49 protein-coding genes are annotated in these 49,602 nt (G+C 63.7%); 30 read left to right on the top strand and 19 right to left on the bottom strand.

Translation table 11 applies throughout. The features are described from left to right. The first annotated feature begins 24 nt into the window (after positions 1 to 24). The 7 genes from QZ964_RS11075 (at position 25) to uppP (ending at position 5,261) form a co-directional block, all read left to right on the top strand. Positions 25 to 1,086, top strand: coding sequence for a murein L,D-transpeptidase family protein (locus QZ964_RS11075; RefSeq protein WP_292531682.1), 1,062 nt, complete (start codon positions 25 to 27; stop codon positions 1,084 to 1,086). Between the two features lie 114 nt (positions 1,087 to 1,200). Beyond that, positions 1,201 to 1,560 carry a hypothetical protein gene (locus QZ964_RS11080; protein WP_292531683.1) on the top strand — a complete coding sequence of 120 codons (360 nt, stop codon included), beginning with the start codon at positions 1,201 to 1,203 and terminating at the stop codon, positions 1,558 to 1,560. Positions 1,561 to 1,779: 219 nt separating this feature from the next. Then, positions 1,780 to 2,088 (top strand): 50S ribosomal protein L21, encoded by a 309-nt coding sequence (gene rplU, locus QZ964_RS11085; RefSeq protein WP_292531684.1) that lies wholly within the window; start codon positions 1,780 to 1,782, stop codon positions 2,086 to 2,088. 64 nt (positions 2,089 to 2,152) lie between these two features. Further along, on the top strand, positions 2,153 to 2,416 hold the full coding sequence (gene rpmA / locus QZ964_RS11090; RefSeq protein WP_292531685.1) for a 50S ribosomal protein L27: 264 nt from the start codon (positions 2,153 to 2,155) through the stop codon (positions 2,414 to 2,416). 183 nt (positions 2,417 to 2,599) lie between these two features. Beyond that, on the top strand, positions 2,600 to 3,202 hold the full coding sequence (locus QZ964_RS11095) for a GNAT family N-acetyltransferase (protein WP_292531687.1): 603 nt from the start codon (positions 2,600 to 2,602) through the stop codon (positions 3,200 to 3,202). Positions 3,203 to 3,209: 7 nt separating this feature from the next. Next, a complete protein-coding gene (gene obgE / locus QZ964_RS11100) occupies positions 3,210 to 4,277 on the top strand; it encodes a GTPase ObgE (RefSeq protein ID WP_292531688.1) in 1,068 nt (355 codons plus the stop codon). Positions 4,278 to 4,388: 111 nt separating this feature from the next. Then, positions 4,389 to 5,261, top strand: a complete 873-nt coding sequence (uppP, locus tag QZ964_RS11105) for an undecaprenyl-diphosphatase UppP (protein ID WP_292531689.1) — start codon at positions 4,389 to 4,391, stop codon at positions 5,259 to 5,261. Positions 5,262 to 5,292: 31 nt separating this feature from the next. Here the strand turns inward: uppP and QZ964_RS11110 are convergent, their stop codons facing one another. From QZ964_RS11110 to QZ964_RS11125, 4 genes are all read right to left on the bottom strand, one after another. Next, entirely contained in the window at positions 5,293 to 6,465 is a 1,173-nt protein-coding gene (locus QZ964_RS11110; RefSeq protein ID WP_292531690.1) for a site-specific DNA-methyltransferase, read from the bottom strand. A 146-nt stretch (positions 6,466 to 6,611) separates the two neighbouring features. Further along, entirely contained in the window at positions 6,612 to 7,223 is a 612-nt protein-coding gene (locus tag QZ964_RS11115) for a ribonuclease HII (protein ID WP_292531692.1), read from the bottom strand. Positions 7,224 to 7,399: 176 nt separating this feature from the next. Then, entirely contained in the window at positions 7,400 to 8,542 is a 1,143-nt protein-coding gene (locus QZ964_RS11120; RefSeq protein WP_292531693.1) for a PA0069 family radical SAM protein, read from the bottom strand. 407 nt (positions 8,543 to 8,949) lie between these two features. After that, positions 8,950 to 10,383 (bottom strand): homospermidine synthase, encoded by a 1,434-nt coding sequence (locus tag QZ964_RS11125; RefSeq protein ID WP_292531695.1) that lies wholly within the window; start codon positions 10,381 to 10,383, stop codon positions 8,950 to 8,952. Positions 10,384 to 10,536: 153 nt separating this feature from the next. On the opposite strand from QZ964_RS11125, the gene QZ964_RS11130 reads away from it, so the two are divergent. Next, the gene (locus QZ964_RS11130; protein WP_292531696.1) at positions 10,537 to 11,514 is read left to right on the top strand and encodes a CHAD domain-containing protein; all 978 of its coding nucleotides are present in this window, start codon (positions 10,537 to 10,539) and stop codon (positions 11,512 to 11,514) included. Positions 11,515 to 12,254: 740 nt separating this feature from the next. On the opposite strand, the gene QZ964_RS11135 is transcribed toward QZ964_RS11130, so the two are convergent. From QZ964_RS11135 to QZ964_RS11150, 4 genes are all read right to left on the bottom strand, one after another. Then, the gene (locus QZ964_RS11135) at positions 12,255 to 13,034 is read right to left on the bottom strand and encodes a class I SAM-dependent methyltransferase (protein WP_292531698.1); all 780 of its coding nucleotides are present in this window, start codon (positions 13,032 to 13,034) and stop codon (positions 12,255 to 12,257) included. A gap of 492 nt (positions 13,035 to 13,526) precedes the next feature. After that, the gene (locus tag QZ964_RS11140; protein ID WP_292531758.1) at positions 13,527 to 15,491 is read right to left on the bottom strand and encodes a protein meaA; all 1,965 of its coding nucleotides are present in this window, start codon (positions 15,489 to 15,491) and stop codon (positions 13,527 to 13,529) included. 77 nt (positions 15,492 to 15,568) lie between these two features. Beyond that, complete coding sequence (locus QZ964_RS11145) at positions 15,569 to 15,979, bottom strand: type II toxin-antitoxin system VapC family toxin (RefSeq protein WP_292531699.1); 411 nt, start codon at positions 15,977 to 15,979, stop codon at positions 15,569 to 15,571. Then, a complete protein-coding gene (locus QZ964_RS11150; RefSeq protein ID WP_292531700.1) occupies positions 15,976 to 16,215 on the bottom strand; it encodes a type II toxin-antitoxin system Phd/YefM family antitoxin in 240 nt (79 codons plus the stop codon). Before QZ964_RS11150 ends, QZ964_RS11145 begins: the two co-directional genes overlap by 4 nt. Before the next feature lie 197 nt (positions 16,216 to 16,412). Between QZ964_RS11150 and ccrA the strand changes: the two genes are divergently transcribed. Continuing rightward, the gene (gene ccrA / locus QZ964_RS11155; protein ID WP_292531702.1) at positions 16,413 to 17,669 is read left to right on the top strand and encodes a crotonyl-CoA carboxylase/reductase; all 1,257 of its coding nucleotides are present in this window, start codon (positions 16,413 to 16,415) and stop codon (positions 17,667 to 17,669) included. Positions 17,670 to 17,689: 20 nt separating this feature from the next. On the opposite strand, the gene QZ964_RS11160 is transcribed toward ccrA, so the two are convergent. Continuing rightward, complete coding sequence (locus QZ964_RS11160) at positions 17,690 to 19,648, bottom strand: DUF4396 domain-containing protein (RefSeq protein ID WP_292531703.1); 1,959 nt, start codon at positions 19,646 to 19,648, stop codon at positions 17,690 to 17,692. Between the two features lie 350 nt (positions 19,649 to 19,998). Here QZ964_RS11160 and sucD point away from each other — a divergent pair, with 350 nt between their 5' ends. From sucD to groL, 6 genes are all read left to right on the top strand, one after another. Next, complete coding sequence (sucD, locus tag QZ964_RS11165) at positions 19,999 to 20,883, top strand: succinate--CoA ligase subunit alpha (protein ID WP_292531705.1); 885 nt, start codon at positions 19,999 to 20,001, stop codon at positions 20,881 to 20,883. Positions 20,884 to 20,955: 72 nt separating this feature from the next. After that, entirely contained in the window at positions 20,956 to 23,943 is a 2,988-nt protein-coding gene (locus tag QZ964_RS11170; protein WP_292531707.1) for a 2-oxoglutarate dehydrogenase E1 component, read from the top strand. Positions 23,944 to 23,970: 27 nt separating this feature from the next. Then, a complete protein-coding gene (odhB, locus tag QZ964_RS11175) occupies positions 23,971 to 25,257 on the top strand; it encodes a 2-oxoglutarate dehydrogenase complex dihydrolipoyllysine-residue succinyltransferase (RefSeq protein WP_292531709.1) in 1,287 nt (428 codons plus the stop codon). Positions 25,258 to 25,363: 106 nt separating this feature from the next. Beyond that, positions 25,364 to 25,633, top strand: coding sequence for a DUF1150 domain-containing protein (locus tag QZ964_RS11180; protein ID WP_292531710.1), 270 nt, complete (start codon positions 25,364 to 25,366; stop codon positions 25,631 to 25,633). A 433-nt stretch (positions 25,634 to 26,066) separates the two neighbouring features. Further along, on the top strand, positions 26,067 to 26,354 hold the full coding sequence (groES, locus tag QZ964_RS11185) for a co-chaperone GroES (protein WP_292531711.1): 288 nt from the start codon (positions 26,067 to 26,069) through the stop codon (positions 26,352 to 26,354). 41 nt (positions 26,355 to 26,395) lie between these two features. Then, positions 26,396 to 28,033, top strand: a complete 1,638-nt coding sequence (gene groL, locus QZ964_RS11190) for a chaperonin GroEL (RefSeq protein WP_292531712.1) — start codon at positions 26,396 to 26,398, stop codon at positions 28,031 to 28,033. A 109-nt stretch (positions 28,034 to 28,142) separates the two neighbouring features. Here the strand turns inward: groL and QZ964_RS11195 are convergent, their stop codons facing one another. Continuing rightward, positions 28,143 to 28,646, bottom strand: a complete 504-nt coding sequence (locus QZ964_RS11195; RefSeq protein ID WP_292531714.1) for a ferritin-like domain-containing protein — start codon at positions 28,644 to 28,646, stop codon at positions 28,143 to 28,145. Positions 28,647 to 28,910: 264 nt separating this feature from the next. Here QZ964_RS11195 and QZ964_RS11200 point away from each other — a divergent pair, with 264 nt between their 5' ends. From QZ964_RS11200 to QZ964_RS11215, 4 genes are all read left to right on the top strand, one after another. Further along, on the top strand, positions 28,911 to 29,057 hold the full coding sequence (locus QZ964_RS11200) for an aa3-type cytochrome c oxidase subunit IV (RefSeq protein ID WP_292531715.1): 147 nt from the start codon (positions 28,911 to 28,913) through the stop codon (positions 29,055 to 29,057). Positions 29,058 to 29,127: 70 nt separating this feature from the next. Then, positions 29,128 to 30,255, top strand: a complete 1,128-nt coding sequence (locus tag QZ964_RS11205; protein ID WP_292531717.1) for a Re/Si-specific NAD(P)(+) transhydrogenase subunit alpha — start codon at positions 29,128 to 29,130, stop codon at positions 30,253 to 30,255. A 38-nt stretch (positions 30,256 to 30,293) separates the two neighbouring features. Next, positions 30,294 to 30,746 carry an NAD(P) transhydrogenase subunit alpha gene (locus QZ964_RS11210; RefSeq protein WP_292531719.1) on the top strand — a complete coding sequence of 151 codons (453 nt, stop codon included), beginning with the start codon at positions 30,294 to 30,296 and terminating at the stop codon, positions 30,744 to 30,746. A 4-nt stretch (positions 30,747 to 30,750) separates the two neighbouring features. Then, positions 30,751 to 32,148: an NAD(P)(+) transhydrogenase (Re/Si-specific) subunit beta gene (locus QZ964_RS11215; RefSeq protein WP_292531721.1), complete on the top strand. Its 1,398-nt coding sequence runs from the start codon at positions 30,751 to 30,753 to the stop codon at positions 32,146 to 32,148. 119 nt (positions 32,149 to 32,267) lie between these two features. On the opposite strand, the gene QZ964_RS11220 is transcribed toward QZ964_RS11215, so the two are convergent. Both QZ964_RS11220 and QZ964_RS11225 read right to left on the bottom strand, forming a co-directional pair. Next, positions 32,268 to 34,898 carry a TonB-dependent receptor gene (locus QZ964_RS11220; RefSeq protein WP_292531723.1) on the bottom strand — a complete coding sequence of 877 codons (2,631 nt, stop codon included), beginning with the start codon at positions 34,896 to 34,898 and terminating at the stop codon, positions 32,268 to 32,270. Positions 34,899 to 34,973: 75 nt separating this feature from the next. Then, positions 34,974 to 35,351, bottom strand: a complete 378-nt coding sequence (locus QZ964_RS11225; RefSeq protein WP_292531725.1) for a DUF2946 family protein — start codon at positions 35,349 to 35,351, stop codon at positions 34,974 to 34,976. Between the two features lie 124 nt (positions 35,352 to 35,475). On the opposite strand from QZ964_RS11225, the gene QZ964_RS11230 reads away from it, so the two are divergent. The 8 genes from QZ964_RS11230 (at position 35,476) to QZ964_RS11265 (ending at position 41,193) form a co-directional block, all read left to right on the top strand. Further along, complete coding sequence (locus QZ964_RS11230) at positions 35,476 to 35,892, top strand: DUF2946 family protein (RefSeq protein WP_292531726.1); 417 nt, start codon at positions 35,476 to 35,478, stop codon at positions 35,890 to 35,892. 161 nt (positions 35,893 to 36,053) lie between these two features. After that, positions 36,054 to 36,698 (top strand): MotA/TolQ/ExbB proton channel family protein, encoded by a 645-nt coding sequence (locus QZ964_RS11235; RefSeq protein ID WP_292531728.1) that lies wholly within the window; start codon positions 36,054 to 36,056, stop codon positions 36,696 to 36,698. Further along, entirely contained in the window at positions 36,698 to 37,228 is a 531-nt protein-coding gene (locus QZ964_RS11240; protein ID WP_292531729.1) for a biopolymer transporter ExbD, read from the top strand. Before QZ964_RS11235 ends, QZ964_RS11240 begins: the two co-directional genes overlap by 1 nt. After that, positions 37,225 to 37,947 carry an energy transducer TonB gene (locus QZ964_RS11245; RefSeq protein ID WP_292531731.1) on the top strand — a complete coding sequence of 241 codons (723 nt, stop codon included), beginning with the start codon at positions 37,225 to 37,227 and terminating at the stop codon, positions 37,945 to 37,947. Before QZ964_RS11240 ends, QZ964_RS11245 begins: the two co-directional genes overlap by 4 nt. 79 nt (positions 37,948 to 38,026) lie before the next feature. Continuing rightward, entirely contained in the window at positions 38,027 to 38,479 is a 453-nt protein-coding gene (locus QZ964_RS11250) for an energy transducer TonB (RefSeq protein WP_292531733.1), read from the top strand. 63 nt (positions 38,480 to 38,542) lie between these two features. Continuing rightward, positions 38,543 to 39,079: a hypothetical protein gene (locus tag QZ964_RS11255; protein WP_292531735.1), complete on the top strand. Its 537-nt coding sequence runs from the start codon at positions 38,543 to 38,545 to the stop codon at positions 39,077 to 39,079. Positions 39,080 to 39,247: 168 nt separating this feature from the next. After that, entirely contained in the window at positions 39,248 to 40,576 is a 1,329-nt protein-coding gene (locus tag QZ964_RS11260; RefSeq protein ID WP_292531737.1) for a sialidase family protein, read from the top strand. Between the two features lie 122 nt (positions 40,577 to 40,698). After that, positions 40,699 to 41,193 (top strand): TlpA disulfide reductase family protein, encoded by a 495-nt coding sequence (locus tag QZ964_RS11265; RefSeq protein WP_292531739.1) that lies wholly within the window; start codon positions 40,699 to 40,701, stop codon positions 41,191 to 41,193. Positions 41,194 to 41,226: 33 nt separating this feature from the next. Here the strand turns inward: QZ964_RS11265 and QZ964_RS11270 are convergent, their stop codons facing one another. Both QZ964_RS11270 and QZ964_RS11275 read right to left on the bottom strand, forming a co-directional pair. Further along, positions 41,227 to 41,427 (bottom strand): twin transmembrane helix small protein, encoded by a 201-nt coding sequence (locus tag QZ964_RS11270; RefSeq protein WP_292531741.1) that lies wholly within the window; start codon positions 41,425 to 41,427, stop codon positions 41,227 to 41,229. Between the two features lie 176 nt (positions 41,428 to 41,603). Beyond that, positions 41,604 to 44,069: a TIGR02302 family protein gene (locus QZ964_RS11275; RefSeq protein WP_292531743.1), complete on the bottom strand. Its 2,466-nt coding sequence runs from the start codon at positions 44,067 to 44,069 to the stop codon at positions 41,604 to 41,606. A 124-nt stretch (positions 44,070 to 44,193) separates the two neighbouring features. Between QZ964_RS11275 and QZ964_RS11280 the strand changes: the two genes are divergently transcribed. Then, positions 44,194 to 44,706, top strand: a complete 513-nt coding sequence (locus QZ964_RS11280) for a hypothetical protein (protein WP_292531744.1) — start codon at positions 44,194 to 44,196, stop codon at positions 44,704 to 44,706. Positions 44,707 to 44,838: 132 nt separating this feature from the next. Here QZ964_RS11280 and QZ964_RS11285 read toward each other — a convergent pair whose 3' ends face one another. Further along, positions 44,839 to 45,066, bottom strand: a complete 228-nt coding sequence (locus QZ964_RS11285) for a hypothetical protein (RefSeq protein ID WP_292531746.1) — start codon at positions 45,064 to 45,066, stop codon at positions 44,839 to 44,841. A 38-nt stretch (positions 45,067 to 45,104) separates the two neighbouring features. Continuing rightward, entirely contained in the window at positions 45,105 to 45,416 is a 312-nt protein-coding gene (locus QZ964_RS11290) for a plasmid stabilization protein (RefSeq protein WP_292531748.1), read from the bottom strand. A 185-nt stretch (positions 45,417 to 45,601) separates the two neighbouring features. Here QZ964_RS11290 and QZ964_RS11295 point away from each other — a divergent pair, with 185 nt between their 5' ends. Then, positions 45,602 to 46,246, top strand: a complete 645-nt coding sequence (locus QZ964_RS11295) for a nucleoside deaminase (RefSeq protein ID WP_292531750.1) — start codon at positions 45,602 to 45,604, stop codon at positions 46,244 to 46,246. A gap of 118 nt (positions 46,247 to 46,364) precedes the next feature. On the opposite strand, the gene QZ964_RS11300 is transcribed toward QZ964_RS11295, so the two are convergent. After that, the gene (locus QZ964_RS11300) at positions 46,365 to 47,690 is read right to left on the bottom strand and encodes a dihydroorotase (RefSeq protein WP_292531752.1); all 1,326 of its coding nucleotides are present in this window, start codon (positions 47,688 to 47,690) and stop codon (positions 46,365 to 46,367) included. Between the two features lie 102 nt (positions 47,691 to 47,792). On the opposite strand from QZ964_RS11300, the gene QZ964_RS11305 reads away from it, so the two are divergent. Continuing rightward, entirely contained in the window at positions 47,793 to 48,626 is an 834-nt protein-coding gene (locus QZ964_RS11305; protein WP_292531754.1) for a folate-binding protein, read from the top strand. A gap of 43 nt (positions 48,627 to 48,669) precedes the next feature. Here QZ964_RS11305 and QZ964_RS11310 read toward each other — a convergent pair whose 3' ends face one another. Beyond that, positions 48,670 to 49,260, bottom strand: coding sequence for a hypothetical protein (locus QZ964_RS11310; protein ID WP_292531756.1), 591 nt, complete (start codon positions 49,258 to 49,260; stop codon positions 48,670 to 48,672). Between the two features lie 195 nt (positions 49,261 to 49,455). Beyond that, a partial coding sequence (locus tag QZ964_RS11315) for a methane monooxygenase/ammonia monooxygenase subunit C (RefSeq protein ID WP_292531760.1) occupies positions 49,456 to 49,602 on the bottom strand: 147 nt, incomplete at its 5' end.

The following is a 49,602-nucleotide window of genomic DNA, read 5'->3' on the forward strand; positions in this document are numbered from 1 at the left end:
CCTCCCGCCCCGCCGCCCGCCTCGATGATCGCGCCGCCGCTGCCTATGGCGGGGCCGCCGCTCGCGTCGTCGGCCGAGTTCGCGGCGCTGCCGCCAGCCGCCGACGGCGTCGAAGGGTCGGTCTCCTTCCCGCCTGCGCCGCCCCCGGCCGAGAAGGCCACGCCGCTGCCGCCGTCGAGACCGGCCAACCTCGCCGAGCTCGCGGACCGGTTCGCGGAGGCCGCCGCGGCGGCGCCAACCGAACAGATGCCTGCCCCAGCGGCGCCGGCGGCCTCGAACGGGCAGCAGCCGACCGGGCCACAGCAACCGTCGGCGCGCGCCGCTCTGGAAGCCACCCCGTCCGGGCCGGCCGAACCGGCGCAGCCGACCCAAGTGGCGCGCGCCGTCGAGCCGACCTTGCGTCCGGCGCCGGACGAGGCGTTTCAGCAGGAGGCCCCGATCCGTTACGGAATGGGCGACCAGGTGTTCGTGCGGATTTTCAAGCAGGAGGGGCAGCTCGAGCTTTGGCTGAGAAAGAGCAACGCCCGCTTCACGCTCTACAAGACCTACCCGATCTGCAAATGGTCGGGCCGGCTCGGCCCCAAGGTCAAGGAAGCCGACTACCAGTCGCCGGAAGGCTTCTACAGCGTTTCAGCGAAACAGCTGCATCCCAATTCGAACTATCACCGCGCCTTTAACGTCGGCTATCCCAACGCTTTCGACCGTCAAAACGGCCGGACCGGCGGCCTCGTCATGGTGCATGGCGCCTGCAAATCGGTCGGCTGTTTCGCCATGACCGACCGCGGCATCGAGGAAATCTACGCCTTCGTCGAGGCGGCGCTACGCGCTGGGCAGAAGGAAGTGCAACTGCACATCTTCCCCTTCCGGATGACCGAACAGGCGATCGCCCGCGAGACCGGAGGTGGCTGGCTCGCCTTCGTGGGCGCGAGCGGCAACTACGAGCACTGGACCGCCTTCTGGCGAAACCTGAAGGAAGGCTACGACCTGTTCGAACAGTCGGGCGAGCCGCCGGTGGCCTTCGCCTGCGGCGACCATTACGCCTTCGGCGCCGGCGACACGTCCTGCAAGCGCATCGCCGGCTGGTGAATTTAGACGGCTGAGCCAGGCCCGTTCAGCTTGGCTTAAGCGGCGTCCCGGCAATATGGCGGCACATTCAGCCGCAATCAGCGCCCTGCGGGGCGCATTCAAGGACGCGCCGACATGCGCCTCGTCACCTGGTCTTTTGTAGGCGCCGCCTGCGCGGCGGCAATGCTCGCTTCGCCGCCCGCCGAATCGGCCAATGTGCCGCTGTGCCTCGCCATCGCGCAGAACTACAATAATTGCCTGCGCCAAAACCAGTTCGCCTATCGGCGCGGCTACGGCCACGGCTACCCGGGCGGCCCCTATGGGGACTACGGAGACGATGAGCCCTACGGCGGCGACGACGGTCCAGGCTATGGCCCCGGTTATGGCGGGAACGGCCCCGGCTACGGCAGCTATCGTCGCCACGGCTACGAGCGCGCCAGGGCGGCCTGCGCCGTCTGGTTCGCCCAGATGCAGGCCAGCGGCTGCTTCAACTAGCAGAAGATTTGGCGCGGCCCTCAATGCGACGCGCCATCGGTTTTCGCCGCCGCCAATTTGACAGCCGCCGCCTTTCGAGAGTAGATGATCTTCGCTTCGGCGCGGCGGTTTCGCCGCGTTTTTCGTTTGCGCGTTGCGCAATATCGAAGCGAAATAAATCAACTGCCAAGAAGCCGGCCGGCGACGACGCCAGCGTCGGGACGAACACAGGACAAAAAGATGTTCGCAGTCATCAAAACAGGCGGCAAGCAATATAGCGTCGCCGCCGGGGACGTGATCACCGTCATGGCGCTCGACGGCGCGCCGGGCGACGCCGTCACCTTCGACGAAGTGCTGATGCTCGGCGGCGACAGCCCCAAGATTGGCGCGCCGACCGTCACGGGCGCCAAAGTGTCCGGCGAGATCGCCGAGCAGACCCGCAGCCCCAAGTCGATCGCCTTCAAGAAGCGCCGCCGGCAGAATTCAAAGCGCAAGCGCGGTCATCGTCAGGACCTGACGCTGGTAAGGATCACCGCGATCGAGGGCTAAAGTCCTCTCGCGACAGCAGGAACAAAGCGGCGCAGTCGCCGCATAGGACAATCGGAGCGAAACAATGGCTCACAAGAAGGCAGGCGGCTCGTCGCGCAACGGCCGCGATTCGGACGGCCGGCGCCTCGGCGTCAAGAAATTTGGCGGCGAATCCGTCGTCGGCGGCAACATCATCGTGCGCCAGCGCGGCACCAAATGGCATCCCGGCCGCAACGTCGGCATGGGCAAGGACCACACGCTTTTCGCGCTCGTCGACGGCGTCGTCGAATTTAAGTCAAGCGGCGGACGTTCCAGCGTCGCGGTAACGCCGACGCCGGCCGCAGAGTAAGGCGGTAGGGACGACCTGCCGCCGATCATATCGGCGGATTTCGGTCGTCTCGACCCGCTTGCTGGCGATCCAGGCGGGAAACGTTCCAGGCGAGATGTCCGGAAAAGCCGTAACGGCCCGAGAGGGAGAACGCTCCCCTTGACGGCTTAGGCCAGTATTTCCGAATGTCGTTTGGAGCATTGGATGTTTCCCGAAATCACCCACGACGACGTTTTCCGGCTCGAAACCGAGCGGCTGTGGCTACGTTGGCCGCGCGCGACCGACGCCGACGAGATTCGCCGGCACGCCGGCGATCCCGACGTCGCGTTGATGACGGCGAGCATTCCGCACCCTTACGAAGCGCATGACGCCGACGCCTTCATCAAATCAGCGCGCCTGGAGAACGCCGCCGGCGGCGGGCTGCATCTCGTCGTCACCCCCAAAAACCGGCCGGACGAGTCGATCGGCCTCGTCAGCCTGCACGGGGCCGACCGCCGCGGCGCAGCGACGCTCGGCTTTTGGCTCGGCAAGCCCTATTGGGGGCATGGCTTCACGACCGAGGCGGCAAGGGCGCTGATCGACCTTGCCTTTGGAATCACGTCGCTGGACCGGATCGTGTCGTCGGCGCGGCCGGACAACGCGTTTTCCTTGCACATCCATGAGAAGCTCGGATTTCGGCGGACGGGGCGCGGCATGCTGCCGGCGCCGGCGCGCGGCGGCGAAATCGAAGTGGAGCTGTTCGAATTGAAGCGCGGCGAAGCGCACACCCTGTTCGGCGCGCGCCGGCCGCGTTTTCCTTCGACATGAGCGGAAAATGAAATTTCTCGATCAGGCGCGCGTTTACGTCCGTTCCGGCGATGGCGGCGCCGGAAGCGTCTCGTTTAGGCGCGAGAAATTCATCGAATTCGGCGGGCCGGACGGCGGCGACGGCGGGCGTGGCGGCGATGTCGTCGCTCTGTGCGTCGAGGGGCTGAACACACTGATCGACTATCGCTATCAGCAGCATTTCAAGGCCAAGACCGGCGGACACGGCATGGGCAAGAACCGCGCCGGCGGGCGCGGCGCCGACGCCGTGTTGAAGCTGCCGGTCGGCACGCAGATTTTCGAAGAGGACGAGGAAACGCTCATCGCCGACATGACCGAGGTTGGCCAGCGCGTCGTCATCTGCAAGGGCGGCAACGGCGGCTTCGGCAACGCCCATTTCACCACCTCGACTAATCGCGCGCCGCGGCGCGCCAATCCGGGCCAGCAAGGCGAAGAGCGCACCATCGTCCTGCGGCTGAAACTGATCGCCGACGCCGGGCTCATCGGCCTGCCGAACGCCGGCAAATCAACCTTCCTCGCCACGGTGACGGCGGCAAAACCCAAGATCGCCGATTATCCCTTCACCACGCTTCACCCCGGGCTCGGAGTCGTGCGCAGCGACGACAGGGAATTCGTGCTGGCGGATATCCCTGGTCTGATCGAAGGCGCGCATGAGGGTCACGGACTCGGCGATCGCTTTCTCGGCCATGTCGAGCGCTGCCGGGCGCTCCTTCATCTCATCGACGCGACTGGCGAACACGCCGGCAGGGATTACAAGATCGTCCGGGCCGAACTCGCGGCCTATGGCGCTGGTCTCGCTGAAAAGCCCGAAATCGTTGCACTTTCCAAGATCGACGCGGTAGATGCGGATCTGCTCAGGAAGCAGCGGGAGCGACTGAAACGGGCGATCGCTTCGGCCGGGCCCAACGGGGCCGCCGCGCGGCAGGCGGCGCCCCTGCTTATCTCGTCGGCGAGCGGCGCCGGCGTTAAGGAGGCGCTGCGCGCGCTGTTTGACGCCGTCGAAGCGCAAAGGGCTCTCGAGCGCGCGCCAGAAGAAGAGCGGCCCTGGAGCCCCTGATATCGACCAACATGTCACTCGCCTTGATCGGGGCGGTCTTGTTTGTCAGAAGTCGGAGTCGCTTGACGCCTTCGTGATTCGTCGCGGGGCCGCAAACGGGACGAGGCCTCTATGGCGACTGCTTGCACGAATGGGCTCGACACGGGTTTCGTCGACCTCGGCTATATGAAAGTCGCCGTTCTTGGCGTGGTTCAGGGCATCACCGAGCTGCTGCCGATCTCCTCGACCGCGCATATGCGCATCGTGCCGGCGCTGCTCGGCTGGAAGGATCCCGGCTCCGCCTTCTCGGCCGCAATGCAGCTCGCGGCGCTCGCCGCCGTCGTCAGCTATTTCTGGAGCGACATCCGCGCGCTCGCCGAGGGGTCGGTGCGGGCGCTCGTGCGGCGCGATTTCAGCGACTGGACCTTGCGCTTCGTCATTTGGATAGCGCTTGCGACCGTCCCGATCGGCATCGCCGGCCTCGCGCTGTCGCATACGCTTAACACCTGCGGCTCGCCGTTGCGCACGCTGCCCGTGATCGGCATTTCCTGCATCGTCATGGCGGCGCTGCTCGCCATCGCGGAGCTCTATTGCAATCACAAGCGCACGCTCGAACATGTCAGCCTCAAGGACGCGATGATCGTCGGCTTCGCCCAGGTCGGCGCGCTCATTCCCGGCGTCTCGCGCTCGGGCTCGACTCTGACCGCGGCGCTCTTTCTGGACCTGAAGCGCGAAGAAGCGGCGCGGTTTTCGTTTCTTCTCGGCCTCCCGGCGATCGCCCTCGCGGGGCTGAAGGAATTATGGGAGTTGCACAAGGCGCAGCTCGATTTCCACGGCTGGGCGGTGCTGACGCTGGGGCTCTTCGTCGCGTCGCTCTCCGCCTTTGTCGCGATCTGGGGCCTGCTGCGGATTTTGGAACGCTACTCCGCTTGGCCCTTCGTCTTCTATCGCGCCTTCATCGGAATCGCGCTGCTTGTGGGGTTCTACGCGGGCTTTCTCGCATAGCGCTTAACCCTCTCCCTCTAGGAGAGGGTGGTCACTCAGCCGCGATGCGCAACCGGGCGCGCGCCGTCGCCCGCAAATCGTCGATCGGCGCGAGCGCACCCTTTTCTTCATAATGCCAGAAGGTCCAGCCGTTGCAGGCCGGCAGGCCTTGCGCCAGCGCGCCGGTCTTGTGGATCGAGCCGACGAAGCCAGAGAGCGAGAGCGCGCCGTCGGCGCGCACCACCGCGCGATGGCGCCGCTTGGCGTCGACAAGCGTCGCGCCCGGCGCGACGAGGCCGGCTTCGACTAGACTCGCGAAGGCGATGCGCGGCTCGGCGCGTTTCGACGGCGCCGTCGCGACCGCTTCAGGCGGCAAAGGTTCGATCTCAGCGATCCGCGCCCGCGCCGCGGCGCGATAGTCGCCGTCGCGCTCGATGCCGAGCCAGTCGCGGCCTAAGCGCTTGGCGACGGCACCGGTGGTTCCCGTGCCAAAAAACGGATCGAGCACCAGATCGCCCGGTTTCGACGCGGCGAGAATGACGCGCGCAAGCAGCGCCTCCGGCTTTTGCGTCGGATGGGTCTTGCGGCCCGCGCCATTCTTGAGCCGCTCGGCGCCGCCGCAGATCGGCAGGAGCCAGTCGGATCGCACCTGGCAATCTTCGTTCGCCGCTTTCAGCGCCTCGTAATTGAAGGTGTAGTTTTTCGCCCTTTGGTCTCGCGCCGCCCAGATCATCGTCTCATGGGCGTTGGTGAAGCGACGTCCGCGAAAATTCGGCATCGGATTGTTCTTGCGCCAGACGATGTCGTTCAGGATCCAGTACCCCAGATCCTGCATGATCGCGCCGACGCGGAAAATATTGTGGTAGGAGCCGATGACGAAAATCGTCGCCGAAGGCTTCATCAGCCGACGAGCCTCTTTGAGCCAGTCGCGCGTGAAGGCGTCATAGGCGGCGAAATTGGCGAATTTATCCCAATCATTGTCGACCGCGTCGACGAGACTTTGGTCGGGCCGATGCAGGCGATTGGCGAGTTGAAGATTATAGGGCGGGTCGGCGAAGATGAGGTCGACGCTCTCGTCGGCCATGCGCTCCATCGCCGCAACGCAGTCTCCGCAAAGGATGTCGTTGCGCGCCGTCGCGCGGAGCGGCCTTTCGCTGGTGCGCCCGATACGCGTGACCTGAATTCGGGCTTTGAGACGAGCCGCTCCGACGCGCGCGCTACGCATGAACTCCACACTATCTACGCAACTGACAGGCGCGATAGTGAAGGTGGAAGGTAAAAGCCGCGTTTAGATCGGGGAAAAACCAACGTCTCTTTTTCGAACGGAAGTCTTAAGGAAGTAAAAATCTTAGCAAAATCTTGACAAGACCCTCACGCCTCGCGCACCGGCGAAAAGCTCGTCCGATGCGCCGGGCTCGCGCCGTGGAGCGCGAGCGCTTCGAGGTGATGCTGCACGGCGTAGCCGGCGTTGGTCTCAAAACCATATTGCGGATAATGAGCCGCGAGACGGCGCATCATGGCGTCGCGCGCGACCTTGGCGACGATCGAGGCGGCAGCGATGGAAAGCGCCGTGGCGTCGCCCTTGACGATCATCTGGCAGGGGCAGTTAACCGGCGGCCGGTCATTGCCGTCGACGAGGAGATAGGCCGGCGCCCGGGACAGGCCGGCGACGGCGCGGGCCATCGCCGCGAGCGAAGCTTGGCGAATATTGATGCGATCGATCTCGGCCGCGGTGACGAAGGCGACGCTGACGGCGAGCGCGCTGGCCATGATCCGCTCGAAGGCTTCTTCCCGCTGCGCTTGGTTCAATGCCTTGGAATCATCGAGGCCTCGCGGCCGTCGATCGGGATCGAGAATCACCGCCGCCGCCGCGACCGGCCCTGCGAGCGGCCCGCGGCCGACTTCGTCGACGCCGGCGATCGGCCAGACGCCCCTGCGGCGCAATTGGCCCTCCAGCCGAAAACTGACCCCGCTGGCCGTCACCAAAGCTCCTCTCGGCCGATCGCTGGCGGTCTGCGCTACGTCCGGCGTGGAGCGCTAGGCCGCGCTGCGAATAAAGCGCGGAAGGCGGCCGGCTGACAACCCGCCTGCGGCGGGGTCCAAAAAAAATTCTCGGGAGGCGGCTCAACGGCCTGGCGCTAAGCGCCCGAAAAATTCGCTCAGAAAAGGCTGAGCTGCTGCGCGGCGCGGCGCGGCGGCTCGAACAAATCGGTTCGCAATTTTGTTTTCTGCGAGAAGCCGAGCCGCGCGGCCGCGAGTTCAAAACGCCGGCCGATCATCCAGGCGTAGGGCCCTTCGCCTTTCATCCGGGTCCCGAAGGAAGAATCATAAAGCTTGCCGTCGCGGGTCGAGCGCACGAGCGCCAGGGCGCGGCGCGCTTTGTCAGGAAAATGCGCCACCAGCCATTCGGTGAAGAGATCGCGCAATTCGAGCGGCAGCCGCAGCAGCACATAGCCGGCCTCGCGCGCGCCGGCGGCGTGCGCCCGCATCAAAATTTTCTCGATCTCGTCATCATTGATGGCGGGAATGATCGGCGCCGTCATCACCGCCGTCGGCACGCCGGCTGCGCTGAGCTGCGCGATGGCGTCAAGCCGCAGCTCTGGGGTGGCGGCGCGCGGCTCCATAACGCGCGCCAGCCTGCGGTCGAGAGTCGTCACCGAGATCGCGACCTTCGCGAGGCCCTTGGCCGCCATCGGCGCAAGCAGATCGAGGTCGCGCAGCACGAGCGCGGACTTCGTGACAATGCCGACTGGATGATTGGCGCGCGCCAGCACTTCGAGGATTGAACGCATCACGCGATGGCTCTTCTCGGCAGGCTGATAGGGATCGGTGTTGGTGCCGATGGCGATCGTCTTCGGCACATAGCCTGGCGCCGACAATTCGCGTTCGAGAAGCTGCGCCGCGCCTTCCTTGACGAAGATCTCGGTCTCGAAATCGAGGTCGGGCGAGAAGCCCATATAGGCGTGCGTCGGCCGCGCGAAACAATAGACGCAGCCGTGTTCGCAGCCGCGATAGGGATTGATCGACCGGTCGAAGGAAATATCGGGCGAATCATTCCTGGTGATGATCGTGCGCGGCTTCTCGACGTGGAAATTGGTCTTGAGCGCCTGCAGGCTCTCGAGCGACCCCCAGCCGTCGTCGGCCTCCTCGCGCGTCTCCTTCTCGAAACGGCTGCTGCGCTTCGACAGCGTCCCACGTCCGCGGCGGCGCTCGGCGTCGATCAACGCGCCGACGTTCGCCTGGCCAAGGCGGCCAATCTGGCGACCGAGCGCCTCGGATGAAACGTCAGCCACGCGAGACATTGCGGACTCCGACTTTTTGAAAGGAACAAGGGAGGCCGCGCTGACGCATGAACTTCGACGCGGCCTCCCGACGACAAACGCAACGCAACGCTACTCATCCGGCTCGACGCCAGACGCCTTTGGGGACTCGCTGCTCTTCTCCGGCTCGAGCGGCCGAATAGGAACACAACGCGAATATGGAACATATATAGAACGAACGCAAGAGCTACCGAGCGCAAAAAGACACGGCGGTCGGGGCAAAATTTCCCTTCCCTGGGAGCGGCCTAAGGCCGCGCCTCAAAGGACGAGGAAACTTACAGCGTCTTCTGGAATTCGCGCTCGTCCTTCGAGACGGCCTTCGAGGCCTGATCGGGATGAGGGCGAGGACGGCCGTCGTTCCGCCGACTTCATGCGAAAATGCGTGCCCCTCAGCGCACCAGAATATTTTTGAACTGCCAGGGGTCGCTTTCGTCGATGTCTTCCGGAAACAGCCCCGGACGTCCTTCGAGCGGCGTCCAATCCGTGTAAACGCCGACGACCGGGCCGAGATAGGGCAATTGCACGTCGAGGCAGCGCTTGTAGTCGACCTCGTCGGCTTCGACGATTCCCTCCTGCGGATTCTCCAGCGCCCAGACCATGCCGGCGAGCGCCGCCGAGCTCACCTGAAGTCCGGTGGCGTTCTGATAGGGCGCGAGATCGCGAGTCTCTTCGATCGAGAGCTGCGAGCCGTACCAATAGGCGTTCTTCGCGTGGCCGTAGAGCAGCACGCCGAGCTCATCGATTCCGTCGACGATTTCATGCTCGTCGAGAATCTGCCAGCTCTCCTGCATCTTGCCGGCGGCGCCGAACATCTCGTGCAGAGAAAGCACGGCGTCGTCGGCGGGATGATAGGCGTAGTGACAGGTCGGACGATAGATCGCCTCGCCCTTATTGTCGCGTAGCGTCAGATAGTCGGCGATCGAGATCGACTCATTGTGGGTGACGAGAAAGCCATATTGCGCGCCGGGCGTGGGACACCATGAGCGCACGCGCGTATTGGCGCCGGGCGAGAGCAGATAGATCGCCGCGCCGCAGCCGGTCGGATGGGTGCGGCCGATGTCGGGCAAAGATTTTTCATGCGTGCCCCAGCCGAGTTCGGCGGGCTGCATGCCCTCGGAGACGAAACCCTCTACCGACCAGGTATTGACGAAGACGTTGCGCGGTTTCGGCTGGCGCGCGCGCTGCGTGTCGCGCTCGGCGATGTGAACGCCCTTGACGCCGAGCTTTTGAGCGAGCGCGCTCCATTCGGCGCGCGTTTCCGGCTCCTTATCGAAAGCGCCCGTGTCGCGCGCGATATTGACGAGCGCCTGCTTGACGAACCAGGACACCATGCCGGGATTGGCGCCGACGCAGGAGACGGCCGTCGATCCGCCGGGATTTTTGCGGCGCTCTTCGAGCACCGTCTCGCGCAACGCGTAATTGGTGCGCGCCTCATTGCCGAGGTTCTTGTCGAAATAAAATCCCGGCCAAGGCTCGATGACGGTGTCGACGCAAAGTGCGTTCAATTCGCCCGCGAGCTTGATGATCGCGAGCGAGGACACGTCGACCGAGAGATTGACGATAAAGCCCTGGCCTTCGCCCTTGGTCAGCAGCGGGGTCAAGACCTCGCGGTAGTTCTCCGGCGTGAGCTTGGTTTTGAGAAAGGCGATGCCGCGCTCGTCGAGCAGCCGGCGATGCGTGTCAACAGGGTCGATGACGGTGAAGCGCGACTTGTCGAATTCGAAATGGCGCTCAATCAACGGCAAAATCCCTCGGCCAATGGAGCCGAAGCCGATCAGCACGATCGGACCGGTGATTTTGCCATATTGCGGCCAAGTCGACATGAGGCGCAGCTCCCGAGAAAGATATCGCGCCGCGATAAAGCAAGCGTGGATGTATTAATCAAGAGCTTGAGGGAGAGTCCGTCGACGCGCATATTTGGCTTAGGCGCGGCGACGCCCTATTTGTTTGAGATAAATCTGCAGTAGAGCGTCTGTATGGAGCGTTTGACAGAACCAGCGAATACGCCTGCGCGCGACAGCGCGCAGCAAGAGTCGGACGTCAATGCGCCTGCGGCGATAAAGGCGAAACCGGTCGAGCTTTCGGAAAATGATACGCTGGAGGACGCCGCAGCGGCGATTTTCTCCGGCTCGGTTGAGCATTTCCTCGCCAATGTTCCGCTACTTCAAACTTCGAGCGCGCCGGAAAGCGTGCATCAAATGCGCGTCGCCCTGCGCCGCCTGCGCGCGGCGACCGGCTTGTTCCGGCCAGTCGTCGCCGGGCCGGCGCTCGAAACTGCGGGCCAGCGGGCCAAGGCTCTTGCCGCCGTTCTCGGTGCGGCGCGCGATTGGGACGTCTTCGGCATCGCGTTGAGCGCCGGTCCGCGCGAGGCGATGGGCGACGATCCGAGCTTTCATGCGCTGACCGACGCCCTCGAAGCGTTTCGTGAAAGCGCCTACCGCGCCGCCCATGACGCCGTCTCATCGGGCGAAACGTCGCGGTTCGTCGGCGACCTGCGTCTGACGATCGAGCGGCGCGACTGGGAGGAGGCGCCGGAGGCGCGCGCGCCGGGATCGGCCCGCGCCTTCGCCGCGCAGGCGTTGACGCGGCTGCGCAAGCGGCTCTTGAAGAAGAGCAAGGACCTGGCGACGCTTTCGGCCGAAGAGCGACATAAAGTCCGCATCGCGCTCAAAAAGGCGCGCTATGGCGCAGAATTTTTTGAAAGCCTGTTTGACGATCGCAAAGACGCGCGCGCCTATTTGCACGCGCTGGGCGATATGCAGGATCAGTTGGGCGTCTTCAACGACATGGAGGTCGCATACGGCCTGCTCGACCAGATCGATGCGCAGACGCCGGACGCGGCGCGCGCTTCCAGCTTCATTCGCGGCTGGTTCGCCCATGCTTCTAGCCAGGGCGTCGCCCACGCCGAAAAGAGCGAGAAGCGACTAAAAAAGCTCGAACCTTTTTGGACGTAGGCCGTGAACATCGGCGATCAACGAAGCCGCTCACCGACCGCTTGAGCGCGCGAGGCCAGCCGCGGCGACGTTGGTCCTCTCGCGGAGGACGCGCCCCGCGCGCATCGTCTCCGACGGGGAGGATCGGTTTTCGGCGGCGCTGCCGGTCAAAGGGTCGCGCGCCCCGCGCAGGCCTTCCTGGCAAAGGGATTTCGCCGGCTCTAGGCGATCGCGCCAGGGCGTGCGCGCCGACTGGCTCTGGCCAATGAGTGTCGTGCAGAAACTGAGCGCCAAAAAGCAGAGCCAGAACACGAGAGGAGCAATCTTGCGGTTCAGCGTCGCCATAGTTTTCCCCAACGGATGCTTGGGCCGTCTTTCCGAAAAGCCCAGCATGAGTCCCAAAAGCAAAAGCCGCCAGCCGACATTTCCACACGAGCGATGTGGAGGGTCGGACACAGCGGCTTTGCTGCTTTTGATCCGTCGTAGGACCGAAGCGCCAGTGATCTGAAGCTGCTGCCTCCACGCAAATTCCGAGCCAAAAGCAATCAGCCGATCTTGCGGCGGACGTCGGAAAGCGCCGGGCGGACGTGCCGCTTCGATGATCAGCCGTTGTGCAAAGAGAGGCGGGAAATGCGCGCGCCTGCGGCAGGAAGCGCCCGGCCTACCGATAGGCGGGCGCAGCCTTTCGGCAGTGCGCCGATCGAGCGGAGCGCGGCCGCCGCCTCCCCATCCATCTCCTGCGCGAAGCGCGGGGCGAGCGGCTAACGGCTTGCCTTCACTACGAACACCATTTGCGTCGAATTCTCTTCGAACGGCTTTAGGTCATATGAACCGTAAAACTCTTCGATTTCGAGCCTGGCAGCCTCGCATAAGGCCTCGATTTCTGGGAACGAAAAGAAATGCATCTCGAGAGACTGTATCGCCTCGTGGACGGCATTATTGCCGTCCAGCAGGCGAAATATGAGACTGCCGATCATTACCTGATCCTTTTGACGATATCCCTCGCGCCGGAAGAACATTCGCCCGACCCTGTCGGAATTAGATTCCGGCCGCCATTCGGCGGCGAGATATTCCTCTCCAAATTGAGAGGCAAGCGACTCGTAATTGGGAAACGCGACGTCGAAGATAAGTCGTCCCGAATCCAATAGATGATTCTTCGCCGCGGCCAAGGCCTGCAGCTTATCCTCGATAGTAATCATGTGTTGTAAAGTTCGGAATGGAATAGTGACAAGGCGATATCGCCTCGCAAGCTCGATGCGCCGCATATCGCCGAGGTAAATGTTGGGCTCCGGACGCATGTCGGCAATTTTGCTTTTGAGGATCGAAATCATCGCCTCTGAAACATCTATTCCATCTATTTCGATGCCCATGTCGGCAATCGGCTTGAGAATCCGCCCTGTGCCACAGCCAATTTCAAGGACCGGCCCCCCAAACCGTCGGGCGAATGATTTATACATTTCCACATCGCGAAGATCGGCGGCGGCGCCATAGGCTTCGTCGTAATATTTGGCTACTACATCGAAACAAGGAATCGGTTCCATAAGGGCCACCTAATTCGATAATCCGATGTAACCCTCCACCTTCAATAGAGTCGCTTGTTTCGGCGCAATCTCAGGTACCGCACAAGCGCGCTACTGGCGCCAACTCGCCACGACCGATCAGTGAAACTGGAAATCCTGCGAGAGATAAAGCTCCCGACCATTCGGGGGAGGCGGCGGACGAATGCTCGCGAAAACACGGCGTAGAATTTCTGCGTGGGCCGCCGTACCGCCCGTAATTCGAACTATCCTCATACGCCCGCTTGGCGCGATCTTGAACGCCACGCCAACACGCGCTTCCCCTGCGGATTGAGACTGCGGTATTCGTCGCCGCAGCTCCAGCGCCAGCCAATTGCTATATCCACCCATTTTGCCAAGGTCGCCGCTTATCGAAGGATCCGGCGTGGGCGCAAGATATTGCGCCTGCGCGAATGGCGAAGCGAGCAACGCTACAAATAAAGCGGCTGTGAGCGAAAATCTGTGCATCAGCTATTTTTAAACTGCCGCCTTCTCGATGATATGGGCGAGGTCGGTCATGATGGCGTTGAGGTCATAATTCTTCGGCGTGTAAACCGCCGCGACGCCCGCTTCGCGCAGCAGCTTCTCGTCGGCAGGCGGAATGATGCCGCCGACGACGAGCGGCGCCTCGACGCCTTCCTGCTTCATCAGCTTGATCACCTCATGCGCGAGCGTCACATGCGAGCCTGAGAGAATGGAGAGGCCGATGCAATGCGCGCCTTCCTTCTTCGCCGCCTCGACAAGTTCAGCCGGCGTCGAGCGGATTCCGGCATAGATCACGTCGAAGCCGGCGTCGCGGGCGCGCACCGCAATCTGCTCGGCGCCATTCGAATGGCCATCGAGGCCCGGCTTGCCGACCAGGAACTTCGCCCGCTTGCCGAGCTTTTGCGACACGCGTTCGACTTCGCCGCGCACCGCGTCGAGCGCGCCGCCGACCTGGCGCGCGGTCGAGGACACGCCCGTCGGCGCGCGATATTCCCCGAACACCCCGCGCAGCACATTGCCCCATTCGCCGGTGGTGACCCCCGCCTTCGCCGCGGCGATGGACGGCTCGACCATGTTGCGGCCTTCCTTGGCCGCGCGCGCAAGGTCTTCGATCGCTTCCCGAGCGGCCTTCTGGTCGCGGGCTTCACGCCAAGCCTTCAGCCGCGAAATCTGCTCGGCTTCGACATGTTCAGGCACGACCATGATCTGGTCGTCGCCTGAAGCCAGCGGCGACGGCTCGCCGCCGGTGAATTTGTTGACGCCGACGACGATCTGCTCGCCGGCCTCGATCGACTCGAGGCGCGCGGTATTGGCTTCGACGAGCTTGCCCTTCATGTAGCCGATCTCGACCGCCGCCGCGGCGCCGCCGAGGTCTTCGATCTTCTTGAGTTCGGCTTTCGCCTCGGCCTTCAGTTCTGCGACCTTGCGGGCGATCTCCGGGTTGCCGTCGAAGATGTCGCCATATTCCAACAGGTCGGTCTCATAGGCCATGATCTGCTGCATGCGCAGCGACCATTGCTGATCGAAGGGCCGCGGCAGTCCGAGCGCCTCGTTCCAGGCTGGAAGCTGCACGGCGCGGGCGCGCGCGTTTTTGGAGAGAACGACGGCCAGCATCTCGATCAGGATGCGATAGACGTTGTTTTCCGGCTGCTGCTCGGTGAGGCCGAGCGAATTGACCTGCACGCCATAGCGGAAGCGGCGAAGCTTTTCGTCCTTCACGCCATAGCGCTCGCGCGTGATCTCCTCCCAAAGCTCGGCGAACGCCCGCATTTTGCACAGTTCGGTAACGAAGCGCATGCCGGCGTTGACGAAGAAGGAGATGCGGCCGACGACCTGAGCGAAGTCTTCCTCAGGCATTCCCGCGGCTTTCACACCGTCGAGAATGGCGACGGCGGTGGCGAGCGCATAAGCGAGTTCCTGCGACGGCGTCGCACCCGCTTCCTGCAGATGGTAGGAGCAGACGTTCATCGGGTTGAACTTCGGGCATTCCTTCGTTGTGAAGAGAATGAGGTCCTGCGTCAGGCGCAGCGACTGCGTCGGCGGGAAGACATAAGAGCCGCGCGACAGATATTCCTTGATGATGTCGTTTTGGGTCGTGCCCTGCAGCTTCGCGCGCGGCGCGCCCTGTTCCTCGGCGGCGGCGATATAGAGCGCCATCAGCCACACGGCGGTGGCGTTGATGGTCATCGATGTGTTCATCTCGCTGAGCGGGATGCCGTCGAAAAGCGTGCGCATGTCGCCCAGATGCGAGACCGGCACGCCCACCTTGCCGACCTCGCCGCGCGAGAGGATGTGGTCGCTGTCATAGCCGGTTTGCGTCGGCAGATCGAAGGCGATGGAGAGACCGGTCTGGCCCTTGGCGAGATTGGAGCGATAAAGCTTGTTGGACTCGCTGGCCGTCGAGTGGCCGGCGTAGGTGCGAAACATCCAGGGCTTGTCGCGGCGCGGGGCGGACATCTCGTTCACTTTATTGGCTCCTCCGCCAGTTGCGATAGCACATGACCCTGTTTTGACAAGATGAGGCCCGGGGCGGCTTAGATCAGGGTCTCGACGCCGGCGACGCGCGCCGCCTGCGCCAAGGCGGCGTCGAGGGTCGCCAGCGGCAGGCGGCGACGTTGCGCAAGCTCAAGATAGGCGGCGTCGTAGACGGTGAGCGTGTAGAGCGCGGCGAGCCGTATTGTTGTTGTCCAAGCCTGTTCGTCGCTCTCTTCGTCCACAACAATCGAGATTTTCTCGAACCGGTCAAAGGCGATTTTCGGGAAGCCGAGCGTCACCCGTCCCCTCCGCTCGGCGAGCGCCAGAACATTGGCGACTTCATATCGCCACAAGCTTGGAACGACTATGCCTTCGTCGATGACCCTATGGAATGTCACAAGAATCTTAGGCGCGATCTCTTCGTCGAAGCAATAGGCAAGCGCGACTGAACTATCGAGGACCAGACTCACGGGCGCCCTTCGTTGATCAAATCCTTGATCTTGAGACCGTCGAGCTTGTTGCCTTTCGAGAGTTCGCGAAGCTCTTCCATCGCCTTGCGCGCGCGCTCTATGTTACGCTCCGCTCGTACGGGCGCGAGCCGGGCGACAGGTTTACCGCGCCGGGTGATGACGATTTCCTCGCCTTTCTCGACTCGATCGAGGAGACTGCCGAGTGTGTTTTTTGCCTCAAAGGCGCCGATTTCCATCGTTTGTCCCATCAACTGGCTTAACCAGCTTAATGATAAGGGTTGGAGCGCTATTCGGCAATGCGCCGGGGCGATCCGCTTCGCGATAAAGGGCAGTCGGCGCCGGCAACTTAGGACTATTCGGGCGGCGCCGCCCCGTCTATAAGCTCCCGCCAATGCCAAGGCCCGACAAGGGCGGCAAGGCAAGGAGCCCAAAATTGACCGACAAGAAAGACCTCTATGAGATGGGCGAGATTCCGCCGCTCGGGCATGTGCCGAAAAACATGTACGCCTGGGCGATCCGCAAGGAGCGGCACGGCCCGCCGGAAACCGCCATGCAGCTCGAGGTCCTGCCGACCTGGGAGCTCGACAGCCACGACGTGCTCGTTCTCGTGATGGCGGCCGGGGTCAATTACAATGGCGTCTGGGCGTCGCTCGGAGAGCCGGTGTCTACCCTCGACGTTCACAAAAATCCTTATCACGTCGCCGGCTCCGACGCCTCGGGCATCGTCTGGGCGGTCGGCTCCAAAGTGAAGCGCTGGAAGGTCGGCGACGAGGTCATCATCCACTGCAACCAGGACGATGGGGACGACGAGGAATGCAACGGCGGCGATCCGATGTTCTCACCCTCGCAGCGCATCTGGGGCTATGAGACGCCCGACGGCTCCTTCGCCCAGTTTTGCCGCGTCCAGGACCGCCAGCTCATGGAGCGCCCCAAGCACCTCACTTGGGAAGAGGCGGCCTGCTACACCTTAACGCTCGCCACCGCCTATCGCATGCTCTTTGGCCACGCGCCGCATCAATTGAAGCCCGGCGACAATGTGCTGGTGTGGGGCGCCTCCGGCGGCCTCGGCGTTTTCGCCGTGCAGCTCTGCGCCGCCTCGGGCGCCAACCCCATCGGCGTCATCTCGGATGAGAGCAAGCGCGATTACGTGATGTCGCTTGGCGCCAAGGGCGTCATCAACCGTAAGGACTTCAAGTGCTGGGGGCAGCTGCCGAAGGTCAACACGCCCGAATTCAACGAATGGACCAAAAACGCGCGCGCCTTCGGCAAGGCGATCTGGGACATCACCGGCAAGAAGGACGTCGACATCGTCTTTGAACATCCGGGCGAGCAGACCTTTCCCGTCTCCTGTCTCGTGGTGAAGCGCGGCGGCATGGTGGTGTTCTGCGCCGGCACGACCGGCTTCAATCTCACCTTCGACGCGCGCTATGTGTGGATGCGTCAGAAGCGCATTCAGGGTTCCCATTTCGCGCATCTGAAGCAGGCGTCGGCCGCCAACCGCTTCGTTCTCGACCGGCGCGTCGATCCCTGCATGTCGGAAGTGTTCTCCTGGGAGAAAATCCCGGTGGCGCATACCAAAATGTGGAAGAACGAACATGCGCCGGGGAATATGGCGGTGCTGGTGATGTCGCCGAAGCCCGGTTTGCGCACGGTCGAGGACGTCAATGAGGCCTATGCAGCCCAGAAGTAGAGCGTCGCGCAATGGCGGATCTACTCCACTTCAATGATCGCCATCAGCCCGCCGCCGCCCTTAGTTTCAGTATTGTCGTTGCTGGTGTGATGGGGGATGTGGCAGTGGATCAGCCACTTCCCCCGCTCCCGCGCCGTCCACACGACGTCATAGCGTTGGCCCGGACCGACATTGACCGTGTCGGCTAGGTAGCGTGCGCTCTTTTGCAGCGTTTCGCCGTCGCGCGCGACGACTTCGAACGGTCCGCCATGAATGTGCATCGGATGGATGAAGCCGTTGTTGGTGCCGACGAAGCGCACTTTGAGCGTTTCGCCAAGCTTCATCCGGATCGTGTCGGTTGATGGATAGGATTTGCCGTTGATGGTGAAATAATTCGGTTGCATGCCGTCCATCGGCATCGCCGGGAACGTCAGGCCGTCGCGCCACAGCCATTCCTGCAGCTGAATGACATAGTCGTGATCGGCGCCGATTTCCGCCGCGGCGTCGGCGGGATCAATGATCAGCGCGCCGTAGAGGCCAAGCGCCTGCGTTCGGTCGGGCTCGGCGTGTGGGTGATAAAAATAGGTTCCGTGCTGCCTTGCGGTGAATTCATAGTCGAAGAACCCGGAAGGCTGAATTGGCGCTTGGGTGATCTCGCTCGGCCCATCCATGGCGTTGGGAAGAATGAGCCCGTGCCAGTGAACGGTCGTCGCTTCGGGCAAATGGTTGCGCACCCGAATGCGCACCCTGTCTCCTTCACGAATATGGATGCGCGGACCAGGTATCTGATTGTTGTAGGCGTAGGCGTCGACCGCGACGCCGGGCAGGATGCGCCAGCGGATGACTGAGGCGGTAAGCTCGAAGACCTTGACGCCGGTGTCGATCGTGAAAGGCAGCTCCCGATCGCCGCGGGCTTCAATCGGAAACTGCGCGTCAACCAGCCGCGAATCCGCGAAACTCATCTCGCGCATCGCGTCGGCCGTTGTGTCGCGATACATGAGCATTCCCGGCGGCATGATGAGGCCGCCCACCTCATGCGCCGAAAGCCGCATGTTCACCGAATTGGCGGGCGCGAGCATGCCGGTGGCGAGAAGAACGAGCGACGCGAGGCTGAAAGCGGCGATCTGTGCTGAGGTTGCCTCGGGCGTCGCATGCATATGCATCGAGGCGGCGCGGGGGTCGGCGCGCGGACCGTTCTCGGGATGCGCTGCGGAACCCTCGCTCATGCCGGAATGTTCGCCGTGATGGTGATGCTGATGGCTCGCCGCATCCGATCCGACCTTTTCAGTCGTCTGATGTTCGGCGGGTTTCTCGACGGGAACCTCTTGCGCCCGCTCGGTCATCAGCCCGTGCTTGATGCCCTGTGCGACCATCCAGACATTTGACGGATAGGCCGTGGCGAAGCCCGCCATCACGCCAAGCGACATGACGCCCCAGAATATCAGTTCGGTTGGAACCATCGCGCGCATGTCATGGCCCATCATCAGGAAGCTCATCACCGGCGCCATGCCAGCCATCATGAAATTCATGCTGATGAATTCGGGAAAGAAGCTGCGCCGCACATTCTCCCAATAGGTCCCGCCCATCATCTCTTTCATGAACAGCGACTGGAAGATGAAGAGGCCGAAGGCGAAGCCTGCGAGATATTCGACGATGAGGTCGAGCCACATCGGCAGGCCGAGCGAAGCGACGATGACGGCGGCGAGGATGATGCCCGTCGCGTCGCCGGCGACGCAATGGATGGTGGAGCCGACCCCCTGCTTCCACAGCGGGCGCACGAATTGCTCATGCGTCCCTGGTCGCGGCTCCTTGTCGGCCAGTACATAGAGCAGAAGGCCGAAGGGTCCGGTGTAGAGCGTAACGAGGACGAATCCCCATTTCATCACTGCCGGTTCGGGATTTTTGGCGCCATCGATTGCGACGTAGAGCGTGCAGGCGGCGGTCAGCGCGAACCAGCTTGCCAGATAATAGTCGACCGGCAGAACGAAAAGCGAATGCATGTCGGCCTTCCTCAGCTCAGGGAACGCGCCGCGCCTCTTCGCCCATTCTTTGTAGATTTAATCCCGACGCAAGGCGATGGGCGCGACGGCGATGGGACTCCGGGGAGCGAAAGCCGGGGACGACCGCCGATTTTTGTTTTGGTTCATTGATCATAAAGGTTGGCGGCGTCACAGTCGTCGAGGTCCTGAGGGCGATCGCGGCCCCCTGTCGCAGGGGCCTTTGCCGCCTTGTGCGGCCGAGCTTTTGTCAATAGGTTCCGCGCCGGCGACGACGGGCGGCGGCTGCCGGTTTTTCGCTTGAACGTAAAAGGCGCGCGCGCCGTTTCGCTTGCTTTCAGGATTTCGCCTTCATGTCCGTGCTGATCGACAAGAACACCAAAGTCATCACTCAAGGCTTCACCGGCAAAACCGCCACCTTCCATTCTGTCCAGGCCCTCGACTACGGGACCAAAATGGTCGGCGGCGTCTCGCCGGGCAAAGGCGGCTCGATCCATCTCGACCTCCCGGTTTTCGACACGGTCGCCGAAGCCCGCGCAAAGACCGGCGCCGACGCTTCTGTGGTCTATGTGCCGCCGCCGGGCGCGGCCGACGCCATCTGCGAAGCGATTGAGGCGGAAATCCCGCTCATCGTCTGCATCACCGAGGGCGTTCCGGTTCAGGACATGATCCGGGTCAAGCGCGCGCTCTGCGGCTCCAAATCGCGCCTCATCGGGCCGAACTGCCCGGGCGTCGTCACCGCCGGCGAGAGCAAGATCGGCATCATGCCCGGCAATATTTTCTCGAAGGGCTCGGTCGGCGTCGTATCGCGCTCCGGCACGCTGACCTATGAGGCCGTGTTCCAGACGACGCGCGAGGGTTTAGGTCAAACGACGGCGGTCGGCATCGGCGGCGACCCGGTGAAAGGCACGGATTTTATCGAAGTGCTGGAGTTGTTTCTCGCCGACGAGGCGACTAAGTCCATCATCATGATTGGCGAGATCGGCGGGTCGGCGGAAGAGGACGCGGCCCAATTCTTGAAAGACGAGGCCAAGCGCGGCCGCAGGAAGCCGATGGTGGGATTCATCGCGGGACGCACCGCGCCGCCTGGCCGCCGAATGGGCCATGCGGGCGCCATCGTCTCGGGCGGCAAAGGCGACGCCGAAAGTAAAATCGCGGCCATGGAGTCGGCGGGCATCAAAGTGTCGCCCTCGCCTGCAAGGCTCGGTAAGACATTGGTCGAAGCGCTGAAGGGCTAGCCGCCCTGGTCCGCTCAACGCTTCGAAAGTCGTCGGCGCCTTTGAGCGCCGGCGCTTTTGGGAAAGATTGAGATGGCGCGTTTTGAAACCAATGGCGGCGCCGGACCAGCGCCGGCCGGCGCACGCTCGCCGCAAAACGATTTTCTCGCTTCGACATCCTTCCTGCAGGGCGCAAACGCCAGCTATTTGGAAGGCCTGCTTGCGGCCTATGAAGCCGATCCTTCGTCGGTCAGTCCCGACTGGCGCAATTTCTTCGCCGAGATGGGCCTCAAGCCGCAGCAGAAGACCGCCCTAGACGGGCCGAGTTGGGCGCGACGCGACTGGCCGCAGCCGCCAAACGGCGAATGGGTCGGCGCGCTCGTCGGCGAGGCGCCGGCGCCTGATAAAGCGCCAGCCGCTCCCGCCGGCGCCCGCGCCCTCACTGGCGAAGATGTGTTGCGTGCGACGCGCGACTCGGTGCGCGCGCTGATGATGATCCGCGCCTATCGCATGCGCGGCCATCTCCATGCCAATCTCGATCCGCTCGGACTGGAGCAGCGTCACGATCACGGCGAGCTCAATCCGCAGACCTACGGTTTCACCGACGAGGATTACGAGCGCAAAATCTTCCTCGATGGCGTATTGGGCATGCGCTACGCCACGCTCTTCGAAATGGTCACGATCCTGCGCCGCACATACTGCGGCACGATCGGCTTCGAATTCATGCATATCTCCAATCCGGAGGAAAAGGCCTGGCTGCAGGCACGCATCGAAGGCCCGAAGAAGGAGATCGTCTTTACCGAGCAAGGCAAGCGCGCGATTCTCAACAAGCTCATCGAGGCGGAAGGTTTCGAGAAGTTCCTCGACGTGAAATACACCGGCACCAAGCGCTTTGGCCTCGACGGCGCCGAAGCCATCGTTCCGGCGATGGAGCAGATCATCAAGCGCGGCGGCGCGCTCGGCGTCAAGGAAATCGTTCTCGGCATGGCGCACCGCGGCCGCCTCAATATTCTGTCGCAGGTGATGGCGAAGCCGCATCGCGCCCTGTTTCATGAATTCAAGGGCGGCTCCTTCCTGCCGGACGAAGTCGAAGGTTCAGGCGACGTCAAATATCATCTCGGCGCGTCGTCCGACCGCGTGTTCGACGATAACAGGGTGCATCTCTCGCTGACCGCCAATCCGTCGCATCTTGAGATCGTCGATCCCGTTGTGCTCGGCAAGGTGCGCGCGAAGCAGGATCAGCATCATTGCTCCGACGGCGATCGCCGTTCGGTGATGCCGCTCCTCATCCACGGCGACGCGGCCTTTGCTGGTCAGGGCGTCGTCGCGGAATGTTTCGGTCTTTCCGGATTGAAAGGCCATCGCACCGGGGGGTCGATCCACTTCATCATCAACAATCAGATCGGCTTCACCACCTATCCGCGCTACTCGCGGTCGTCGCCCTACCCGTCCGACGTCGCCAAGATGGTCGAGGCGCCGATTCTCCACGTCAACGGCGACGATCCCGAGGCGGTGGTCTTCGCTGCGCGCGTCGCCGCCGAATTCCGTCAGCAGTTTCAAAAGCCGGTCGTCATCGACATGTGGTGCTATCGGCGGTTCGGCCATAATGAGGGCGACGAGCCGGGATTCACCCAGCCGCTGATGTATAAGAAGATCAGAGCGCACCGCACGACGCTCGATATTTATGCCGATCGTCTGATCGCCGAGGGCGTGATTTCGCGCGACGACGTCGACCGCATGAAGGAAGAGTGGCGCGCGCGGCTCAACCAGGAGTTCGAATCCGGACAGAGCTACAGACCGAATAAGGCGGATTGGCTCGACGGCCGCTGGGCCGGAAAAAAATCAGGCTCGCAGCTCTCGGATAATGAGCGTCGCGGTCAGACCGGCGTCGCGCTGGAGACGCTCCAGCAGATCGGCGAAAAGATCACCTCGGCGCCGACCGATTTTCATCTGCATCGCACGATCCAGCGCTTTCTCGACAATCGACGGGCGGCGATTGAACATGGCGGGCCGATTGACTGGGCGACGGCCGAAGCGCTGGCGATCAGTTCGCTGCTCTATGAGGGCTACAATGTGCGCCTCTCCGGGCAGGACAGCGAACGCGGCACCTTTTCGCAACGTCACAGCGTGCTCCTCGACCAGGAGAATGAGGCCCGCTACCTGCCGTTCAATCACATCGCCGACGGCCAGGGACGCTACGAAGTCGTCAATTCGATGCTTTCGGAAGAGGCGGTGCTCGGCTTCGAATATGGCTATTCGCTCGCCGAGCCCGATGCGCTGGTGCTGTGGGAAGCGCAGTTCGGCGATTTCGCCAATGGCGCGCAAGTGGTCTTCGACCAGTTCATTTCGTCGGCCGAGCGCAAATGGCTGCGCATGTCCGGCCTCGTCTGCCTGCTGCCGCATGGCTACGAAGGCCAGGGTCCGGAACATTCCTCCGCGCGGCTCGAGCGCTATCTGCAGCTGTGCGCCGAAGACAATATGCAGGTCGCCAATTGCACGACGCCTGCGAACTACTTCCACATCCTTCGCCGGCAATTGCACAGAAGCTTCCGCAAGCCTCTGGTGCTGATGACGCCGAAATCGCTGCTGCGGCACAAGCGCGCTGTGTCGCGGCTTGGCGAGATGGGCATGGCCTCAAGCTTTCAGCGGCTGCTTCTCGACGACGCCGAAACGGCGCCGAACGAGACGTTCGTTCTCCAAGCCGACGAAAATATTCGCCGGGTTATTCTGTGTTCGGGCAAGGTCTATTACGATCTGTTCGAGGAGCGGGAGAAACGCGGCGTCGACGATGTGTATCTGCTGCGAGTCGAGCAGCTCTATCCCTTCCCGCTGAAGAACCTCGTCACGGCGCTCGGACGTTTCAAGGACGCCGACGTCGTCTGGTGCCAGGAGGAACCCAAGAACATGGGCGCCTGGTCCTTCGTTGAGTCCTATCTTGAGTGGGTGCTGACGCAGACCGGCGGCAAGTCGAAGCGCGCGCGCTACGTCGGGCGCCCCGCTTCGGCCTCGACCGCCGCGGGCACGATGTCCCGACATCTCGCGCAGCTGAAATTGTTCCTGGACGATGCGTTCGCGGCTTGACGCCCGACGCGAGCAAAGAGAAGGCCGATGGCTGAAATTCGCGTGCCGACCTTAGGCGAATCGGTGACTGAGGCGACCATCGGCCGCTGGTTCAAGAAAGCAGGCGACGCGGTGCGCGCCGACGAAGCGCTCGCCGAACTCGAAACTGACAAGGTCACGCTCGAAGTCAACGCGCCGGCCGCCGGCGTGCTGGCCGAGATCGTGGCAAAGGAAGGCGAGACCGTAGAGCCGGGCGCGCTGCTCGGGCAGATCACTGAGGGAGCGACCGCTCCGGCGAAGGGCAGCGGCGAGGCTACGGCCAAATCCTCCGCGCCCAAGCCAGCGCCGGCGCCGACTGCGCCCGCCGCCCAGCCGGGGCCGTCTCCCGCCGCAACGGCGACGCCGCCCTCGCCTTCCGCCGCCAAAATCGCCGTCGAGCAGGGAATCGACATTGCTCAGGTCCCCGGCAGCGGCAAGCGCGGGCAGGCGCTGAAGTCTGACGTCGTTCAATTCGCCGCCCGTCAGGCGGCGACGCCACAGCCTGCCCAGGAAGCGCAAGCTCCCGCCCAGGACGCAAGGGTCGAAGCGCGAGTCGAGGCGCCTGCCCCCCGCGTCCCCCTGCCGCAGGAAGACGCCCGCCGCGAGGAGCGGGTGAAGATGACACGCTTGCGCCAGACGATCGCGCGCCGTCTGAAAGAAGCGCAAAACGCCGCCGCCATGCTGACGACGTTCAACGAAGTCGACATGTCGAAGCTCATCGAACTGCGCAAGCGCTACAAGGAGCCCTTCGAGAAGCGGCACGGCGTGAAGCTTGGCTTCATGGGCTTCTTCGTGAAGGCCTGTTGCCAGGCGCTTGAGGAAATCCCCGCCGTCAACGCCGAGATCGACGGGACCGACATCATCTACAAGCGCTTTTGCCACATCGGCGTCGCCGTCGGCACCGAGAAGGGGCTCGTCGTGCCGGTGGTGCGCGACGCCGACCGTCTGTCGCTCGCCGAGATTGAACGAACCATCGCCGAACTCGGCCGCAAGGCGCGCGACGGCGCGCTCGACATCAATGATCTGCAGGGCGGCACCTTCACGATCTCGAACGGCGGCGTCTATGGTTCGCTGATGTCGACGCCGATCCTGAACGCGCCGCAGTCCGGCATCCTCGGGATGCACAAGATTCAGGAGCGCGCGGTCGTGATCGACGGCAAAATCGAAGCGCGGCCGATGATGTATCTCGCGCTGTCCTATGATCACCGCCTTGTCGATGGCAGGGAAGCCGTGACTTTCCTGGTGCGGGTCAAGGAGTTGCTTGAAGATCCAGCGAGGCTTGCGCTCGGACTGTAGCCGCCGCCTCTTCAAAATCTCCAAAGCATGCACATCTAATTTCAGACGGCGCGCCGCTTTGTTTGGGCGCCGACGGCGGGTCGAAAGGACCGCCAAGGAGGCAGAAATGGAAATGAAGACCGCGACCGAACCCAGAGAAGCGCCGCTGACGACCGAGCAGTTCGCCCAGCTTGGCGATGGTATCATCGCTTATGTGCGGCCAATGCGCTCGGAGGACGTCAATCGGCTTTACCCGCACGCGCCCCAGATCGCGCCGGGACTGACGATCTTCGCGCTGTTCGGCGCGGATGGTGCGCCGATCGTTCTTGCGGACTCCGAAGAAGGCTGCATCGGCAACGCCCGAGAGAACCATCTGCAGATGGTGAGCCTGCATTAGAGCGCTGGGGCTTTTGGGAGAATCGCCCAAAAGCGAGTATTTGATCGATATCAAATATCGCGCTGGTTTGCGGTGATGCTGAAGGAGCGGTGCTTCTAGCGCTCCGTGAAAATCGACCGAAGCGCTGCATGATCCCGCCTTTGAGGTCGACACGCCGCCGGCAGCGCTTGGCACCCGTCCCGTTTGCGCAGCGTCTGCCGATCCCAGCCCCCATCCATGGGGGCCGCCTCGCCTCCGGTCCTTCCCCTCGCGGATCGCTGGCGCCGCGAGCGCGGCGCCAGCGCTAGCGCGGCCCGTGGCTTGACAGCGCGACGCCCGGCTCCTATGTGCAAGTCGCTTGTTGGCACTCACCTTACATGAGCGCCAACAAGCGTTCGCGTATCCCTTTTTGGCGGGGAAGAACCCCGTCAGGCCAGAAAAGGAAAGATTCACAATGGCGTTCCGTCCCCTCCACGACCGCGTCGTGGTCAAGCGACTCGAAGGCGAGGAAAAAACCAAAGGCGGCATCATCATTCCGGACACCGCGAAGGAAAAGCCGCAAGAGGGCAAGGTGGTTTCCGTCGGCCCCGGCGCCCGCGACGAAAACGGCAAGCTGAACCCGCTCGACGTCAAGGCCGGCGACCGCGTGCTCTTTGGCAAATGGTCCGGCACCGAAGTCAAGATCGACGGCGATGACCTGCTCATCATGAAGGAAAGCGACATTCTCGGCATCGTCGACTGACTCGACGCCGCGTTCGCTTCCAACCCTTAGGAGAATTTTAAATGGCTGCAAAAGACGTCCGTTTCGCCACTGACGCCCGCGACCGCATCATGCGAGGCGTCGAGATCCTCAACAACGCAGTGAAGATCACGCTCGGTCCCAAGGGCCGCAACGTCGTGATCGAGAAGAGCTTCGGCGCCCCGCGCATCAGCAAGGACGGCGTCACCGTCGCCAAGGAAATCGAGCTTGCCGATAGGTTCGAAAACCTCGGCGCTCAGCTCGTCCGCGAAGTCGCCTCCAAGCAGAACGACATCGCTGGCGACGGCACCACGACGGCGACGGTTCTCGCCGCTTCGATCGCCCGCGAAGGCTCCAAGGCAGTCGCCGCGGGCCTCAACCCGATGGATCTGAAGCGCGGCGTCGATCTCGCCGTCGAAGCCATCGTCGCCGATCTCAAGCAGCATTCGAAAAAGGTCACCTCAAACGACGAGATCGCCCAGGTCGGCACGATTTCGGCGAACGGCGACAGCTTCATCGGCGAAGAAATCGCCAAGGCGATGCAGAAGGTCGGCAATGAAGGCGTGATCACGGTCGAAGAGGCCAAGAGCCTCGAAACCGAGACCGACATCGTCGAAGGCATGCAGTTCGACCGCGGCTATCTCTCGCCCTACTTCATCACCAACGCCGAGAAGATGATCGCGGAACTCGACGAGCCCTACATTCTCATCCACGAGAAGAAGCTGTCGACGCTGCAGCCGCTGCTGCCGATCCTCGAAGCCGTGGTGCAGACCGGCAAGCCGCTGCTCATCGTCGCCGAGGATATTGAAGGCGAAGCGCTGGCGACGCTCGTCGTCAACAAGCTGCGCGGCGGCTTGAAGATCGCGGCCGTCAAGGCGCCGGGCTTCGGCGATCGCCGCAAGGCGATGCTCGAAGACATCGCGATCCTGACCGGCGGCCAGATGATCGCCGAGGACCTCGGCATCAAGCTCGAAAACGTCACGCTCGCCATGCTCGGCCGCGCCAAGCGCGTGCGCATCGAGAAGGAGAACACGACGATCATCGACGGCGCCGGCGAGAAGAAGGACATCGAGGCGCGCATCTCCCAGATCAAGGGCCAGATCGAGGAGACGACCTCCGACTACGACCGCGAGAAGCTGCAGGAGCGTCTGGCGAAGCTGGCGGGCGGCGTCGCGGTGATCCGCGTCGGCGGCGCGACCGAGGTCGAAGTGAAGGAAAAGAAGGACCGCGTCGACGACGCCCTCAACGCCACCCGCGCGGCGGTCGAGGAAGGCGTGTCGCCGGGCGGCGGCGTGGCGCTGCTGCGCGCCATCAAGGCGCTTAGCGGCGTCAAGGTCGGCAATCCGGATCAGCAGACCGGCGTCGACATCGTCCGTAAGGCGATCCAGGCGCCGGCGCGCCAGATCGTCGACAACGCCGGCGGCGACGGCGCCGTGGTGGTCGGCAAGCTGCTCGAATCTTCCGAATACGGCTACGGCTTCGACGCGCAGAAGGGCGAGTATGGCGATCTGATGAAGCTTGGCATCATCGACCCAACCAAGGTCGTGCGCACCGCGCTGCAGGACGCCGCTTCGATCGCCGGTCTGATCATCACCACCGAGGCGACGATCACCGAAGCGCCGAAGAAGGAAGGCCCGCCCGCCATGCCGGGCGGCGGCGGCATGGGCGGCATGGACTTCTAGGCGCTTCGCCGCTCAGCCGACAATCAAGGCCCCGGACGATCACGTCCGGGGCCTCTTTTTTTGCGGCCTATCGTGGAGGACCGCGCCTTTCCTCATCGAGCGCCGTGTATTAAGCCGCCTTGCGGTTGACGCGCCCTTCGGCAAGCGTAGAGAGTTTGCGGTCGGCATTCTTTTCTTCGTCGAGCGTTTCCGCGAGAAGCTGCGCACAGTCTTCGCGGCCAAGCTCCTTAGCCCAGGCGATCAGCGTGCCGTACCGCGTGATCTCGTAATGTTCGACGGCTTGCGCACTGGCGATTAGCGCGGCGTCCAGCACTTCATTGTCTGCGGTTTCGCCCGAGACCTCATCGGCCTCCTCAAGAATGCCGTCGATCGCCGGGCAATTGATGCCCTTAGGCGCCACGCCATGCATCTCGAATACTGTCTCGAGCCGGCGCACGTGGTTTTCGGTCTCGGCCAGATGCTGCTCGAACGCTTCCCTCAGCCGCGGATCGGAGGCTTTCTCGACCATTTCCGGCAGCGCCTTCAGGATCTGGTTCTCGGCGTAGTAGACGTCGCGCAGCATATGCACGAACAGATCGTCGATCGTCCTGATGTCTTTTGAGAAGAGGCCCATCGTCCTGCTCCGGTTTAGCGGCGCTTGGATCGCCCGCGCGCCGCAAGCGTGCGTTGGAACGCCGCCGCTGCGGGAATGTTCCCCTCCCGGAGCGCAAGGAGCGCCAACAAAACCCCGAACTCGGTCTGTGTTTCGCCTCACCCCGCGCGTCGGCGCGACGCAGGGTCTGGCGCGCCGGAGGCGTTGCCCTGAGGCTTCCGCTCGTTTAGCATGAGCTTCGCGTGCGGCGTCACGCGCGCGTCAGCAAGAATTGGGAGGACCGAGATGGCGAGCTTACGCACGCCGGTGGAGTCGAACGGAGACTGGGCCGAGCACGTAAAGACCTACAAAACATTTTTGCTGCTGCTGAAGATCGCGGCGGCGAGCACCGCAGTGGCGCTGCTCGCGCTGTATTTCTTCGTCGCGCGCTAGGGCCGCGCTCCGTCTTTCACCGCTGTCGGCGACGCTGGCGGCGACGGTTTTTCCGCAACCGGAGTTCGTCATGCGCATCGCCGTATTGGCTGAAACGGATCATTCCGAGCCGCGCGTCGCGGCTACACCTGAGACCGTCAAGAAATTCATAGGGCTCGGCGCCGACGTGGCGGTCGAGGCCGGCGCGGGCGCCACAGCCGGCTTTTCTGACAACGATTACGCCGCCGCCGGCGCGACGATCGCAAATGGCGCAGCGGCCGCCCTGTCGGGAGCGGACGTCGCGCTGCGCGTGCGGCGCCCCTCGGCGGCGGAGCTTGCGGGCGCGAAACCCAATCTCGCGGTGGTCGCGATCATGGATCCCTTTGGCGCGGGGGCTCAGCTTGCCGATCTCGCCAAGAGCGGCGCGATCGCCTTCGCCATGGAGCTGATGCCGCGCATCACGCGCGCGCAAACCATGGACGTTTTATCGTCGCAAGCCAATCTCGCGGGCTACCGCGCTGTCATTGACGCGATGGCCGAATATGGCCGCTCATTTCCGATGATGATGACCGCCGCCGGCACCGTCCCGGCGGCGAAAGTCTTTATAATGGGCGTTGGAGTCGCCGGTTTGCAGGCGATCGCCACGGCGCGCCGGATGGGCGCGATCGTCACCGCGACCGACGTGCGGCCGGCGACGAAGGAGCAGGTCGAATCGCTCGGCGCGAAATTCATCGCCGTCGAAAACGAAGAGTTCAAACAGGCCGAGACCTCCGGCGGCTACGCCAAGGAGATGTCGCCCGAATATCAAAAGGCGCAGGCCGAACTCGTCGCTTCGCACATCGCCAAGCAGGACATCGTCATCACGACGGCGCTGATCCCCGGCCGGCCCGCGCCCAAGCTCGTCTCCGCCGAGATGGTGCGCTCGATGCGGCCTGGCTCGGTCATCGTCGATCTTGCGGCCGAGCGCGGCGGCAACTGCGAATTGACCAAGCCCGGCGAAACAGTGGTCGTCGATGGCGTGAAGATTCTCGGCGCGCTCAACCTCGCCGGCCGCATGGCGTCGACGGCGTCGAGCCTTTACGCCAAGAATTTGCTGGCCTTCGTCGAGACGCTCGTCTCGAAGGACACAAAGCAGCTCGCCATCAATTGGGACGACGAACTTGTCAAGGCGACCGCGCTGACCCGCGACGGCGCCGTCGTCGACGAACGATTCAAATAACCGCCTGCGCGCACAACAAACTAAAGGGGCGTTAAGCGATGACCGACTCTACGCAACAGCTGCTTGAGAAGGCGCAGGCGGCGGCCGAGGCCGCCCGCCATCTCGCCGAACAAGCGCAGCACTATTCGGACGAACTTGCGCATACGGCCGCTGCGGTCGCAGCGCATGGGCTAGCCGGCGGCGCCATCGATCCTTTTGTCTTCCGCGTGGCGATCTTCGCCATGGCGGTGTTCGTCGGCTATTACGTCGTCTGGTCGGTGACGCCGGCTCTGCATACGCCGCTGATGTCGGTCACGAACGCGATTTCTTCTGTGATCATCGTCGGCGCGCTGCTCGCGGCGGGCGTCGAAGGCACGACCGCCGCCGAGGCTTCCGGCTCGTGGTGGGCGAACGCCTTCGGTTTTGTCGCCGTCATTCTCGCCAGCGTGAACATCTTCGGCGGCTTCCTGGTCACCGAACGCATGCTCGCCATGTACAAGAAGAAGGGCTGACGCCATGAGCGCCAATATCGCAGCCCTCCTTTACCTCGTCTCCGGCGTTCTGTTCATCCTCGCGTTGCGCGGCCTCTCGTCGCCGGCGACGTCGCGGCAGGGCAACCGCTACGGCATGATCGGCATGGCCATCGCCGTCGCGACGACCCTGCTGACGCATTTCCCGTCCTTCGGCGGCCTGCTGATGATCGTCGTTGGCGTCGCCATCGGCGGCGGCGCCGGCGCATTCATCGCCCAGCGCGTGCCGATGACGAAAATGCCCGAGCTTGTCGCGGGCTTCCACGCGCTGGTCGGCCTTGCCGCCGTGCTAGTGGCGGCCGGCGCTTTCTTTGCGCCGCGCGCCTTCGGCATCGGCGATTCGAACGAGATTCACGCCGGCAGCCTTGTCGAAATGTCGCTCGGCGCGGCGATCGGCGCGATCACCTTCACCGGATCGATCATCGCCTTCCTGAAGCTTTCCGAGCGCATGACCGGCAAGCCGATCTTGCTGCCGGAACGCCACACCATCAACATCATGCTTGGCGTCGCCCTGCTGGCGCTGACGGCGCTCTTCGTCGGCACGCAGAGCGGCGTGTGGCTCTTCCTGCTGATCCTCGCTTCCTTCACGCTGGGCGTAACGCTGATCATTCCGATCGGCGGCGCCGACATGCCCGTGGTCGTCTCCATGCTCAACTCCTATTCGGGTTGGGCGGCGGCGGGCATCGGCTTCACGCTGGGCAATCTCGCGCTGATCATCACCGGCGCGCTGGTCGGCTCGTCGGGCGCGATCCTCTCCTACATCATGTGCAAGGGGATGAACCGCAGCTTCGTCTCGGTCATTCTCGGCGGCTTCGGCGGCGAGGTGGCCGGACCTGCCGGCGGCAAGGAGACGCGCAACGTCAAACAGGGCTCGGCCGAGGACGCCGCCTATATCATGCAGAACGCCGGCAAGATCATCATCGTGCCCGGCTACGGCATGGCGGTCGCACAAGCGCAGCACGCACTGCGCGAAATGGCTGACATGCTCAAGGAGGAAGGCGTCGACATCAAATACGCTATTCATCCGGTCGCGGGGCGCATGCCGGGTCATATGAACGTGCTGCTCGCTGAGGCCAATGTGCCCTATGACGAAGTGTTCGAGCTCGAGGACATCAATTCGGAATTCGGACAGGCGGACGTGGCCTTTGTCATCGGCGCCAACGACGTGACCAATCCCGCCGCCAAGACTGACAAGACCTCGGCGATCTACGGCATGCCGATCCTCGACGTCGAAAAGGCGAAGACGGTGCTGTTCTTGAAGCGCGGCATGGGCTCGGGCTACGCCGGCGTCGAGAACGAACTCTTCTTCCGGCCCAATACGATGATGCTTTTCGGCGACGCCAAGAAGACCGTCGAGTCGATCGTCAAGTCGCTGGCGCATTAAGCCTCTTTACCGACCCGAAAACAGAACGCCCGGGAGTTTCCTCCCGGGCGTTTCCTTTTTTGTCGTCCCGGCGCATGCGGCGTTCGCGCGAAGCGAAACTTCCCGCTTCGCGCTGGAGACTATTCCCAGTTCCAGGCGACCGGCTGGAACCAGCCGCCGAATTCCGGCCAGCCTTCATTTCCCGTGTAGAAAATGCCCGGCACATTCTTGCCCGTGCCATATTCATACTTCGCCGAGAAGATGAAGGTGCGCTGCGGATAGGGGTGGAATAACGCGAACTTGTAGTTGTTCACATTGTCGATGCCGGCGTCGAACGACCATCGGTCGCTGTATTTGTAATGCGCGTGCAGATCGACCATGAAGAACCGATCCGACGAGCCGAAGATGCCATGCACGAGATCGTTGTTGGCGAGCGTGCGCCAAATGCGATCCTGCCAGCGCATCGCCACCGTGAACGCCCAACTGTCAGTCGGGCGATAGGTGACGCCGAAATCCCAGCGCCATTTCGGCACGCCCGGCGCGTTCTTGCCGGCGACCGACGTAGCCCAGGGAAACTCGAAACTGGTGCCGAACGGCGATGCTGCGGATGGCGCCGAAGGCTGCCAGCGGCTGAACGAGATCACACGTGAATTGACGAAAGTGACGCTGCCGAACAGTTGGAGCCCCTTGTAATAGACGTTGTCCTTCTGCCAGGCGAACTCCGCGCCGGTGTTGCGGATGCGGTCGACGTTGATATTGGCGGTGGCCTGAAAGGCGGATCCGGGAACGATCGTGAAGTTGCTGATGATCGCGTCGCGCGCTTCTTCATCGAAGAGCGACAGCCGCGCCCAGCTGTCGGGACCAAGACTGCGCTGAAAGACGATCTCCTTGGTCAGAGCGGTCTCGGGACGCAGATTGGGATTGGGATTGGTGACGAATCCCGTCGCGCCCGGCGTCGCGGTGAGATTATAGAGCTCGCGCACGGTCGGAAACCGATTGGCCATGCCGACATTGCTGGTGATCGTCCAGTACGGATCCGCCTCCCAGCGCAGCGACGCCTTCGGCGAAACCCGCGTTGAATAGAGATTGGGCTGGAAGATCGGCAACATGGTCGCGACCGTCGCTGTGGAGCCGGTGGCGGCGGCGTTCAAACCGCCAAGGAGCTGATTATAACCGTCGGACGCCTGCCAATGTTCGCCGCGAACGCCGAGCGTCAGCTTCAAGTCTGGACGCAAGCGGATTGCGTCCTGCGCCCAGAGCGCCTGTGTGCGCGTCGTGCCGCTGCCGACCGACTGGACGACGCCATATGACGACGCCATGCCCGCCCCCCAATTCGTCGTGAGCCAGATCGGATTGTTGGAGTGGTATTGATCGCCGTGTATGCCGAAGCTGACGTCATGCATGCCTTCGGGGCCGTCGGGCCGGTAGATGCCCTTCAAATCCAGGAGCGTCCAATAGGTGCCGGTGAAGATCGTGTCGCGTCCGGTGAGCGTATAGCCGCCGAAGGGATTGGCGGCGGTCGACGGCACGCCGCTCCAGGCCGAGCGCGATGAACTATAAGGATAGGTGAAGTGCGAAGCGGAAAGCTCAAAGTCGAAAACGCCCTGCGTATTCGACTTGAGCGCCAGGGAGTTGATCAGGATCGTCTCCTGGTAACGCAGATTAGCGGCGCCGAAGCCTTGCAGCGTCGTCAAGGGAAGCGCCGCCGCTCCGCCGGGAGGTCCGAAAAGCTCGTTACGCCCGCCCGAAACATAGTTCAGCGGCCATGACACGCGGTCGCTGTTGAAGACGCCGACCGTATAGACGCCGCGTATCGTCGGCGTGAAGTCATAGGCAACCTTCACCTTGCCATTGATGAAATTTTCCTCCGAGATCGAACCCGAGCCGACGATCGACTGCGGCACGCCATAGACGTTCTGCGAGAAGATCGCGCCAGGATAGGGATAGAAGCGGCCGGCGTTTAAGAATTGGATTGGCTGGTTGTTGTTCCAGGCGTAATTGAGCGCCACGAAATAAGAGAGATTGCCGATTTTGTCGCCGATGGTGAGCGCCGTCGTCGTCGTCGGCAGGCCGAGCTGAGCGCCCCACCAGGCGAAGTCCTGAACCGCCACAGTTTGCTTCGCGGTGACCTCAAGATGCTCCGGCATGCGCGTCGTGAATTTGATCACGCCGCCAATGGAGTTGCCAGGATATTGCGCCGCGTAAGGTCCATAGAGATAGTCGACGCGCTCGATCTCTTCCGGCGAAACAAGGCCCCAGCGCGGCTGGCCGTCGGTATGGCCGTTGGAGATGAGCTGGCTGATCAGGAGATCGTCGACATAAACCATTGCGCGCGCCGACGAGAGCCCCCAGGTGCGCGTCTGGATCATGCCTTCATTGCCGCCACGCAATTTGCGGATGAACAGGCTCGGCACATATTTGAGCGCGTCCTGGCTGTCGACGATGTTGATTTTCTCTTTGATGTCGCGCTGCGTGACGCTCGCGACCGTATTCGGCAATTGCCAGCGCTGAACGAAGGCGGGCTTGCCGTCGGGAAGCGTCGCGGCCCAGATCGACGGCGTCGAAGGAGCTGGAGCCGGAGCGGGCGCGACATTTGTCGCAACGCCTGGAATCCCGGTCGTCGGGCGCCTGACGGCGCCGCGATGCTGGCCGCCGACGTCAATGGTCGGCAGCGATTGCTGCGCCGCGGCAGGCGTCACGCAAAGTTCGGAAAACGCAATTATGGTGAGGGTGCCGGCGGAAACGCCGCGCAAGAGCGAGTAGCGAGACATGAGATTCTTCCTTCTGGCGCCGGTCAAGGCGGCGCGACTGACCCGAACGGCTTTCGCCGCACTCGTTTCGACAGATCAGACGAAGGAAGGAGGTCCGCGCGTGGGCGCGCTGCGATTTGGCCGGAACAGGACCGGCGTCCGGGCCGGAGGCGCCCGCGGCGCGAGATTGTATTCAATGCCGCGGATCGCGAAAACGGCGTCCGCCGGCGGCAGCGTGCTCCAACCGATCTGGCAGAGCGCGCAGGCGCAGCCCTCGTCGCGATCCATGTCGCCCGCAGGCGCTTGATCCGCATCGCCCTTGGCGAGAGACGCCGCGCTCGCCAGCAAATGGCACTTGGCGATCGGGGCGTTAGGCGCGTCAACGGATTTCGACGCCATCGCCTCGCAAGGCATGACGAGCCTCGCGACGAGCGCTAGGAGTGCGAAGAGAGCGACGAGTTGCCGAATGCGCATAGGCTCTTGGCGAATTCGGCGTCGTTAACTTTAGCGACGCCGGAATTGCACATGAACCGGTAACCCGTGATTTTCCAAGCCTCCTCGCGTTGTCAAAGGTTAAAAAATCAATTAAGAGACAATTATGTCACAGTTGCGCGCCATGCGTCGGGGATTTCGTGCGGCATTCGCCGTCGCCGCCGTTTACGCGCTAATGTTTTCGCTTCTTTTATCGGGCGCCATGCGGCCCGCGCACGCCTTCGCCGACTCCGGTGGAGTCGCTTGCGATCATTCCATCTATCTCGCAGGATCGCATATCGCCGCGGCGCAAGATTCGACCGAGGCGAAGCGCCACGGCGCGCCTGCACAGTCTGGACGTAAATGTCCGGACTGTTGTCTCGCCGCTCACGCGAGCTCCGCGGTTCTGCCCGAGCGCGTGGCTTCGGTCGCACGGCCCGCCGGGCGACCGGCGACGATCCATCTTAACGCCACCGCCGCACGACCGCCCGAAAGTCTGACGTCGAGCAGCGCGAATGGCGCGCGCGCGCCGCCTTCCAACTAGATTTTCTGATATGCGATGGGCTCCAAGCGCGAAGCGCCGGGGTCTGTCCGCGGTTTTCGCCGGTTGAACGGCGCGCATTTCGCGACGACACAATAAAACGAATCTGACGCTCCGCCTGCGCGGTCGCCGCAAGCGCGTCCTCAAGAAAACGAGTGAGTGAAATGGATTACAATACGCTTTCCCCTCTCGCCATGTTCCTCAACGCCGGCCCCGTCGGCAAGGTCGTCATGGCGCTGCTGCTGCTCGCGTCGATCTGGACTTGGGTGCTCATTGTCGAAGGCGTGGTGGCGGTCGTCCGCATCACCAAATCGGCCCGCTCCGCTCGCGCAGGCGGAGACGTCGGCGTTCTCGCGCCCGTCGCAGAAGCAGGCCGCGAAGCTTTCGCGCTCGATCTTCCGGACGAGACGATCGGCGACAAGCGCGCGCGCATCGCCGATCATATGAGCCGCTCGGCGCGCGAGTTCCTGACTAAGGCGGAAGGCGGACTGCCCAATCTCGCCGTTATCTCGTCGGTCGCGCCCTTCGTCGGACTTTTCGGCACGGTGTGGGGCATCATGACGAGCTTCGCCAGCATCGCCCAGTCGCAGGACACGAGTCTCGCGGTCGTCGCGCCGGGCATCGCCGAAGCGCTTGCCGCCACGGCCTATGGACTTGCCGCCGCCATCCCCGCCTCGGTCGGCTACAACCGCATCGGCGCCGCTTTCGCGCGCGTCGGCCAACAGGTCGCCCACTACATCGAAGACGAGTCTCTTCTGATGTGCAGTGGCCATCAGGCGCGTCCGCGTCGCGATCGGGAGGCTGCATAATGGGTATGCCCTCACGTCAGCGCCAGAGCGCAACCGAAGGCCTTTATCAGCCGCTCGCCGATATCAATGTGACGCCGCTCGTCGACGTCATGCTGGTGCTGCTCATCATTTTCATGATCACGGCGCCCTTGCTCGCCAAGGGCGTCAAGGTGAATTTGCCGCAGGCGAGCGCCGCGATGCCGATCAACCAGAAAGAGCCGATCGTCGTGACGGTCGGCAAGGAAGGCAAGATCGCGCTTGGCGCGGACGAAACCTCGCCCGAAGCGCTCATCGACGGCATCAAGGTGATGATGGGCGACGACCAGACGCGCGTCGTTCATATCCGCGGCGACACGGAGGCCGTCTATGGCGAGGTCGTCGCGGTGATGGATAAGCTCGCGACAAATGGGATCACCCATATCGCCATCATGACCAACTCGCGCAGCAAGACCGGCCCGGCCACGAAGGGCGCGCCTGGCCACGCGGCGCCTCCAGCGGCCGGCGCTCCGCCGGCGCATGTTCCAGCCGCGCCCGGAGGGGCGCCGAAATGACCGATCTCGCGCTCGGTCCACAGCAGCAGCAGATGACGCGAGAGGGCGACCGTCCGCCCTCGGACCCGGACCGGGTCAGGCCGCCGTGGCTTCGCTCGGTAACGACCGCCGTGGTCATCGGCGCCCACATCCTGGTCTTCGGCATACTTGCCTATTCGGCCAAGCCGAACGCGATCTCCCTCGACTCGGTCAGCATGGACCTCGTGTCGGAAGGCGACTTCTTCGAGCAGGAGGAAGTCGCCGAAGCCGACGACACGCCGCCGCCCGAAGCGGTCGAGGAGCCCGATATCGCGCTGCCGCCGCCGGTGGTCATGGCGCCCGACGCCGTGCCCCTGCCGGCAAAGAAGGAAGATGTCGACGAGATCAAGAAGAAGGTCGAGCAGCAGCAAGTCCAGCGCGCGCAGCAGCGTCAGCAGGCGCAGGCGCGCAGGCGCTACGGCGCGCCGGAAGGACAGGCCGCGAGTTCGGGCGCATCCCAGGCCACGTGTCTTGCCCATATCGCCGCGGCGCTTCGCCGGCACACGCCTGGCTCGACGAGCCTCGGCCCGGGCCATGCGCATGTGACGTTCCACGTCAATCCGGGCGGCGGTCTGTCGGGCGTTGCGGCGTCGGGGTCGACGTCGGCGCATGCGGCTCTGGCCCGGCGGATCGTGTCGTCCTCGCGCGGTCCAAGCATGTGCGGCTCGGCCTATGTCAGCCAGGCGTTCGCCTTCCATTGACGTCAATCGACGGCGGACGCTCGCGCCCGCCGTCATCATACGTTTTGAAATGTTTGGGGGGATGATGAGGCTGGCGCGATTGCTTACCCTCGCCGCGGCGCTCGTAGCGCTCGCGGCTCACGTAGCGCACGCCGAGAACGCCAAGCCCGCGGCTGCGCCAGCGCAGGCTCCTGCGTCATCGCAAACTCCTGCGCCGACGCGCACAGCGACGCCTACTGCGCCGGCGACCCCGCAGGGAGCGACCGCGCCCGCGGCCGCTCCGGCGTTGTCGGAAAGCAAGTTCCTTGGGGCGCTCTACACCGCGATCGCCAAGCAAACGCCCACGGAGAGTCCTGCCGGCGAGGGTGAAGTGACCGCCAGCTTTCACGTCAACGCGCAAGGCAAGATCGACAAGGTGACGATCGACAAGACGTCCAGTCCTGCTTTGGCGGAGGCGGTGAAAAAAATCCTGTCGAGCGTTGAAGCGCCACCACCGCCCGGCGGATCCATGGACGTGGGACAGACGTTCAAATTCCGCGGGACGCCAAATTGAATCCGTCCGCGAAGAGCGCCGGATGAAAGCGCATAGAGACGCGCGTTTTTGAAGGAGGGAGAGATGCGGCAAATTTCTCGACTGATGTTAGGTCTTTCGGCGCTGGCCTTCGCCGGCGCGTTCAGCGCAAGCGGACCGGCCCGGGCGCAGAGCGAAGCGCCCAAGCCCAAAGCCGAAGAGAGCGCCGAGCCGAAGCGGGAGGAGAACAAGGAGACGAAGCGCGAGGAAAAAACCGAAAAGCGCGACGACAAGACCGACATGCGGGGCGAACAGAAGCCGAAGGCGGCGCGGGGCGACACGTCCGCCGAGAAATCCGCTGAGAAATCCGCAGAGAAAAAGAACCGAGCCGACAACGGCGTCTATATGCGCAAGCTGGGCCAGCTCATCCGGGCGCGCTCGCCGGGCGCAACGCAACTTGGCGAAGGAAACGCCATCGTCCGCTTTCGTCTGGGCGCTTCGGGCGCGCCCAATAGCGTCACCGTCGTTTCGGCGTCGACGCCGCGGCACGGCCAATTGGCGCGCTCGATCGTGTCGGGACTGCGGGCGCCGCCGCCGCCCGGCGGCTCCTATGACGGCGTGCAGAGTTTTCGATTTCACTAGCGCGGCGTGAAAAGTGGAACCCGGCTTTTCGCGTGGAGCGCACTCTAAGTTTTTGAGATCGATCCTCCGTCTTTGGGCGATGCCGCCTTAAAGGCGGCGTCATCCAGCCGGTGCGCCTCGCACGGCCGTCAAGGCGTCGGCGTCCGGCGTGGCAAACAGGAGAGAAGAATGAAGCGCATCGCCTTTGGCCTACTCGCCGTTTGCCTTCCCGTCGCCGCGCTCGCAGGGCAAGACGCTCCGCCGGCTCCCATAAGCGCGGACAAAACGGATTCGCCGCCTGCCAACGCCAATAAGGATGCGCCCGCGCCGGCGGCGCAATCGGCGACACACGCCGCGGCGGGCCATCGCCCCGCCCCCGCTTGCGCCGAAGCGAAGGTCGACTGCGCGATGACCGCCGTTCCCGCCTTCGCCAAGGACGGACGACTGTGGGTCGCCTTCTCCGTCGGCAAGACGGTTTACGCCGCGGCGTCTTCGGACAATGGCAAGGCATTTTCCGCGCCGGCGGCGATCGCCACGGTCGACGACGGCGTGATCGACGCGCATGGCGACGCCCGCCCGAAAATCGTGGCGCTCAATGACGGGAGCCTGCTCGCGACCTATACGACGCGGCCCGACAAGCAGATGATCGGCACGATCTTTACCGCCCGCTCGACCGACGGCGGCAAGAGCTTCTCGGCGCCGCAGCCGCTTCTGAGCGAAGGCGGCCAGCGCTTCGACAGCATCGTCGTCAACCGCAAGGGCCGCATCTATGCCGGCTGGCTCGACAAGACGCATGCGCTCAAAGCCAAGGCCGAAGGCAAGGAGTTCCTGGGGAGCGGCGTCGCCTTCGGCTATTCCGACGACGGCGGCAAGTCGTTCAAGGGCAAGTCGATTCTCATCGATCACGCCTGCGAGTGCTGCCGCATGTCGGGCGCGCTCGACAAGGACGGAACGCCGGTCTTCGCCTGGCGGCAAGTGCTGGATGGCAACGTCCGCGACCATATGGTCGCGAAACTCTCTGCGGACGCGACGCAGGCGACGGCGACGCGCGTATCGGACGATGACTGGTCGATCAACAGCTGTCCGCATCACGGACCGTCGATCGCCATCGACGCCTCCGGCGCGTGGCATGTTGTCTGGTTCACCAAAGGCAAGAACCGACAGGGCCTGTTCTATGCTCGCAGCCTCGACGGCGGCAAAAGCTTCTCGCAACCCGAGCAAATCGGCGACGACGCGCGCACGCCGGGACATCCGACGCTGATCGCGGCGAAGGGCCGCCTCTATCGCGTCTGGAAGGAGTTCGACGGAACGACGACGACGATCGCGATGCAAATGTCGCACGATAACGGCAAGAGCTGGAGCGCGCCGCGCGTTGTAGCGCAAACATTGGACGCCTCCGACCATCCGGAACTCATCGCCCATAAGGGCGCCGTCTATCTGTCTTGGCTCACGCATAAGGAAGGCTATCGCCTCATGCCTCTGCCGCGGGACGAGAAAAGCGCGGCGGCGGCGCAGTGATGCAGATTTTGCCTCATTGCTTCGGCGACGCCTCCCCATGGGCGCGTTGCGCGCGATCGGGATTCCAGCAAAGGCCAAAGACGCATGCCGCGACTCTGGATGCCCGATCGCCGCGACGCGGCGTGGCGCATGACAGCCCAGTGCGCCTATTCGCCGTCGCTCTCGCCTTTGCGCTCGCCGCGAGCGGCGCGGCCGCGTTCGACTTCAAGCCTTATGGCCGCGGCGCCTTCGCGCAATTGACCAGGGCGCACGCCGGCAGGCCGCTCATTGTGCATTTCTGGTCGTTGACCTGTCCGCCCTGCCTCGTCGAATTGCCGCAATGGGCGAAGTTCGCCGCCGAGAAACGGGGGATCGACTTCGTCTTCGTCAACACCGACGGCGACGAGGACCGCGCGCGCGCACGCATGCGCATCGAGAAGGCCGGGCTCTTGGGCGCCGACCACTACGGCTTCGCCGACGACTTCGTCGAAAAGCTCTATTTCGAAGCCGACAAGACTTGGCGCGGAGAATTGCCTTTTACGGCGCTCGTCGCCCCGGACGGCGGCGTGGTGACGGTGACCGGCGCCATCGACGATCCGCTGATCGTCGAATGGCTGGAGAAGCGCGCCCCCAAGTAGGCCCCCGAGCTTAAAGGCTCCTTGTGCGACCGCTTACCAGCGGCCTCGCGCGTACAGCACGCCGAGAACAATAAGAAGCGCCAGCAGTTGCAGTCCGACGCGCCAGCGCATGAGCTTCTGGGCGCGGGCCGGCGCGCCTTGTCCGCCGCGAAACATATTGATAAAGCCGGCGACGACGACGAGAGCGACCGCCGCGACGGCGACAATCACCAGTAGATTTGAAGAACTTGGCATAAGCGGCGCTTCTCCCTAGAGCGCGGCTCGCGAAAAAGTGGGAACCGGTTTTTCGCGTAGAGCGCGCTCTAAACTTTTGGAATCCATCACGTTAGCTGCGTGTAGGCGATTCCGCCTAAACGCAGCGTGATCTATGCGCTGCGCTGTAGAGAAGCCCGCGCCCCGCCGCAAGGCGTTTATCGCCGCAGCAGCCGCTGAAGATAATCAAGTTCTTCCTGCGGGCGCTCCGGCTGGCCGAGCCTGCGGCGCAATTCTTCCTGTACGCGATGGGCGCGCTGCGCCGGCGGCAGCCCGAGCGGATCATATTTGCCGGAGAGATCAGGACGGTTGCCGTCGCCCGACGCGCGGCCGAGCGGATCGCGGCCTTTGCCGCGGCGCCCGCGCCGGCCGGGGCCGCCCCCCTCCTCCTCGGCGCTTTCGTCGCCCTCCCCGCGCATCTGCTGCGCCAGCCTGTCGGCGCCTTTACGCAAGGCCTGCACGGCGCGGCCCTGCGCGTCGACCGCCCTGCCGCGTCCTTCTCCCGCCTTGCCGAGCGCCTCTTCCGCCTCCTTCATCGCGCGACGTGCGTCGTCCAGCTCTTCGCCGGCCTCGGCGCCGCCCTCGCGCAGCGCATCCTGTTGCCGCTCCAGCCGTTCGCGCAGCGCCTGCTGGCGCTTGCGTTCAGCGCCGGCGTCGTCGCTGCGCGGCTGGCCGTTTTGACGGCGCCCGCGCGAGGCGCGCGGCTCGGTCTCGTCTTCGGCCGAATTCATCCCCTGAAAGGTTTCGTCGCGCAATTGTTGCTCTTCGCGCGACAGCTGATCGAGTTCGCTGAGCGCGCGCGCCATTTCGCGCCCGCGCGCCCGCCGCCCCCCTGCGCCTTGCGCCGACTGGACATTTTCGAGAATGTCCTGAAGTTCGTCTAGGAGCCGTTGCGCCTGAGCCATGTCGCCGGACTTCATGGCTCTGTTGATCTCATCGAGCATCGACTGCAACTCGTCGGGCGTGACTGAGTCGGCGCCCCCTTCCGCCTCTTGCAGCGGCGCTCCAGGAGGCGGCAATCGGGCGCCCAGCTGCTGGAGAAATTTGTCGAGCGCGGCGCGAAGCTCCTCGGCGCGCTGGCCGATCTCCTCCGCGCTGTCGCCGCGCGCGATCGCGTCCTTCAATTCGCGCTCGGCGGCCCGCAGCTCGCGCTCGGCCTGCGAAATGTCGCCTTCTTCGAGACTGAGCGCCATCGCCCAGAGCATCTCGGAGACGCCGCGCAAATCATCGTCGTCGCGCGCGGCCTCGAGTCCACGGCGCGCCTCGCGCAATCCAAGATGGATGGCCGAAGGCGTATCGAAGGCTTCGGGGGCGACCGACAGGGCTTCGAGCGCTGTGCGGACGTTCGCGCGCGAATCCGGATCGAGCGCGAGAATGCGTCTCTGTTCGGCGAGCGCGCGCGCGAGCGGCTTGACGAAGCGGCGCTGCGGCAGGACCGCCTCGATCGATTCGGACGCGCCTTCATTGTCCGCGGCGTCCTTGGCGACGAGGCGCATGTTGAGTTTCGCGCCGCCGAAGGGACTATCGGCGAGATCGATCGTCGCCCTGGCCTCGCCCTGGCCGCCGCCGCCAGGCGGCAGGGCGAGCGCAAGCCGTGGCGGCTCATACAGCGCCCGGCGCCCGCCCGGCGGCTTGCTAAAAACGGCTTCGGCGCCGACGACGCCATAATCGTCGGTGGCGCGGAACGCCAAGGTCATCGAGCCGCGAGCGTTATTGCGCGGCCTTTCCGCGAGCGTGATGGTCGGCGGCGTGTCGGGGATCGCCACGAGATCGAAACGCCGACCGTCGGAAAGCACCAGCCGCGCGGCGCCCGTGAGCTTGTAGGCCTGCTCTTTTGGCGGCTCATTTTGCGAATCGTCGCTGGTCTGCCGCGCTGCCACGAGTCCGCCGGAGACCGACAGGCCGGCGTCCGGCGGGCGAATGCGCAGCGTCGAATTGACCGGCGCTTCGATCGGCGTCTCGCCCTCTTTGGCGAGCACGATCGGCGGACGGCTCGTATAGACGGGCGGCTCAAGCCAGGCGTCGATGCGCGTGCTGGCCCCGAAGTTGGCTGCCGCGCGCCAGTCGAAGGCGGCGGCGAGGCGCGCGCGCTTTTCGTCGCCGGCCGCAAATCCGGCTGCGACCGCGGCGACAAGGGCGAGCGCGCGCAGGGCATAGGGGTCGCGCTGCGGAACCCGCGCATGCGGCGCCTCGATCGGCGTCTTCGCCAATGCCTGCTCGAGACGCTGACGATGCAACGCCCACAAAGTCTCTACGGCTGTGTCAGCGTTTTGAGTGGCGAGGCGGTCTTCGAGCGACGAGGCTGGTCGCAAACCGGCGTCGGCGCTGCGGTCCAGCCGATCGAGCGCGGCGGCGCGATGCGGCCAGCCGCGCGCAACTTCCCTGGCGACGACAAAAAGCGCCGCGAAGCCGAAAAGCGCCACGCCAACGATGCGCGCCTCAAGCGGCGCCCCGCCCCAGAACCCCAGCCAGGAGAGCGCCAAAAAGAACAGGACAATGGTAGCGAGCGCCAAGCCGACCCGCCAGGCGCGCTCGGCGACGATCGCGAGCGCCGAGCGGCGCAGCATACCCTCGAGGCGCGGCGACGCCCCCGCATTGCCGTCCTGATGTTGAAGCTCGTCCATTCACTCTCCAAGAACCGCGCCGACGACAATGACGGTTTCATCGCATTGAGACAAACTTGGCCGTTGAAGAACGACCCAGTCCAGAGCATTGGCATATCGACGGCGGCGCGCGGTATCATCTCCCATGATCCGCAAACCCAAGGGCGACGTCGTTGGCGACGTCGTTTCGCCCCCGATTCTCGATCTCGCTCTTTTGCCCGCGCCCGTCGCCAAACTCCGCGACAGGATTCTCGCCGCTTGCGAAACGGGCGATGTCGAAGCGCTTCGCGTTCCGATCGACTGGAATGAGACGCGCCCGATTTTCGCCAAGAGCGGCGCGTTCAAGGCCGGAGCCGATCCGATCGAGATTTTGAAGACGCTTTCCTTCGACCGCAAGGGCAGCGAGACAATTTCGCTCATTCGCGCGATCTTCGCCCAGCCTTTCGTCAAGATCGTCCGCGGACCGACGACGCTCTACGAATGGCCAGCCTTCGCGCGCCATCCGCAGGCGCCAGCGAGCGAGGACGAAACGCGCGATAGGTGGCGCTGCGTCCGGTTCGCCGATCTTTCGCGCTCCAACGCGGACGGGAAGCCGCGCGCAACGCGCATCGGCATCGCGGCGGACGGCGTCTGGCACTATTTTTGGAGCGAAGACTGAAAATTCGCCGAAGCGCCGCTGGACAGCGCTCTCAAACTTATGGACTCTCCTCGGCGCGGCGGAATCGCCGCGCCGGGAGTGAGAAGGCCGTCCGGCATACTGAACGCGGACCGTCGGCTGGAGAGCATCAAGTTAGATTTCGCGCTCCTGCTCATGCGGCGCGGCATGCGCACGGCCTTCGTCTTCGGCGCGTTTCAACTCTTCCGCTTCTGCGCCTTCGATCGCCTGCTCGGCGTCCTTCGCCGCTTTATCGACTTTGCCGCTTTCGACGAATTTCCTGGCCGCCTCGTTATACTGCTTGGCGGCGGTGCGGTTGCCTTCGCCTTCATTCTTCGGCTGCACGTCCTCTTGCGCGGTCATTGCGTTCTCCTGTCGCTTTCAGCAGCAATGGCTTCGCGCTAGCTGGCGCGCCGTTCATTGCGTTTGCGCGTTTCGGCGGCCTTCTTGGCGGAAGCCGAGCGTTGGGAAGCGGGACGCGACGTGGAAGCTTCGCCGCCTAGTTTGCCGCCTTTATGGGCTGCAGGATTGCCTGTCTGTGCGCCGCGGCCGGCCCCCGATTTTTTGCCGCCGCCATCGTCCTTATTGACGGTCGCCCAGGCGCGACGCTCGGCTTCTTTCTCGGACACGCCACGCTTCTCGTAACCTTCCTCGATGTGCTCCGCCTTGCGTTTCTGCTTGTCGGTATAAGCCGACTTTTCTCCCTGCGGCATGGCTCATCTCCTTTTGCGCGCGATTGGGAATGAGCGACTAACCGCGCGCAAGGGCGCAATGTTCCGCGCCTTTGGGCAAACTTCGCAAAGAAACGCCTGTAGCCGTTGGGAAAGCGGGCGCGGCAAACCGCTGGACTTTCCTGCTCCATTCCAATTCAATCGGGCAACGATAGGGAGACGATCCGATGAGTGAGACCGAAAATGCCATTTCTTCGCTCGATAGGTTTTTTTCCTCCCTCGTCGTGACGCCGCGCCGGGAATTTCTGGCCAAAGGAACGGCGCTGATTGCCGCCGCCGCCGCTGGAACGGGCACGCTGTTGGCAAAGGAGAGCAAGGGCGCTGTTCAAGCAGTCGCCACGGAGAAGGATCGCGAATACATGACGCAAGCGATTAAGCTTATGCGTCAAGCCGGCGTTGTCGACAGAACGGGCGGGCCGTTCGGCGCTGTCGTCGTGAAAGACGGCGAGATCATAGGTTCTGCGGGCAACAGCGTTCTTCGCGACAATGATCCAACCGGGCACGCCGAAGTTAACGCGATCAGAGCCGCTTGCAAAAAGGTGGGCTCGCCGCACATCACGGGCGCGACTCTCTACAGCAGCTGCGAACCTTGTCCGATGTGCTATTCGACCGCCTATTGGGCGCGCGTTGGAAAGATTTTTTACGGGGCGGCCTGGAAAGATTACAAGGATCTCTTTGACGATCAGGCGATCGCACAGGATATGAAGAAGACGCTCGGACAGCGCTCAATCGCCGCCGCAGAGATTATGCGGCCGGAGGCCGATGCGGTCTGGCAGGAATATCGCGCTCTTCCCGATACGAAGCGCTATTGAAACTCGCGCGAATGCTTGAGAGTGAGTGAGATTGCGCCTTCGGTCCGGTCCTGCTCAAGAGTTCCTTTCGCATCGAGGCGGCGCGGCGTTCCGCGCAATGTATGGCCGCAGCATGCATTCACCGCCTTCCCCAAAAGCGCATCGGCGCGCCTTGCGAAGGCGTCGTGAGTTCGCCATCCCACATGACCTTGGCGCCGCGCACAAAAGTCCCGACCGGCCAGCCGACGACTTCCTTGCCGTCATAGGGCGTCCAGCCGACGCGCGAGGCGATCCAGGAATTGCGGATCGTCTCGCGGCGCTTCATGTCGACGATGGTGAGATCGGCGTCGTAGCCGACCGCCGCCCGCCCCTTGGCGGCGATGCCGAAAAGCCGCGCCGCACCGGCGCTCGTTAGGTCGACGAAACGTTGCAGGGTCAGTCGACCGGCGTTGACATGGTCGAGCAGCAGCGGAACAAGAGTCTGCACGCCGGTCATACCCGACGGGCTTTCGGGATAAGGCCTGGCCTTCTCTTCAAGCGTATGGGGCGCATGGTCGGAGCCCAATACGTCGACGACGCCCTGCGCGACGCCGCGCCACAGGCCCGCGCGATGGCGCGCCTCGCGCACCGGCGGATTCATCTGCGCGAGCGTGCCGATCCGCGCATAGTCGCTCGCGTCCATCGTCAGGTGATGCGGCGTCACTTCGACGCTGGCGATATCCTTGTTCTCGGCAAGCAGCGCGATCTCTTCTTCAGTCGTGACATGCAGAACATGCACGAGAGCGCCTTTCTCGCGGGCGATGTTCATGAGCCGCAGCGTCGAGCGCAGCGCAGTTTCAACGTCGCGCCAGACCGGATGCGACGCCGGATCGCCGGCGATGCGCAGGGATTTGCGCAAATTCAGCCGATCTTCGTCTTCGCTGTGGAAAGCGGCGCGCCGGCGCGTATGCGACAGCACTTCGGCGACGCCGGCGTCGTCGGCGATCAGCAGCGAGCCGGTCGAGGAGCCCATGAACACTTTGATTCCGGCCGCGCCGGGAAGGCGCTCCAACTCGCCAAGATGACGGGCGTTCTCATGGGTGCCGCCGACCCAGAAGGCGAAATCGCAATGCATCCGTCCGCGCGCGCGCGCGACCTTGTCGGCGAGCTCCGCTTCGCCTGTCGTCAGCGGCTTGGTGTTGGGCATGTCGAAGACGCCGACGACGCCGCCGAGAACCGCGCCGCGCGATCCGGATTCAAGGTCTTCCTTGTGCGGCGCGCCGGGCTCGCGGAAATGCACTTGCGTATCGATGACGCCGGGCAAAATATGCAGGCCGCGGCAGTCGATCGTCTCTCCCGCCGAAGCGCGGGAAAGATCGCCGATCTCGGCGATCTTGCCGTCGCGAAGGCCGACGTCGCGCGCGCCCTCGCCATCTTGATTGACGAGCGCGCCGCCGGAGAGGATGACGTCGAAAACCTGCGGCATGGGGGACGCCTCGCTTGCGCTGCCGTCGAGGGATGGGCTTTTTGTTGCTAATGCGCCAAAGCGGCGCGAGACTCAAGCATCCGGGCGGAAGGGACGAGACAAATGGCGACCGCGATCCTGCTCGACGATCGGGGAATCATCGAGGTTGCGGGCGAAGACGCAGGCAAGTTTCTGCACCATCTCGTGACCAACGACGTCGCCGCGCTCAAGACCGGCGAAGCGCGCTTCGCCGCGCTGCTGACGCCGCAGGGAAAGATTTTGTTCGATTTTCTGGTGTTTGCGGCGGGCGACAAGCGATATCTGATCGATTGTCCGCTCGCCCTTGCCGACGACCTTCAAAAACGTCTCAACATCTACAAGCTGCGCTCGAAACTGACCGTGACGAACCGCAGCGGCGAATTCGAGGCGATCGCCTTTCCCGACTCGAACGAGACGCCGAAGGTCGAAGCCGTCGCCATCGCCGCCGATCCGCGCGGCCCGCTCGGATTCCGCGCCATCGCGGAAAAGGGCAAGATTCCGACAAGCGACGAGCGGAAGGCATACGAGGCGCTGCGCATTCATGCGGGGGTGCCTCTCGGCGGCGTCGATTTCGACTATGGCGGAACCTTTCCCCACGAGGCCAACATGGATTTGCTCTCGGGGATCGATTTCAACAAGGGCTGTTACGTCGGCCAGGAAGTGGTGTCGCGGATGAAGCACCGCGGCCTGGTGCGCAAGCGGGTCGCGAAATATCGCGCGCAAGGCGGCGCGCCGGCGCCCGGCGAAGCGATCCGCGCCGGCGACGTTGAAATCGGCGTCACCGGGTCAAGGCTCGATGAAGACGGTCTCGCCATGATCCGTCTCGACCGTCTCGGCGACGCGCTGGCGGCCGGCGCGACGCCCGTGTCGGCAGGGGCGGCCTTGTCGTTCGAGACGCCCGACAAGCCGCCCCCCTAGCGGCTCGACGGACGTCTCTCCAGTGGAGCGTTACAGAACGCCGTCACGCTTTTCGGAGTTCGGCCTTTTTAGATGATCTCCTGCCGAAAGCATGCGCATACCAGGTCGCGCCGAGCGCGAGCGCGACGACGGTCACAACAGCGACCGCAACCCAGTCGCGCAGAAACTCCTCGCCGACCGAGAAGGCGAAGCGGGCGTTGTATTCCTTGCGGCCATCCGCGCTCCGCGCGCGCACCAGAGCGACATAGTCGCCTTTATTCTTGAAGTCGTGCTCAAGCTGAATGACGCCGGTCTGGAACCGCGCGGGCGGCAGATAGGCCTCGGTCGGCGCGGCGCCGTCGTCGCCATTCGGAGCCGCCTCAACGATGCGGATCTCCACCATCATGTCGCGCAATTCGTCCTGCATGGTGTCGACCACGATGGTCGTCGGTCCCGTTTCGGGAACGTCCTCGCAGAACTGGCTTCTCGATTGCGTCGGCTGATAGAAGGTGAAGGTTATGACGTTAGGCCCCATCTGGGCCGAGCATTCCCGAACTTTCTGGAACGCCTTGGCGGAATCCCTGCGCACCGCCTGCGCGTCCGCGCGGGCGACTAAGCCGATCGCCGCAATGAGAATCAATAGGAGCCTCGTCATGAGCCTGTCTCCACTCGCCGCGTCTCTAAATTCGAGAGTGCCGCAATTTTGGGCCTGACGTCCATCGCCTCCCGACGCCGAAGCGCCGAGAGGCGACGACATGAGCTGATCCTGGGAGTTTTTTCTCATTCCTCCCGCGCAGCGGCGTCATTCGTCGGAGACGCGAACGCGGCCGCGGCGCGAGAATCTTGAGCCTTACGCGCCCGTCAGCAGTTCGACGCCTTCCTTGCCGATCAGACGCTGAATGTTCATCAGCAGCTGAAGAACGACGCCGAACACGCCAAGCGCCATCCAGCCAAAGAACACGAAGCCCCAATGCAGCGGCGCAACGAACAGTTCTTC

Origin of the sequence: Methylocystis sp., assembly GCF_021731785.1 — a bacterium.
GTDB lineage: Bacteria > Pseudomonadota > Alphaproteobacteria > Rhizobiales > Beijerinckiaceae > Methylocystis.

Coding starts and splice junctions, on each gene's coding strand:
- QZ964_RS11260 (WP_292531737.1), top strand. CDS start 39,248: ATGAAGCGCATCGCCTTTGGCCTACTCGCCGTTTGCCTTCCCGTCGCC.
- QZ964_RS11140 (WP_292531758.1), bottom strand. CDS start 15,491: ATGTCCGCCCCGCGCCGCGACAAGCCCTGGATGTTTCGCACCTACGCC.
- QZ964_RS11240 (WP_292531729.1), top strand. CDS start 36,698: ATGGGTATGCCCTCACGTCAGCGCCAGAGCGCAACCGAAGGCCTTTAT.
- QZ964_RS11135 (WP_292531698.1), bottom strand. CDS start 13,034: ATGGAACCGATTCCTTGTTTCGATGTAGTAGCCAAATATTACGACGAA.
- QZ964_RS11310 (WP_292531756.1), bottom strand. CDS start 49,260: ATGACGAGGCTCCTATTGATTCTCATTGCGGCGATCGGCTTAGTCGCC.
- QZ964_RS11180 (WP_292531710.1), top strand. CDS start 25,364: ATGGAAATGAAGACCGCGACCGAACCCAGAGAAGCGCCGCTGACGACC.
- odhB (WP_292531709.1), top strand. CDS start 23,971: ATGGCTGAAATTCGCGTGCCGACCTTAGGCGAATCGGTGACTGAGGCG.
- groL (WP_292531712.1), top strand. CDS start 26,396: ATGGCTGCAAAAGACGTCCGTTTCGCCACTGACGCCCGCGACCGCATC.
- sucD (WP_292531705.1), top strand. CDS start 19,999: ATGTCCGTGCTGATCGACAAGAACACCAAAGTCATCACTCAAGGCTTC.
- QZ964_RS11125 (WP_292531695.1), bottom strand. CDS start 10,383: ATGTCGACTTGGCCGCAATATGGCAAAATCACCGGTCCGATCGTGCTG.
- QZ964_RS11195 (WP_292531714.1), bottom strand. CDS start 28,646: ATGGGCCTCTTCTCAAAAGACATCAGGACGATCGACGATCTGTTCGTG.
- QZ964_RS11130 (WP_292531696.1), top strand. CDS start 10,537: ATGGAGCGTTTGACAGAACCAGCGAATACGCCTGCGCGCGACAGCGCG.
- QZ964_RS11160 (WP_292531703.1), bottom strand. CDS start 19,648: ATGCATTCGCTTTTCGTTCTGCCGGTCGACTATTATCTGGCAAGCTGG.
- QZ964_RS11225 (WP_292531725.1), bottom strand. CDS start 35,351: ATGCGCATTCGGCAACTCGTCGCTCTCTTCGCACTCCTAGCGCTCGTC.
- QZ964_RS11255 (WP_292531735.1), top strand. CDS start 38,543: ATGCGGCAAATTTCTCGACTGATGTTAGGTCTTTCGGCGCTGGCCTTC.
- QZ964_RS11205 (WP_292531717.1), top strand. CDS start 29,128: ATGCGCATCGCCGTATTGGCTGAAACGGATCATTCCGAGCCGCGCGTC.
- QZ964_RS11210 (WP_292531719.1), top strand. CDS start 30,294: ATGACCGACTCTACGCAACAGCTGCTTGAGAAGGCGCAGGCGGCGGCC.
- groES (WP_292531711.1), top strand. CDS start 26,067: ATGGCGTTCCGTCCCCTCCACGACCGCGTCGTGGTCAAGCGACTCGAA.
- QZ964_RS11150 (WP_292531700.1), bottom strand. CDS start 16,215: ATGGAAATCGGCGCCTTTGAGGCAAAAAACACACTCGGCAGTCTCCTC.
- rplU (WP_292531684.1), top strand. CDS start 1,780: ATGTTCGCAGTCATCAAAACAGGCGGCAAGCAATATAGCGTCGCCGCC.
- QZ964_RS11270 (WP_292531741.1), bottom strand. CDS start 41,427: ATGCCAAGTTCTTCAAATCTACTGGTGATTGTCGCCGTCGCGGCGGTC.
- QZ964_RS11235 (WP_292531728.1), top strand. CDS start 36,054: ATGGATTACAATACGCTTTCCCCTCTCGCCATGTTCCTCAACGCCGGC.
- uppP (WP_292531689.1), top strand. CDS start 4,389: ATGGCGACTGCTTGCACGAATGGGCTCGACACGGGTTTCGTCGACCTC.
- QZ964_RS11300 (WP_292531752.1), bottom strand. CDS start 47,690: ATGCCGCAGGTTTTCGACGTCATCCTCTCCGGCGGCGCGCTCGTCAAT.
- QZ964_RS11305 (WP_292531754.1), top strand. CDS start 47,793: ATGGCGACCGCGATCCTGCTCGACGATCGGGGAATCATCGAGGTTGCG.
- QZ964_RS11220 (WP_292531723.1), bottom strand. CDS start 34,898: ATGTCTCGCTACTCGCTCTTGCGCGGCGTTTCCGCCGGCACCCTCACC.
- QZ964_RS11275 (WP_292531743.1), bottom strand. CDS start 44,069: ATGGACGAGCTTCAACATCAGGACGGCAATGCGGGGGCGTCGCCGCGC.
- QZ964_RS11170 (WP_292531707.1), top strand. CDS start 20,956: ATGGCGCGTTTTGAAACCAATGGCGGCGCCGGACCAGCGCCGGCCGGC.
- QZ964_RS11110 (WP_292531690.1), bottom strand. CDS start 6,465: ATGCGTAGCGCGCGCGTCGGAGCGGCTCGTCTCAAAGCCCGAATTCAG.
- QZ964_RS11295 (WP_292531750.1), top strand. CDS start 45,602: ATGAGTGAGACCGAAAATGCCATTTCTTCGCTCGATAGGTTTTTTTCC.
- QZ964_RS11080 (WP_292531683.1), top strand. CDS start 1,201: ATGCGCCTCGTCACCTGGTCTTTTGTAGGCGCCGCCTGCGCGGCGGCA.
- QZ964_RS11280 (WP_292531744.1), top strand. CDS start 44,194: ATGATCCGCAAACCCAAGGGCGACGTCGTTGGCGACGTCGTTTCGCCC.
- QZ964_RS11095 (WP_292531687.1), top strand. CDS start 2,600: ATGTTTCCCGAAATCACCCACGACGACGTTTTCCGGCTCGAAACCGAG.
- QZ964_RS11215 (WP_292531721.1), top strand. CDS start 30,751: ATGAGCGCCAATATCGCAGCCCTCCTTTACCTCGTCTCCGGCGTTCTG.
- QZ964_RS11285 (WP_292531746.1), bottom strand. CDS start 45,066: ATGACCGCGCAAGAGGACGTGCAGCCGAAGAATGAAGGCGAAGGCAAC.
- QZ964_RS11230 (WP_292531726.1), top strand. CDS start 35,476: ATGTCACAGTTGCGCGCCATGCGTCGGGGATTTCGTGCGGCATTCGCC.
- QZ964_RS11290 (WP_292531748.1), bottom strand. CDS start 45,416: ATGCCGCAGGGAGAAAAGTCGGCTTATACCGACAAGCAGAAACGCAAG.
- QZ964_RS11245 (WP_292531731.1), top strand. CDS start 37,225: ATGACCGATCTCGCGCTCGGTCCACAGCAGCAGCAGATGACGCGAGAG.
- QZ964_RS11200 (WP_292531715.1), top strand. CDS start 28,911: ATGGCGAGCTTACGCACGCCGGTGGAGTCGAACGGAGACTGGGCCGAG.
- obgE (WP_292531688.1), top strand. CDS start 3,210: ATGAAATTTCTCGATCAGGCGCGCGTTTACGTCCGTTCCGGCGATGGC.
- QZ964_RS11075 (WP_292531682.1), top strand. CDS start 25: ATGATCGCGCCGCCGCTGCCTATGGCGGGGCCGCCGCTCGCGTCGTCG.
- rpmA (WP_292531685.1), top strand. CDS start 2,153: ATGGCTCACAAGAAGGCAGGCGGCTCGTCGCGCAACGGCCGCGATTCG.
- QZ964_RS11120 (WP_292531693.1), bottom strand. CDS start 8,542: ATGTCTCGCGTGGCTGACGTTTCATCCGAGGCGCTCGGTCGCCAGATT.